Annotated in this window: 42 protein-coding genes and 2 pseudogenes (1 of these 44 running past the window's edge); 16 read left to right on the top strand and 28 right to left on the bottom strand. The window is 73.3% G+C overall.

The genetic code is table 11. From position 1 onward, the window contains the following. A pseudogene (locus tag IE321_RS15875) lies at window positions 1-282 on the bottom strand (CopD family protein); the annotation flags it as partial. Between the two features lie 85 nt (window positions 283-367). Beyond that, window positions 368-583 (bottom strand): EF-hand domain-containing protein, encoded by a 216-nt coding sequence (locus tag IE321_RS15880; RefSeq protein ID WP_015036303.1) that lies wholly within the window; start codon window positions 581-583, stop codon window positions 368-370. A gap of 75 nt (window positions 584-658) precedes the next feature. On the opposite strand from IE321_RS15880, the gene IE321_RS15885 reads away from it, so the two are divergent. Next, a complete protein-coding gene (locus IE321_RS15885; RefSeq protein ID WP_190223369.1) occupies window positions 659-1,297 on the top strand; it encodes a GNAT family N-acetyltransferase in 639 nt (212 codons plus the stop codon). Between the two features lie 308 nt (window positions 1,298-1,605). Here IE321_RS15885 and IE321_RS15890 read toward each other — a convergent pair whose 3' ends face one another. The 4 genes from IE321_RS15890 to IE321_RS15905 all read right to left on the bottom strand — a co-directional run bounded on the left by IE321_RS15890 (window position 1,606) and on the right by IE321_RS15905 (window position 5,733). Beyond that, the gene (locus tag IE321_RS15890; RefSeq protein ID WP_190223370.1) at window positions 1,606-2,106 is read right to left on the bottom strand and encodes an ATP-binding protein; all 501 of its coding nucleotides are present in this window, start codon (window positions 2,104-2,106) and stop codon (window positions 1,606-1,608) included. A 115-nt stretch (window positions 2,107-2,221) separates the two neighbouring features. After that, complete coding sequence (locus IE321_RS15895) at window positions 2,222-2,989, bottom strand: enoyl-CoA hydratase/isomerase family protein (RefSeq protein WP_043219838.1); 768 nt, start codon at window positions 2,987-2,989, stop codon at window positions 2,222-2,224. A gap of 90 nt (window positions 2,990-3,079) precedes the next feature. Continuing rightward, window positions 3,080-4,321 (bottom strand): L,D-transpeptidase, encoded by a 1,242-nt coding sequence (locus tag IE321_RS15900; protein ID WP_051841628.1) that lies wholly within the window; start codon window positions 4,319-4,321, stop codon window positions 3,080-3,082. Window positions 4,322-4,515: 194 nt separating this feature from the next. Next, window positions 4,516-5,733, bottom strand: a complete 1,218-nt coding sequence (locus IE321_RS15905; RefSeq protein ID WP_043219836.1) for a L,D-transpeptidase — start codon at window positions 5,731-5,733, stop codon at window positions 4,516-4,518. Between the two features lie 187 nt (window positions 5,734-5,920). On the opposite strand from IE321_RS15905, the gene glgX reads away from it, so the two are divergent. Both glgX and IE321_RS43185 read left to right on the top strand, forming a co-directional pair. Further along, a complete protein-coding gene (glgX, locus tag IE321_RS15910) occupies window positions 5,921-8,122 on the top strand; it encodes a glycogen debranching protein GlgX (protein ID WP_043219834.1) in 2,202 nt (733 codons plus the stop codon). A 105-nt stretch (window positions 8,123-8,227) separates the two neighbouring features. Then, window positions 8,228-11,889, top strand: a pseudogene (locus IE321_RS43185) (ABC transporter ATP-binding protein). A 42-nt stretch (window positions 11,890-11,931) separates the two neighbouring features. Here the strand turns inward: IE321_RS43185 and IE321_RS15925 are convergent. After that, window positions 11,932-12,192: a hypothetical protein gene (locus tag IE321_RS15925; RefSeq protein ID WP_043219828.1), complete on the bottom strand. Its 261-nt coding sequence runs from the start codon at window positions 12,190-12,192 to the stop codon at window positions 11,932-11,934. Between the two features lie 496 nt (window positions 12,193-12,688). Here IE321_RS15925 and IE321_RS15930 point away from each other — a divergent pair, with 496 nt between their 5' ends. Next, window positions 12,689-14,707, top strand: coding sequence for a M4 family metallopeptidase (locus tag IE321_RS15930; RefSeq protein ID WP_043219826.1), 2,019 nt, complete (start codon window positions 12,689-12,691; stop codon window positions 14,705-14,707). A 72-nt stretch (window positions 14,708-14,779) separates the two neighbouring features. Here IE321_RS15930 and IE321_RS15935 read toward each other — a convergent pair whose 3' ends face one another. The 5 genes from IE321_RS15935 to IE321_RS15955 all read right to left on the bottom strand — a co-directional run bounded on the left by IE321_RS15935 (window position 14,780) and on the right by IE321_RS15955 (window position 23,927). Continuing rightward, on the bottom strand, window positions 14,780-16,291 hold the full coding sequence (locus tag IE321_RS15935; protein WP_190223373.1) for a sensor histidine kinase: 1,512 nt from the start codon (window positions 16,289-16,291) through the stop codon (window positions 14,780-14,782). Then, the gene (locus IE321_RS15940) at window positions 16,284-16,970 is read right to left on the bottom strand and encodes a response regulator transcription factor (protein ID WP_190223374.1); all 687 of its coding nucleotides are present in this window, start codon (window positions 16,968-16,970) and stop codon (window positions 16,284-16,286) included. The genes IE321_RS15935 and IE321_RS15940 overlap by 8 nt, the downstream gene beginning before the upstream one ends. Window positions 16,971-17,155: 185 nt before the next feature. After that, on the bottom strand, window positions 17,156-19,708 hold the full coding sequence (gene glgP / locus IE321_RS15945; RefSeq protein WP_043219820.1) for an alpha-glucan family phosphorylase: 2,553 nt from the start codon (window positions 19,706-19,708) through the stop codon (window positions 17,156-17,158). A 194-nt stretch (window positions 19,709-19,902) separates the two neighbouring features. Then, window positions 19,903-22,917 (bottom strand): ABC transporter substrate-binding protein, encoded by a 3,015-nt coding sequence (locus tag IE321_RS15950; RefSeq protein WP_226651369.1) that lies wholly within the window; start codon window positions 22,915-22,917, stop codon window positions 19,903-19,905. Window positions 22,918-22,976: 59 nt separating this feature from the next. Next, window positions 22,977-23,927, bottom strand: a complete 951-nt coding sequence (locus tag IE321_RS15955) for an AraC family transcriptional regulator (protein WP_229916418.1) — start codon at window positions 23,925-23,927, stop codon at window positions 22,977-22,979. Window positions 23,928-24,334: 407 nt separating this feature from the next. Here IE321_RS15955 and IE321_RS15960 point away from each other — a divergent pair, with 407 nt between their 5' ends. From IE321_RS15960 to glgB, 4 genes are all read left to right on the top strand, one after another. Continuing rightward, on the top strand, window positions 24,335-26,320 hold the full coding sequence (locus IE321_RS15960; protein ID WP_226651367.1) for an alpha-1,4-glucan--maltose-1-phosphate maltosyltransferase: 1,986 nt from the start codon (window positions 24,335-24,337) through the stop codon (window positions 26,318-26,320). Next, window positions 26,317-28,014: a maltose alpha-D-glucosyltransferase gene (gene treS, locus IE321_RS15965; RefSeq protein WP_190223377.1), complete on the top strand. Its 1,698-nt coding sequence runs from the start codon at window positions 26,317-26,319 to the stop codon at window positions 28,012-28,014. The genes IE321_RS15960 and treS overlap by 4 nt, the downstream gene beginning before the upstream one ends. A 213-nt stretch (window positions 28,015-28,227) precedes the next feature. Continuing rightward, window positions 28,228-29,580 (top strand): maltokinase N-terminal cap-like domain-containing protein, encoded by a 1,353-nt coding sequence (locus IE321_RS15970; protein WP_190223378.1) that lies wholly within the window; start codon window positions 28,228-28,230, stop codon window positions 29,578-29,580. A gap of 103 nt (window positions 29,581-29,683) precedes the next feature. Further along, window positions 29,684-31,897: a 1,4-alpha-glucan branching enzyme gene (glgB, locus tag IE321_RS15975; RefSeq protein WP_190223379.1), complete on the top strand. Its 2,214-nt coding sequence runs from the start codon at window positions 29,684-29,686 to the stop codon at window positions 31,895-31,897. Between the two features lie 6 nt (window positions 31,898-31,903). Here the strand turns inward: glgB and IE321_RS15980 are convergent, their stop codons facing one another. From IE321_RS15980 to IE321_RS16010, 7 genes are all read right to left on the bottom strand, one after another. Then, the gene (locus IE321_RS15980; RefSeq protein WP_190223380.1) at window positions 31,904-34,138 is read right to left on the bottom strand and encodes a HelD family protein; all 2,235 of its coding nucleotides are present in this window, start codon (window positions 34,136-34,138) and stop codon (window positions 31,904-31,906) included. A 177-nt stretch (window positions 34,139-34,315) separates the two neighbouring features. Beyond that, window positions 34,316-35,194 (bottom strand): alpha/beta fold hydrolase, encoded by an 879-nt coding sequence (locus IE321_RS15985; protein WP_190223381.1) that lies wholly within the window; start codon window positions 35,192-35,194, stop codon window positions 34,316-34,318. Window positions 35,195-35,294: 100 nt separating this feature from the next. Then, entirely contained in the window at window positions 35,295-35,750 is a 456-nt protein-coding gene (locus tag IE321_RS15990; protein ID WP_043219805.1) for a GNAT family N-acetyltransferase, read from the bottom strand. Continuing rightward, the gene (locus IE321_RS15995) at window positions 35,747-36,154 is read right to left on the bottom strand and encodes a thioredoxin family protein (RefSeq protein WP_308076537.1); all 408 of its coding nucleotides are present in this window, start codon (window positions 36,152-36,154) and stop codon (window positions 35,747-35,749) included. Before IE321_RS15995 ends, IE321_RS15990 begins: the two co-directional genes overlap by 4 nt. Window positions 36,155-36,159: 5 nt before the next feature. Then, a complete protein-coding gene (locus IE321_RS16000; protein ID WP_190223382.1) occupies window positions 36,160-36,582 on the bottom strand; it encodes a MerR family transcriptional regulator in 423 nt (140 codons plus the stop codon). 46 nt (window positions 36,583-36,628) lie between these two features. Further along, on the bottom strand, window positions 36,629-37,498 hold the full coding sequence (locus IE321_RS16005) for a nitroreductase/quinone reductase family protein (RefSeq protein WP_190223383.1): 870 nt from the start codon (window positions 37,496-37,498) through the stop codon (window positions 36,629-36,631). Window positions 37,499-37,686: 188 nt separating this feature from the next. Further along, window positions 37,687-39,066, bottom strand: coding sequence for a cation:dicarboxylate symporter family transporter (locus IE321_RS16010; protein ID WP_043219802.1), 1,380 nt, complete (start codon window positions 39,064-39,066; stop codon window positions 37,687-37,689). Window positions 39,067-39,275: 209 nt separating this feature from the next. On the opposite strand from IE321_RS16010, the gene IE321_RS16015 reads away from it, so the two are divergent. The 3 genes from IE321_RS16015 to IE321_RS16025 all read left to right on the top strand — a co-directional run bounded on the left by IE321_RS16015 (window position 39,276) and on the right by IE321_RS16025 (window position 42,522). Further along, window positions 39,276-40,931 carry a sensor histidine kinase gene (locus tag IE321_RS16015; protein ID WP_190223384.1) on the top strand — a complete coding sequence of 552 codons (1,656 nt, stop codon included), beginning with the start codon at window positions 39,276-39,278 and terminating at the stop codon, window positions 40,929-40,931. Next, window positions 40,928-41,617, top strand: coding sequence for a response regulator (locus IE321_RS16020; RefSeq protein WP_043219798.1), 690 nt, complete (start codon window positions 40,928-40,930; stop codon window positions 41,615-41,617). The genes IE321_RS16015 and IE321_RS16020 overlap by 4 nt, the downstream gene beginning before the upstream one ends. A 296-nt stretch (window positions 41,618-41,913) precedes the next feature. Continuing rightward, entirely contained in the window at window positions 41,914-42,522 is a 609-nt protein-coding gene (locus IE321_RS16025; RefSeq protein WP_043219795.1) for a helix-turn-helix transcriptional regulator, read from the top strand. A gap of 65 nt (window positions 42,523-42,587) precedes the next feature. On the opposite strand, the gene IE321_RS16030 is transcribed toward IE321_RS16025, so the two are convergent. After that, window positions 42,588-43,613, bottom strand: a complete 1,026-nt coding sequence (locus IE321_RS16030) for a 6-phosphofructokinase (RefSeq protein ID WP_043219794.1) — start codon at window positions 43,611-43,613, stop codon at window positions 42,588-42,590. A 333-nt stretch (window positions 43,614-43,946) separates the two neighbouring features. Between IE321_RS16030 and pta the strand changes: the two genes are divergently transcribed. From pta to pyk, 3 genes are all read left to right on the top strand, one after another. After that, window positions 43,947-46,040 (top strand): phosphate acetyltransferase, encoded by a 2,094-nt coding sequence (gene pta / locus IE321_RS16035; protein ID WP_043219791.1) that lies wholly within the window; start codon window positions 43,947-43,949, stop codon window positions 46,038-46,040. Further along, the gene (locus IE321_RS16040) at window positions 46,037-47,272 is read left to right on the top strand and encodes an acetate kinase (protein ID WP_190223385.1); all 1,236 of its coding nucleotides are present in this window, start codon (window positions 46,037-46,039) and stop codon (window positions 47,270-47,272) included. Before pta ends, IE321_RS16040 begins: the two co-directional genes overlap by 4 nt. 74 nt (window positions 47,273-47,346) lie before the next feature. Further along, window positions 47,347-48,777: a pyruvate kinase gene (pyk, locus tag IE321_RS16045; RefSeq protein ID WP_190223386.1), complete on the top strand. Its 1,431-nt coding sequence runs from the start codon at window positions 47,347-47,349 to the stop codon at window positions 48,775-48,777. 93 nt (window positions 48,778-48,870) lie between these two features. Here pyk and IE321_RS16050 read toward each other — a convergent pair whose 3' ends face one another. From IE321_RS16050 to IE321_RS16065, 4 genes are all read right to left on the bottom strand, one after another. After that, window positions 48,871-50,256, bottom strand: a complete 1,386-nt coding sequence (locus IE321_RS16050) for a hypothetical protein (RefSeq protein WP_190223387.1) — start codon at window positions 50,254-50,256, stop codon at window positions 48,871-48,873. After that, on the bottom strand, window positions 50,246-50,818 hold the full coding sequence (locus IE321_RS16055; RefSeq protein ID WP_043219782.1) for a DUF6114 domain-containing protein: 573 nt from the start codon (window positions 50,816-50,818) through the stop codon (window positions 50,246-50,248). The genes IE321_RS16050 and IE321_RS16055 overlap by 11 nt, the downstream gene beginning before the upstream one ends. Window positions 50,819-50,931: 113 nt before the next feature. Then, a complete protein-coding gene (locus tag IE321_RS16060; RefSeq protein ID WP_043219780.1) occupies window positions 50,932-51,594 on the bottom strand; it encodes a DUF6230 family protein in 663 nt (220 codons plus the stop codon). A gap of 625 nt (window positions 51,595-52,219) precedes the next feature. After that, on the bottom strand, window positions 52,220-53,188 hold the full coding sequence (locus tag IE321_RS16065) for a tetratricopeptide repeat protein (protein ID WP_190223388.1): 969 nt from the start codon (window positions 53,186-53,188) through the stop codon (window positions 52,220-52,222). Between the two features lie 251 nt (window positions 53,189-53,439). Here IE321_RS16065 and IE321_RS16070 point away from each other — a divergent pair, with 251 nt between their 5' ends. Together IE321_RS16070 and IE321_RS16075 are read left to right on the top strand one after the other, a co-directional pair. Further along, window positions 53,440-54,069 carry a TetR/AcrR family transcriptional regulator gene (locus IE321_RS16070; RefSeq protein ID WP_043219778.1) on the top strand — a complete coding sequence of 210 codons (630 nt, stop codon included), beginning with the start codon at window positions 53,440-53,442 and terminating at the stop codon, window positions 54,067-54,069. Window positions 54,070-54,079: 10 nt separating this feature from the next. After that, on the top strand, window positions 54,080-54,499 hold the full coding sequence (locus IE321_RS16075; RefSeq protein WP_190223389.1) for a PPOX class F420-dependent oxidoreductase: 420 nt from the start codon (window positions 54,080-54,082) through the stop codon (window positions 54,497-54,499). Window positions 54,500-54,565: 66 nt separating this feature from the next. Here the strand turns inward: IE321_RS16075 and icmA are convergent, their stop codons facing one another. The 4 genes from icmA to IE321_RS16095 all read right to left on the bottom strand — a co-directional run. After that, a complete protein-coding gene (gene icmA / locus IE321_RS16080; protein ID WP_043219776.1) occupies window positions 54,566-56,266 on the bottom strand; it encodes a coenzyme B12-dependent isobutyryl-CoA mutase large subunit in 1,701 nt (566 codons plus the stop codon). A gap of 72 nt (window positions 56,267-56,338) precedes the next feature. Beyond that, on the bottom strand, window positions 56,339-56,671 hold the full coding sequence (locus IE321_RS16085) for a DUF3817 domain-containing protein (RefSeq protein ID WP_190223390.1): 333 nt from the start codon (window positions 56,669-56,671) through the stop codon (window positions 56,339-56,341). A 44-nt stretch (window positions 56,672-56,715) separates the two neighbouring features. Next, on the bottom strand, window positions 56,716-57,225 hold the full coding sequence (locus IE321_RS16090; protein ID WP_043219774.1) for a MarR family winged helix-turn-helix transcriptional regulator: 510 nt from the start codon (window positions 57,223-57,225) through the stop codon (window positions 56,716-56,718). A gap of 9 nt (window positions 57,226-57,234) precedes the next feature. After that, window positions 57,235-57,671: the final stretch of an MFS transporter gene (locus tag IE321_RS16095; protein ID WP_226651484.1), read on the bottom strand. It continues 700 nt past the right edge of the window; 437 of the gene's 1,137 nt are visible here — the last part of the coding sequence; its start codon lies off the right edge, out of view; its stop codon occupies window positions 57,235-57,237.

Consider the following 57,671-nt stretch of genomic DNA (forward strand, 5'->3'; position numbering starts at 1 on the left):
GAGCAGGGCGCCGGGGACGGCCGGCGGACGCGGCAGCGGGCCGGCGCCGGCGAGCCGGGTGCCGGCGAGTTCGCCGGCGGCGAGGGCGAGGCCGGCCAGGAGGAGCACTCTCAGCAGGGAGGTGGCGCCGGCCGCGGGTATGCGCAGTTCGCCGGTGCCCGTGCCGGCGAGGCCGGTGCCGAGGAGGGCGACGGCGAGGACGGCGGTGAGGACCGCGGCGGCGGCGGCGACGGCCGCGACGGTCGGACGGTTCGGGGTGCCGAGGGGTCCGGGAAGCGTCACCGGACGATCGTCACCGAGCCCGGGACGGGCGGCAACTCAGGGTGAACGCCGCCCGGCCCGACCCCGGGGACCGGTCAGGCCCGGGTCACGCCTTGCTGAGGTGGGACCAGAACTCGTCCCACGACAGACGGCCGTCGCCGTTGTCGTCGCGCTGCTTGATGAGCGCCTCGGCCACCGTCTCGGTGACGTTGAAGTCACCCAGCTGGGCCATGACGCTCTTGTACTCCGCGGCGGTGATGAAGCCGTCCCCGTCCACGTCGTACCGGTTGAATGCCGTGCGTGCCGACTCGATGTCCGCCACTGCTTCCGCCCCTTCTCGGTGCTGTTCTGACGGGGGTCAGATTAGCTGGCCGACCGGGTGCCCGATGATGGCGGTATGAGCGGTGACGTGAGACGGATCCTGGACGCGGCGGCGCGCGGGGAGTTCCCCGCCATGGACGGGCGGACGACGGTGGTCCCGCAGCCGGACGGGCGGGACGCCGGGGTGCTGGCCTTCACGGCCCATTCGGTGGTCTTCGCCGACGTCGACCCGGAGTGGGTGCGGGCGGAGCTGGCCGCGACCGGCAGCGATCCGCTGGCGGCGAGCATGAACCCGGGCTTCCTGGTGCGGCTGATGGCGCGGACCGGCCGGCGGATGAACACCGTGGACCTGCTGACGGTCGCCGACGCCCTACCGGGCCCGCCGCCGGTCGGGCTGCGCGAGATCCAGGACCCGGAGCACCCGCGGGTGGCGCGGGCGCTGAAGTACCGGGACGAGGTGCGGGTCTGGGCGGCGGACGGCGGCGTGCTGATCCTGGGCCGCGGGGTGGCCGGGCGCATGGAGGCGGCGATCGAGGTGGACGAGGAGGTCCGGCACCGGGGGCTCGGCCGGGCGCTGGCCGCGGCGGCGCGGCACCTGACGCCGGACTCCGTGGTGTGGGCGCAGCAGTCTCCGGGCAACGCGCGGAGCGTGCGGACCTTCCAGGCGGCGGGGTACCGGCCGGTGGCCTCGGAGGCGCTGCTCACCGCGCTGTAGGCCGCCTTTGGCTGTCCACCATGTGGATGATCGAGGGAAACAACCGATGAACCGCATAGCCATTCACAGTTTGCAAGGTGAGTGCCACACGTCACCAACGATTCACAGTTAAAACGTACGCCAATGCCCGACTTAATACCGATATGGGCGTTTGGCGGGGTGGCCTCTCGTCTGTCATAGTCGATGACACGACCCCCATTGACCCGGGCCAGGTCGCCTCTGCGGCCGTGGATACACCCCCCCGTCCACGGCGCATCACACGGAAGCCCCCAGCAGCCCCACCACGGCGCGCGGGGGCTTCCGTGCGTTCAGCGGTCGGTGACCCGCATCTCGAACCAGGTCGTCTTGCCGCGCGGCCCCAGGTCGGCGCCCCACCGGTCGGAGAGCTTGTCGACGAGGAAGAGGCCCCGGCCGCTCTCGTCGAGCTCGGCCACCGGCATCAGACAGGGCAGCCCGCGCGAGGGGTCGCGCACCTCGATCCGGATCCGGCCCGGACGCCGCTGGGCACGCAGCACGAAGACCCGGGCGCCGGTGTGCCGGACCGCGTTGCCCACCAGTTCGGAGACGAGCAGGACGGCGTGCTCGGCCAGCGTCGGGCCGAGCCCCCACTGCCGGAGCACCACGTACTGGGTCATCCGGCGGGCGATCCTGGCCGACTCCGGCAGCGAGTCCAGCCGGACGTCGACCTCCGCCGGATTGCCGTGCCGGGCCATCGCCGCGAGGGCTTCCTCGTCCTCCAGGGTCGGTGACCACCGGGCGGCGGGCACGCCGCCCTGCCGTGGTTGTTCCCTGCTCTCCAGGCCCGCCATGCCCCCCATCATGGCCGCAGGAAACGGATCGCGGGGGCCGTTCCGGTGGAATGGCCCCCGCGGGACGGCGCGTCGCGGTGACGGTCCGTCGGATCGGCCGGTGCCCGGCCGCCGGTCAGGCGAACTTCGCCTTGCCCGGGCCCTCTTCGACGAAGCTGCGCATGCCGGTCTCGCGGTCCGCGGTGGCGAACAGCGCGGAGAACCACGTGCGTTCGAGGGCGAGGCCGGTGTCGATGTCGGCCTCCAGGCCCTGGTCGATCGCCTCCTTGGCGGCGCGCAGCGCCACCGCCGGGCCCTGGGCGAGCTTCGCGGCCCAGGCGTGCGCCTGCTCGTAGACCTCGGCGGCCGGGACCACCCGGTCGACCAGGCCGAGGGCGAGCGCCTCGTCGGCCTTCACCATCCGGCCGGTGAAGATGAGGTCCTTGGCGCGGGAGGGGCCGACCAGCCGGGAGAGCCGCTGGGTGCCGCCGGCGCCGGGGATCAGGCCGAGCAGGATCTCGGGCTGGCCCAGCTTGGCGTTGTCGCCGGCGATCCGGTAGTCGGCGCAGAGGGCGAGCTCGCAGCCGCCGCCGAGGGCGTACCCGGTGACGGCGGCGACGACCGGCTTGGGGATGCGGGCGACGGCGGTGAAGGAGTCCTGGAGGGCGCGCGACCGCTCGATCATGGCCACGTGGTCCATGGCCTGCATCTCCTTGATGTCCGCGCCGGCCGCGAAGACCTTCTCGCCTCCGTAGAGGACCACGGCCCGCACGTCGTCGCGGTCGGTGGCCTCCTGGGCCAGCTCGCGCAGCCGGTCCTGGGTGGCGATGTCCAGGGCGTTCATCGGCGGACGGTCGAGGCGGATCGTGCCGACGCCGTCGGCGACTTCGAGGTTCACAGTCATGGGAGAGAGGTTAGTGGCCGTTAACGCCGACGGGCCCGGTGCCGTTGCTCACAGAGCGCTCGGCACCGGGCCCGTACGGGCGGGGAGGGACTAGGCGGTCCACTCCGACCAGGACAGGTTCCAGCCGTTCAGGCCGTTCTCCGGCTTGATCTCCTTGTCCTTCGAGTTCTTCACGATGACGACGTCACCGATGATCGAGCGGTCGAAGAACCAGGCGGCCGGGGTGGAGCTGTCGCCCGCGCCCCGGGTGTCCGAGAGGCCGACGCAGCCGTGGCTGACGTTCTGGGAGCCGAAGGTGGACTTCGGGGCCCAGTAGTTGCCGTGCACGAAGGTGCCGGAGGTGGACAGGCGCATGGCGTGCGGCACGTCCTTGATGTCGTACTCGCCGCCGAAGCCGACGGTGGCGCCGTTCATCCGGGTCACCTTGTACTTCTCGCTGATGACCATCTGACCGTTGTACGTGGTCGTGGACGGGGCGCCCGCGGTGATCGGCAGGGTCTTGATGATCTGCCCGTCGCGCTCGACCTTCATCGTCTTGGCGCTCGCGTCGACCGTGGAGACCTGACGGCGTCCGATGGTGAAGGAGTACGTCTTCTTCTGCTTGCCGTAGACGCCCGGGCGGCCCTCGACGCCGTCCAGGTTCAGCTCGACGGTGACCTTGGTGCCGGCCTTCCAGTACTCCTCGGGGCGGAAGTCGAGGCGGTCGTTGCCGAACCAGTGGCCCTCGATCTCGACGGCGGGCTCGGCCGTCACCTTGATGGCCTTCTCCACCGCCTCGGGGTCGGTGATGCCCCGGGTGAAGTTGATGGAGACCGGCATGCCGACGCCGACCGTGGTGCCCGCCTCGGGCGTGTAGTGGCCGATGAAGGTGTTCTTCGGGACCAGGGTGGTGAAGGTGGTGTCCTTCGCCGACTCACGGCCCTCGGCGTCCTTCGCGATCGCGTGGACCTTGTACTGCGTGCCGCCCGACAGGTGGGCCAGCGGCTCCCAGCTCGCGCCGTCCGCCGAGATCTTCCCCTCGACCGCGGAGCCCTTGGAGTCGGCGACGGTCACGGTCGTCAGCTTGCCCTGCTCGGCGGTGACCTTGAGCGCCCCGCTGGTGGCGACCGAGTCGGCGCCGTCCTTCGGCAGGACGGTCACGACCGCCTGGGAGGCGGCGTTGTCGGGAGCCCCGGTCTTCTGGCCGCCCGCCGTGCCGCCGCTTCCCGCGTCGTCCTTCGCCGGGTCGCCGCCGCAGGCGGTCAGGACCAGCAGCAGTGCCCCCGTGGCCAGGGCCCCGAGGCGGACGCCCCGCCGCCGCGCCGACTTCCCCGATATCGGCTGCCCGTTCACTATGGTCTTCTCCCCTCGCACGACCCGGCTGCCGGCCGGGCCCCACCCCCTGTACGCACGTCCCGCGCACGGCGCTAGATAATCACACCGGAAGACACGAAAGTTCCACGTGAATGTCACCGTTCAGTCCCAGTTGACGCGGGGCCGGAGGCGGCCGGGGAGCGGCACGCGTCCGGCCCCGGGACCGGGTCGGGTCAGCGCAGGGCCGAGCCCTCCTTCCACCCCTCCCAGTCCATGTTCCAGCCGCCCAGGCCGTTGTCCGGGGCGACCTTCCGGTCCTTGGAGTTGACCACCTCGACGACGTCGCCGATCAGGCTCCGGTCGAAGAACCAGCCCGCCGGGGTGTCGGCGCCGCCGCCCTTCACGTCCCGCAGGCCCACGCAGCCGTGGCTCACGTTGGCCGAGCCGAAGGTGGACGCGTCCGCCCAGTAGTTGCCATGGATGAAGGTCCCGGACTCGGTGAGCCGCATGGCGTGCGGCACGTCCTTGATGTCGTACTCGCCGCCGAAGCCGACCGTGGCGCCGTTCATCCGGGTCACGTCGTACAGCTCCGTCACCACCATCTTCCCGTTGTACGTCGTGGTCTTCGGCGCGCCCGCCGTGACCGGCAGGGTGGCGAGGACCCGCCCGTCCCGCCTGACCTCCATGGTGTGGGCGGCGGCGTCGACGAGGGAGACCTGGGAGCGGCCCACCGTGAAGCCCACCGTCTTGCGCTGGATGCCGTAGACGCCGGGGGCGCCCTCGACGTCCCGCAGTCCGAGCTCGACGGTCACCTTCGTGCCGGCCGCCCAGTACTCCGCCGGGCGGAAGTCCAGCCGCTCCTTGCCGAACCAGTGGCCGACGACCTCCACCGGCGGGTCCGCGGTGACCCGGATGGCCCGCTCCACCGCGGCCCGGTTCTCGACCGGCCGGTTGAAGCCGAAGGAGACGATCATGCCGGCGCCGACCGTGGAACGGTTCTCCGGCGTGAAGTAGCCGATGAAGCGGCTCTCCGGCACCACGGTGGTGAAGGTGGTGTGCCGGGCCGAACGGCGCCCGTGCGCGTCCAGCGCCACCGCGTCCACGCTGTACTTCGCGGCGAGCGCCAGCCGGGTGCCGTCGGCCGGCCGCCAGCGCAGCCCGTCGGCCGCGATCGCCCCCCGAACGGCCGAACGGCGCCCGTCCGCCACCTGGGTCACGCTCACCCGTTCGAGCCGTCCGCTGTCGACCCGGACCTCCAGCGGCCCGTCCGCGGGAACCGCCCGGCTGCCGTCCTCCGGGCTGACCCGGATCACGTCCCCAGGGGCCCGCGCCTTGCCCGGGAGCCCCGGGCCGACGCCTCCTTCCCCGTCCGATCCGGTGCAGCCGGCGAGACCCACGAGGAGCCCCGCCACCGCGAGGAGTTGCCCGGCCCGTACCCATACACGTGTCACGCGTGGCCCAACGACGACCCCCCTCCAGGGGAAACGTCCGTGCGGGCCATGTTGGGGGGACGGCCGCGCGGGCAGAACAGGGAGGACGACCGGGAGTACACGAGGTGCGGGAGGACGCGCGGGGCCGGGGCCGGGACGCCCCGCCCCCGTCACGCGTGCCCCGCCGGAGCCGCGGGAGGCCAGGGCGGTGTCGAGCGCAGCCGATCAGCAGGCGGTACCGGAGCATGCCCCCGGACGGACCGCGCCCCCGGTGTGGCCGGGGACGCCCACCCCGCTCGGGGCCCGCTGCCGGACCGGCCCCGACGGGACCAGGGGCACCAACTTCGCACTGTGGGCGGGCGGCGCCGAGGCCGTGGAGCTCTGCCTCTTCGCGCCCGACGGCACCGAGACCCGGCTGCCGCTCACCGAACTCACCCACGAGATCTGGCACGGCTTCGTGCCCGGCGTCGGCCCCGGGCAGCGGTACGGCTACCGGGTGCACGGACGCTGGGACCCGTGGACCGGCGCCCGCTGGAACCCGGCCAAGCTGCTCCTCGACCCGTACGCGCGGGCCGTCGACGGCGAGTTCCGGCTGCCCTCCGAGGTGTACGGGCACGTGCGGGACTGGCCGCAGCAGCACGTCGCCGACACCGTCCGCGACGAGCGGGACTCCGCCCCGCACGTCCCCAAGGGGGTCGTCGTGCGGGACGACGACGACTGGTCCGACGACCGCAGGCCCAAGACGCCCTGGCAGGACTCGGTCATCTACGAGGTGCACGTCAAGGGCTTCACCGCCCGCCACCCCGGCATCCCCGAGCACCTGCGGGGCACCTACGCGGGCCTCGCCCACCCGGCCGCCGTCGACCACCTCGTCCGCCTCGGCGTGACGGCGGTCGAGCTGCTGCCGGTCCACCAGTTCGCCCACGAGGACCACCTGCTGCGCCGCGGCCTCACCAACTACTGGGGCTACAACTCGATCGGCTACTTCGCCCCGCACGCCGGCTACTCCTCGTCCGGCACCACCGGACAGCAGGTCGGCGAGTTCAAGCGGATGGTCCGGGCACTGCACGCGGCCGGCATCGAGGTCATCCTCGACGTCGTCTACAACCACACGGCGGAGGCCGGAGAACTCGGCCCCACCCTGTCCCTCAAGGGCATCGACAACCGCGGCTACTACCGGCTCCAGTCCGACGCCCGCCGGTACGCCGACTACACCGGCTGCGGCAACACCCTGCACGTCGTCCAGCCGCAGGTGCTCCGGCTCATCACCGACAGCCTGCGCTACTGGGTCACCGAGATGGGCGTCGACGGCTTCCGCTTCGACCTCGCGGCGGCGCTGGCCCGCTCCATGCACGACGTCGACATGCTCTCGCCGTTCCTCGCCGTCATCGCCCAGGACCCGGTGCTGCGCCGGGTCAAGCTCATCGCCGAACCCTGGGACGTCGGCAACGGCGGCTACCAGGTCGGCGCCTTCCCCCCGCTGTGGACCGAGTGGAACGACCGCTACCGGGACGCCGTACGGGACTTCTGGCGCGGCGCGCTGCCCGACGTCCGGGACCTCGGCTACCGGCTCTCCGGCTCCAGCGACCTCTACGCCTGGGGCGGCCGCCGCCCCTACGCCTCCGTCAACTTCGTCACCGCCCACGACGGCTTCACCCTGCGCGACCTCGTCACGTACGAGCGCAAGCACAACGAGGCCAACGGCGAGGGCAACCGGGACGGCACCCACGACAACCGCTCCTGGAACTGCGGGGCCGAGGGCGAGACCGACGACCCGGGGATCCAGGCGCTCCGGCTGCGGCAGCTGCGCAACCTGCTCACCACTCTGCTGCTCTCCACCGGCGTGCCGATGCTCGTCGCGGGCGACGAGATGGGCCGCACCCAGGGCGGCAACAACAACGCGTACTGCCAGGACAACGAGACCGGCTGGCTCGACTGGTCCCTCCCCGAGGACCCGGGCCGCGCCCAGCTCCTCGCCCTGACGAGGCGGCTGCTCGACCTGCGCCACCGCCACCCGGTGCTGCGCCGCCGCGCCTTCTTCTCCGGCCGGCCGCAGGGCGCGGACGGGCTGCGGGACCTCGCCTGGTTCGGCCCCGACGGCACCGAGATGACCGAGCGGGACTGGTACGCCCCCTCGGCCACGCTCGCCCTCTACCTGTCGGGCCGCGACATACCGGGCCGGGACGAGCGCGGCGAGCAGGTCCTCGACGACAGCTTCCTCGCCGTGCTGCACGCGGGCCCGGCCCCGCTGGACTTCCGGCTCCCCGGGGCGCCGTGGGCGCAGACGTACGAGCGCGTCCTGGACACCGCCCTCGACGACCAGACCGCGCCCCCGGGCACGCTCCACCCGGGCGGGGCGGTGCTGGAGGTGGGGGCGCGGTCGGTGGTGCTGCTGCGGGTGGCGGGGTGAGGCCGCCGCCCGCGGGGGTCAGCGGAGGGCGGGCACGGGCCGGAGGGGCCGCGCGGACGAAAATCGGGTGAGACGTGTCAGGGGTGACTCGTAAGGTCGGACCTGATGCCCGAGAAACCTGCTCCCTCCGAGTCCGCCCCCGCCCGCCGTTCGGCCGTGCGGGTGCTGCTGCGGCTCTGGCCGTACGTCCGGCCCGTGCGCGGGCGGTTCTTCACCGCCGGCGCCGTCGCGATCGTCGCCTCCTGTCTCTCCCTGGTGATCCCGCTGGTCCTGAAGTGGCTGGTGGACGGCCCGGTCGCCGACCGGGACCCCGGCGGGGTGTGGCTGGGGGCGCTCTACCTGCTGCTGCTCGGGATCACCGAGGCCGTGCTGTTCGGATTGCGGCGGTGGCTGGTGGCCCGGCCGCTGTCCTCGGTGGAGGCGCGGATGCGGGAGGACCTGTACGGCCGGCTCCAGCGGCTGCCGATCGCCTTCCACGACCGGTGGGCGTCCGGGCAGCTGCTGTCGCGCGGCACCACGGACCTGATGATCGTCCGGATGTTCCTGGCCTTCCCGCTGACCTTCCTGGTGGTCAACGGCGTGACGATCGTGGCGGGCTGCGCGCTGCTGCTCGCCCAGGACTGGTCGCTCGGTCTGGTGCTGCTCACCCCGGTGGTGCCGGTGATGGTGCTCTGCTCGTACTTCGAGCGGCGCTACGGCGTGGTGGCGCGGCGCGCGCAGGACCAGGTGGGCGATCTGACGACGGTGGTGGAGGAGAGCGTCCTCGGCATCCGGATCGTCAAGGGCTTCGGCCGGCACCGCAGCCAGGCGGAGTCCTTCCGCCGGCTCGCGGAGCTGCTGCGCTCCACCGAACTGTCCAAGGCCCGGCTGCTCGCCACGATCTGGGCGCTGATCACGGTCCTGCCGGAGCTGGCGATCGGCGCGGCGCTGGTGCTCGGCACGGTGCGGGTCGCGGACGGCGGCCTGTCGGCGGGCACCCTGGTGGCCTTCCTGTCGACGGCGCTCGCGCTGCGCTGGCCGGTGGACTCGATCGGCTTCCTGCTGGCGATGAGCCAGGAGGCGGTGACGGCGACCGAGCGGTACTTCGAGGTGATGGACGCCGAGGAGGAGCGGGACGCCCCCGCGGGCGCCCCCGCGGTGCACGGGTCCGCGGCCGGGCTGCGGTTCGAGGGCGTGTCGTTCCGCTTCCCGGACGCGCCGGAGGGCGCGCCGCCGGTGCTGGACGGCATCGATCTGCACGTGCGGCCGGGCGAGACGCTGGCGCTCGTCGGGGCGACCGGCTCCGGCAAGACCACGCTGACCGCGCTGGTGCCCCGGCTGCACGAGGCGAGCGGGGGGCGGATCCTGCTGGACGGCGAGGACATCGCCGTGATGGAGCGGGAGCGGCTGCGCACGCTGGTGTCGGTGGCCTTCGAGGAGCCCACCCTCTTCTCGGCGAGCGTCGGCGAGAACGTGCTGATGGGCGCGGACGCGGCGGCCGGGACGCCGGAGCTCGACCGGGCGCTGGGGATCGCGCAGGCGGACGGTTTCGTCGGGCGGCTGCCCGAGGGGGCCGGGACGCAGGTCGGGGAGCAGGGGCTGAGCCTGTCGGGCGGTCAGCGGCAGCGGCTGGCGCTGGCCCGGGCGGTCGTCGGCCGGCCGCGCTTCCTGGTGCTCGACGATCCGCTGTCGGCGCTGGACGTGCACACCGAGGCGCGGGTGGAGGCGGCCCTGCGCGAGGTGCTGAAGGAGACGACGGCGCTGGTCGTGGCGCACCGGCCGTCGACGGTGATGCTGGCCGACCGGGTGGCGCTCCTCTCGGAGGGCCGGATCGCGGCGGTCGGCACCCATCAGGAACTGCTGCGGAGCAGCACCGAGTACGCCTGGCTGATGTCGGGCGCGCGCACGGGCGAGGGAGACGGGCGGCGATGACGGAGACCATGCTCGCGCGGCGGGAGGACCCGGAGGAGGAGCGGGAGGAGCCGCTCGGCCCCGGCGACCCGTTCGACCGGGACGACCTGCCGGCGCCGCGCGGGGCGACCGGGGCGCTGCTGCGCTCGCTGCTGGCCGCGCACCGCTTCCGGGTGGCGGTGGCGGCGCTGGTGCTGCTGGTGAAGGAGGCGGCGGTCCAGGCGGGCCCGCTGCTCGTGGCGTACGCGATCGACCGGGGGGTGCCGGCCTTCCGGGCCGGGGACCACGGGCCGCTGGTCGCGGTGGCGGCCGGCTATCTGCTGTGCGCGGTCGGCGCCGGGGCGCTCCAGTACGTCTTCGTGCGGGGCGCGGCGCGGATCAACCAGGACGTGCTGCTGGACCTGCGGGGGCGGATCTTCCGGCACGCGCAGGTGCTGAGCGTGGACTTCCACGAGCGGTACACCTCGGGGCGGCTGATCTCGCGGTCGACGACGGACGTGGAGTCGCTGCGGGAGCTGCTGTCGGAGGGGCTCCAGGAGCTGATCGGGGTGGTGCTGTCGTTCGTGTCGATCTCGCTGGTGCTGCTCTGGCTGGACCTGGGGATCGGGGCGGTGGCGGTGGCCTCCTTCGGGCCGCTGTACCTGCTGGTGCGGATGTACCGGCGGCGGGCGGGCGCGGTGTACGCGGAGCGGTCGACGGCGATCGCCGGGGTGATCGTGAAGTTCGCGGAGACCATGAACGGGATCCGGCCGGTGCGGGCGTTCCGCCGGGAGCGGGTGAACGAGGCGGAGTTCGGCGCGCTCAACCACCGGCACGAGCGGAGCAACGGCGACGCGCTCCTGGAGATGGCCCGCTACGTGGTGGGCTCGCGGCTGGTGGCGAACACGGCGGTGGCCGGCATGTGCCTGTGGGGCGCCTACCGGGTGGCGGGCGGTTCGCTGGAGCTGGGCGTGCTGGCGGCGGCGGTGCTGTACGTGCGCCGGTTGTACGACCCGATCGACCGGCTCGGGATGTTCCTCAACTCGTACGAGTCGGCGGCCGCTTCGCTCACCAAGATCGCGGGCCTGCTGGCGCAGGAGCCGGGCGTGCCGGAGGCGACGGCGCCGCGGGACCTGCCGGAGCGGGCCGGGACGGCGCCGGGCCGGGAGGTCGTCTTCGACGGGGTGCGGTTCGCCTACCGGACGGGCGGCGAGGTGCTGCCCCGCTTCGACCTGCGGATCCCCGCCGGGCAGACGGTGGCGGTGGTCGGCGCGACCGGCGCGGGCAAGTCGACGCTGGCGAAGCTGCTGGCCCGCTTCTACGACCCGACGGACGGACGGGTGCTGCTGGACGGCGTGGACCTGCGGGAGCTGGCGACGCCGGAGCTGCGGCGCGGGGTGGTGATGGTGACGCAGGAGGCGTTCCTGTTCTCCGGCACGGTGGCGGAGAACATCGCGATCGGCCGCCCGGACGCCACCCGGGAGGAGGTCGAGCGGGCGGCGAAGGCGATCGGCGCGCACGCGTTCATCGCCGGGCTGCCGGACGGCTACGACACCGACGTGCGCAAGCGCGGTGGCCGGATCTCGGCGGGCCAGCGGCAGCTGGTGGCCTTCGCGCGGGCGCTGCTCGCGGATCCCGCGGTGCTCATCCTGGACGAGGCGACGAGCTCGCTGGACGTGCCGGGCGAGCGGGCGGTGCAGCACGCGATGGACACGGTCCTCGCGGGCCGTACGGCGGTCGTCATCGCCCACCGCCTGTCCACGGTGGAGGTCGCCGACCGGGTCCTGGTGATGGAGGCGGGCCGGATCGTGGAGGACGGCACCCCCGCGGAACTGGTGGGCGGCGAGGGCCGCTACGCGGGTCTCCACCGGGCGTGGCGGGACTCCCTGACGGGGTGAGGACCCGCCCGGGCCTTCTCCCGGGGGCCCGGGCGGGGCGGGTCAGCGGAAGGCGATGGCGAGGCCCGCGAGGACGATCACCGGGCTGAAGGCCAGGACGGCGCCCGCGCGGAGCCGGAGCAGCCAGGCCGGGGGCCCGGCCGGAGCGGGGGCCGGCTCACCCCGGCGCGCGGCGGTGAAGGCGCGCGCCTCGCGCCCGCGGGCCAGGAGCCGGTCGGTCGCCCCGCGGAGGTTGAAGGCGTATCGCGCGCCCCACACCAGTCCGAGGATCCCGAACGCGCACAGTCCGATCCCGGCGATCACGGGTGCCCTCCCCCGGTCGGCCTTCCCTCCTGCGGGAAAGTCCGGATGGATCATGCCAGAGGCACGATCCATCCGGCCATCGGCGCGGGCTTCCGGCGCGACGGCGGACCGCCGCCGCGGAATAACCGGTTCACGCCGAAAGAATCCGGCCATCGGTTCGGTAAAGGCGGCCGGTGTCCGAGGAGCGGGACACACAGCGGAGGCAAAGGTTCCGGATCTCCGCCCGCGAGGGGATTCCCGCACGCCGAACGGGGGGTGACACCCCGTCCATGATCGATGAAACGTCCGGTTAACGAACAGCGCCGTACGCGCAGCGAACGACTTCCGGCCAAGTTGTTGACGCGCTCCTGACAGATACCGGCGGTAGCTGCCAGTCTCTCCCCCGGTTCCTCGCAACCGCGTTCGCCGCTTCACCCGATCGTGCGTCACCGCTCTGCTTGCAACGCCCGGCCCGCCCACCCAGCGGCTCGGTACCCCCCTCGCAAAAGGAGTTCGCGTGAGATCCACGCCCAGCCGCCGCGCCACCGCGACCGGCGCCCTCGTCGCCGCCGCCGCCATGCTCGCCGTCGGCGTCCAGGCCGGCAGCGCCTCCGCCGACATCGCCGCCGCCCCCGCGGCCCCGGCCGCCGGCAAGGTCAACCCCGGCAAGCTGCCGGCCGACCTCACCCCCGCCGAGCGCGGCGCGCTGATCAAGGCCGCCGACGCCTCCAAGGCCGAGACGGCCAAGGAGCTGGGCCTCGGCGCCCAGGAGAAGCTCGTCGTCCGTGACGTGGTCCAGGACCGCGACGGCACGACCCACACGCGCTACGAGCGCACCTACGCGGGCCTCCCGGTCCTCGGTGGCGACCTGGTCGTCGCCGAGACCAAGGCGGGCGCCACGACCGGAGTCAGCCGGTCCAGCCGCGCCGAGCTCAAGAACGTCGACCTCACCGCCGACGTCGCCCCGGCCGCCGCCGAGAAGCAGGCCCTCGGCCTCGCCGCCGCGGACGGCTCGAAGAAGGCCGCCGCCGACCGCGCCCCGCGCAAGGTCGTGTGGATGGCCAAGGGCGCGCCCGTCCTCGCGTACGAGACCGTCGTCGGCGGCCTCCAGCACGACGGCACCCCGAACGAGCTGCACGTCGTCACGGACGCGAAGACCGGCGAGAAGCTCTACGAGTGGCAGGCCGTCGAGACCGGCGTCGGCAACACCATGTACAGCGGCCAGGTGACGCTCGGCACCGCGCCCTCGTACACGCTGACCGACACCACCCGCGGCAACCACAAGACGTACAACCTCAACGGCGGTACGTCGGGCACCGGGACGCTGTTCTCCAACACCACGGACACGTGGGGCAACGGCCTCCCCGCCAACAAGGAGACCGCGGGCGCGGACGCGCACTACGGCGCGGCCCTCACCTGGGACTACTACAAGAACGTCCACGGCCGCAGCGGCATCCGCGGCGACGGCGTCGGCGCCTACTCCCGGGTCCACTACGGCAACGCCTACGTCAACGCCTTCTGGCAGGACTCCTGCTTCTGCATGACCTACGGCGACGGCACGGGCAACAGCAAGCCGCTCACCTCCATCGACGTGGCCGCGCACGAGATGACGCACGGCGTCACCTCCAACACCGCCGGCCTGGTCTACAGCGGCGAGTCCGGCGGCCTCAACGAGGCCACCTCGGACATCTTCGCGGCGGCCGTCGAGTTCTACGCCAACAACGCCAACGACAAGGGCGACTACCTCGTCGGCGAGAAGATCGACATCCGCGGCAACGGCACCCCGCTCCGCTACATGGACAAGCCGAGCAAGGACGGCTCGTCCAAGGACGCGTGGTACTCGGGCATCGGCTCCATCGACGTCCACTACTCCTCGGGCCCGGCGAACCACTTCTTCTACCTGCTCTCCGAGGGCAGCGGCGTCAAGACCGTCAACGGCGTGACCTACGACTCGCCGACCTCCGACGGCCTGCCCGTCACCGGCATCGGCATCGACAAGGCCCGGCTGATCTGGTTCAAGGCCCTCACCACCAAGTGGGGTTCCTCGACCAACTACGCCGGTGCCCGCACCGGCACGGTCGCGGTCGCCGAGGAGCTGTACGGCGCCGGCAGCCCCGAGGCGCTCGCCGTCCAGCACGCCTGGGCCGCCGTGAACGTCGGCACCCGCCCCGGCACCACGCCGCCCACCGGCAAGGTCTTCGAGAACACCGCCGACGTGTCCGTCCCGGACAACGGCGCCGCGGTGACCTCCTCCGTGACCGTCTCCGGCGTCACGGGCAACGCGCCCAGCAACCTCTCCGTCGGCGTGGACATCGTCCACACCTGGATCGGTGACCTGGTCGTCGACCTCATCGCCCCCGACGGCTCGGTCTACAACCTGCACAACCGGACCGGCAGCAGCGCCGACAACATCCAGCAGACCTACACCGTGAACGCCTCCTCCGAGGTCGCCAACGGCGTCTGGAAGCTGCGCGTCCAGGACAAGGCGTCCGCGGACACCGGCTACATCAACAGCTTCAAGCTGACCTTCCCGTAACCCGGGAGGCACGGCCCGAGGCAGTCACCGCGGACGCCCGGAGGGAACCTTCCCTCCGGGCGTCCGCCCGTCTCACGGCAGTTCGTCCGCGGAGACCAGCCGCCCGCCGTCGAAGCACAGCCGGTAGACCGGGACCTCCGCGAAGACCGTCGCCCGGTAGTAGCGGCAGTCGTCCACCCCGGCCGGCTCCGCCGGCAGCCCGCGCGGCGGCGTCTCCAGGGCGTGGTCGGGCAGGTCCTCCACGATCTCCGCGTACGTCTGGCCGACCAGCAGCCGCGCGTAGTTGTCGGGCTCCAGATACGAACGGGACTGCGACCACACCGCCACGCCCGCCGTCAGCACCGCCAGCGCGGCCAGCAGCGCCAGCGGGATCCAGATCGCCCGCACCAGGTCCTCGCGGACCCGCCGACGGGCCCGGTCCAGCTCCCGGGCCGAGGTCGGCGCGGCCGGCACCGCCGCCGGGACCCGCCGCGGCAGCACCGCCGCCAGGGCGAAACCGCCGCCCCTCACCGGGCCGTGCGTCAGGGTGCCGCCGGCCAGCCGGACCCGCTCGTCCAGGCCGACCAGCCCCGAGCCCCCGGACGCGGGCGGCCCGCCCCCGGTGCCGGGCCCGCTCTCCACCCGTACCGTCACGCGCGGCCCCGCCTCCCGGAACCCGACCGCGACGGCGGCGCCCGGGGCGTGCTTCGCCGCGTTCGTCAGGCCCTCCTGCACCACCCGGTACAGCGCCCGGCCCGCCATCCCCGGCAGCTCCGGCGGGGCACCGGACAGCGTCACGTCGAGCCCCGAGGCCCGGGCCCGGTCCACCAGCTCGCCGGCCGTCTCGCCCGGCGGGGCCGTCGGCGCCCCGGCGCCCTCCTCCCGCAGCACCCCGATGACGTCCCGCAGCCGCTCGGTCGCCTCCGCCGCCGCCCGGCGCAGCTCCCCCGCCGCCCGCTGCTGCTCGGCGCCGAGTCCCGGATCCACCTCCAGGGCGCCCGCCCGCACCGCTATCAGCGCCAGGTCGTGGCCGAGGGAGTCGTGCATGTCGCCGGCGATCCGCGACCGCTCGCGCAGCCGCTCCCGGTCGGCGACGGCCGCCTGCTCGCGCTCCATCCGGTCGGCCAGCTCCCAGCCGCTGCGCACCAGCCGGTCGTACTGCCGGACGTACCGGCCGACCAGCCAGGGCGCGACGATCGCCAGCGCGAGGGCGAGCAGCAGCGTGAACCAGGGGCCGAGGGAGGTGCCGGTCAGCCGGGTGAGCAGCAGCCCCACGGCGGCCACCGTCCCGAACAGCCAGAGCGAGCCGCGCGTGTGGTCCTGGCGCCGTCCGGCGAGATAGCCGAAGGCGACGAGCGCGAGGCTGTACGAGGGGGTGAACAGCTCCAGGGTTGCGGGCAGGCTCGCGGCGACGGTGGCCGCGAGCGGCAGCAGCGGCCGACGGCGGCTGACGGCCACGCAGCCGCCGAGGAGGGTGACGCCGGCGGCGACCTGGAGCCAGGAGCCGCCGTCGTTCGGGTCCGAGCGGAGCAGCACCGGGACGCAGAGCAGCAGCCACAGGGCCAGGTCGAAGAGGCGGCGGCGGGCCCGGGTGGTCTCAGGCACCGGGGCCGCCGGGTCCGGCGCCGCGGTCGTCGCCGACCAGTCCGGCCTCGTGGGCGAGGATCGCGAGCTGGACGCGGTTGCGCAGCCCGAGCCGGCCGAGGACGGCGCTGACGTGGGCCTTGACGGTGCCCTCGACGACGTACATGCGGGCGGCGATCTCCTGGTTGGAGCAGCCGGCGGCGAGCAGCGAGACGACCTCCCGCTCGCGGCCGGTGAGCGGGGCGAGCCGGTCGCGGGCGGCGGCGGCCCGGGTCAGCCGCTCGCCGCCGAGGGTGTCGATGACGCGGCGGGCGACGGTGGGCGACAGGGCGGCGCCGACGGCGGCGACCGCGACGACCCCGGCGATCAGTTCGCGCGGGTCGCCGGACTTGAGGAGGAAGCCGCCGACGCCGCCGCCGAGGGCCCGGGCGATGTAGTCGTCCTCGGAGAAGGTGGTGAGCATGACGACGGCCGTGTCCGGGAGGGTGTGGCGCAGCGCGTCGGCGGCGCCGAGGCCGTCCAGGCGGGGCATCCGGATGTCGAGGACGGCGACGTCGGGGCGGTGCAGCCGGGCCAGCTCCACGGCCTCGTGGCCGTCGCCGGCCTCGGCGACCACCTCGATCCCCGGGTCGGTGGTGAGGATGGCCCGCACCCCGGCACGGATCATCGCCTCGTCATCGGCCAGCAGCACCCTGATCATGCGCTCCAGCCTAGGCCGGGTCCCGCCCGGGCCGGCGGCGTCCGGCACCGTGCGGGGTCCCGGGCCCGGCGGGTCGCCGTGCGCGGCCCCGGGCGCGCGGACGGCCACGCCCGTCGGGGCGTGGCCGTCGTGCGGTCGCGGGCGTCGCCGTCGCGCGGTGGCGGGCGGGCGGTCCCGGGGGCCGGCTACCTGAGGATCACCCCCGCGACCTCGCCCGCCGGGTCCTCCGGCAGGGCGAGGAGGCCCTGCTCGGCGGGGTGGGCGAGCAGCGGATGGGCGGGCAGCACGCGGACGGTGCAGCCGAAGGGGCCGGTGCGGTCGAGCTCCAGGGTGCCCGCGTACGGCTGCCGGCCCTCCAGGTCCGGTCCGCCGGCCGGTTTCAGCCCGGAGGTGCGGGTGTCGGCGAGGGTGTCGTCGGCGTCGACGCGGCCGGTGACGGCCTGCACCTCGACGTCGTCCGGGGAGAGTCCGCCGAGCGCGACCCGGACCCGGACCACCGGGGTGGCGCCCAGCTCGGCGCCGGCCTCGGCGAGGTCGTCGCCGATCTCCACGTGGTCCACCGCGACGCCGGGCCAGGCCGCCCGGACCCGAGCCTTCCAGGCAGCGAGCTCCCGGGCCCGGTCCGGGGTGAGCGCCCGGCGGGCCGCGGCGGCGGGGACGTACAGCCGCTCGACGTACTCGCGGACCATCCGGTCGGCGAGCACCTTCGGGCCGAGGTCGGCGAGGGTGCGGCGGACCATGGCGGTCCAGGCGACCGGGACGCCGTCGGCGCCGCGGTCGTAGAAGCGCGGGGCGACCCGGCGCTCGATCAGTTCGTAGAGGGCGGCGGCCTCCAGGTCGTCGCGGCGCTCCTCGTCGGCCGCGGCGGCCCCGTCGGCGGTGGGGATGGCCCAGCCGAACTCGGGCTCGTACCACTCGTCCCACCAGCCGTCGAGGACGGAGAGGTTGAGACAGCCGTTGAGCGCGGCCTTCATGCCGCTGGTGCCGCAGGCCTCCAGGGGGCGGAGCGGGTTGTTGAGCCAGACGTCGCAGCCGGGGTAGAGGCCGCGGGCCATCTCCATGCCGTAGTCGGGCAGGAAGACGATCCGGTGCCGGACCCGGGGGTCGTCGGCGAAGCGGACCAGCTCCTGGACGAGCTTCTTGCCGCCGTCGTCGGCCGGGTGGGCCTTGCCGGCGACGACCAGCTGCACCGGCCGCTCGGGGTGGAGCAGCAGGGCGCGCAGCCGGTCCTTGTCGCGGAGCATCAGGGTGAGCCGCTTGTAGGAGGGGACCCGGCGGGCGAAGCCGATGGTGAGGACGTCGGGGTCGAGGACGGAGTCGGTCCAGCCGAGTTCGGCGGCGGCGGCGCCGCGCTGCCGCCAGGAGGCCCGCAGCCGGTCCCGGACGTCGGTGACGAGCCGGGTGCGCAGGGTGCGGCGCAGCTCCCACAGTTCGGCGTCGCTCGCGTCGGCGCCGAGCCGGCCGACCTCGGGGGCGGTCCAGGTGGGGGCGTGGACGCCGTTGGTGATGGAGGTGATCGGCACCTCGCCGGTGTCGAAGCCGGGCCAGAGGCCGGCGAACATCTCCCGGCTGACGGCGCCGTGCAGGGTGGAGACGCCGTTGGCCCGCTGGGCGAGCCGCAGGCCCATGGCGGCCATGTTGAAGACACCGGGCTCGCCGCCGAGCGGGGTCTCGTCGCCGAGCGCGAGGACGCGGCCGGTGTCGAGGCCGGGCAGGGCACCGTCGTCGCCGAGGTGGCGGGCGACCAGCGCCCGGTCGAAGCGGTCGATGCCGGCCGGGACGGGGGTGTGGGTGGTGAAGACGGTGCCGGCCCGGACGGTCTCCAGGGCGGCGTCGAAGTCGAGCCCCTCGCCCTGGAGTTCGCGGATCCGCTCCAGGCCGAGGAAGCCGGCGTGGCCCTCGTTGGTGTGGAAGACCTCGGGCTCGGGGTGGCCGGTGAGCCGGGTGTACGTGCGGACCGCGCGGACGCCGCCGATGCCGAGCAGCAGCTCCTGGAGGAACCGGTGCTCGCTGCCGCCGCCGTAGAGCCGGTCGGTGACGGACCGCTCGCCGGGGGCGTTCTCCTCGACGTCCGAGTCGAGCATCAGCAGCGGGACCCGGCCGACCTGGGCGATCCACAACTGGGCGTGGAGGCTGCGTCCGCCGGGCAGGGCGAGGGTGATCCGGGCGGGGGTGCCGTCCGGTTCGCGGAGCAGGGTGACGGGCAGCTCGCCGGGGTCGAGGACCGGGTACTGCTCCTGCTGCCAGCCGTCGCGGCCGAGGGACTGCCGGAAGTAGCCGTGGCGGTAGAGCAGTCCGACGCCGACGAGGGGGACGCCGAGGTCGCTGGCGGACTTGAGGTGGTCGCCGGCGAGGATGCCGAGGCCGCCCGAGTACTGGGGCAGGGCGGCGGCGACGCCGAACTCGGGCGAGAAGTAGGCGAGGGCGGCGGGCCCGTCGCCGGAGCCGCGCTCCTGGTACCAGCGCGGCCTGCGCAGATAGCCGTCGAGGTCCTCGGCGGCGACGGAGAGCCGGGCGAGGAAGTCGGCGTCGGCGGCGAGCGCGACGAGCCGGGGGGCCTCCAGGGCGCCGAGGACCCGCACCGGGTCGGCGCCCCGGAGCCCTTCGGGGGCGAGCGAGTCGAAGAGGGCGCGGGTCGGTTCGTGCCAGGACCAGCGCAGGTTGCGCGCCAGCGCGGCGAGGGGTCGGAGGGGGTCGGGGAGGACAGGACGCACGGTGAATCGACGGATTGCCTTCACGTGTCCCACCTTCGCAGGCCGGTGACGCTACGGAGCGGACGCACCACGCTGGGCGTCCGGCGTGCCGCACCGAGCGTAGGGCGTGCGTCCGCTCCCGGGCGGGGCGGCCGGGGGCACGGACGGCGCGCCCGGGGGCGCGTGCGGCGGGTCCGGACCGCCGCGGGGCGGTCCGGACCCGGGGCGTCACCGGGGTGTCACGGCTTCTCGCCGACGCCCAGGGCCTGGATGTCGACCAGGTTGAACGCCTCGTGGACGTAGACGTTGGTCAGCCGCGGGTTGCGGTAGTTGACGTTCTTCTCGGCGACGACGGGCAGGTAGTAGGCCCCGTCGGTGAGCCGGTGGTTGATCTCCTGGTAGAGCCGGGTCGCCGCCGCCTCGTCGGTCTCGGTGGACGCCTGGTCGAACAGTTCGTCGATCCGGGCGTCGTTCACCCGGGCGTAGTTGCTGTTGCCGTCGGTCCTGGTCAGGGCGCTGTCGGCCAGGGGCTGGAGGAAGCCCGCGCCGGTGGGGAAGTCGGCCCCCCAGCCCAGCATGAGCATCCCGATCCCCTTCTCCTTCTGGATCCGGGGGGAGCCCAGCGCGGTGTAGTAGGCCGGGACGTTGTCGAACCGTTCGATCTCCAGCGTGATGCCGACGGCCTTCAGGTCGTTCTGGAGGGCGGTGACGGCCTGGGTGTCCTTGGCGTTCCCGGTGTTCAGCGCGGTCTTCACGGTGAAGCCGCCGGGCTTGCCGCAGGCCCGCAGCGCCTTCTCGGCCTCCTCCCGCCGGGGCTTCCCCCCGGTCAGGCCGAACGGGTCGTAGGAGTCGGCGCCCCGCGCCGTCGGGGGCAGCATGCTGCCCTGCAGCGAGGAGAACGCCGGGCCGCCGCGCGCGGTGCGCAGGGCCTCGGTGCCGGCCGCGTACACCACCGCCTTGCGGCAGTTCACGTTGTTCAGCGGGGCGGCGTCGGAGATCAGCGCGGCCATCCGGAGGTACCCGCTGTACGGGTTGTCCACGTCGGCCTTCAGCTCGGGGTCGCCCAGCACCCTGGTGGCGGTCTCCTGGGACAGCCCGGCGTGGGAGGCGTCGAGGTCGGCGGTGCCGGCCAGCAGCTGCTCGTCGACCTTGGCCGCCGTGTCCGCGATGTTCAGCTCGACGCGGTCCGGGAGGGCCTTGCGGAGCGGGTCGGTGGCGGGGTCCCACCGCTCGTTGCGGACGAGGACCAGCGACCGGCCCGGCTGGTACGAGTCGAACCGGTACGGGCCCGAGGAGAGCGGCCTGGTCTCGTACCGGGCGGCGGCGTCGCGCTGTCGCGGCACGGGGGCCGTCGCGCCCATGGTGAGCAGGTAGGGGAACCGGGAGTCGGCCTCGGCCAGCCGGAAGACGAGCGTGAGGTCGTCCACGGCCTCGACGGACCGCAGGCCCGACGACCCGGTGTCCTTGTACGGGCCCGGGTAGTTCTGCTTCTGGTCCAGGACGTCGACGAGGTACGTGGGGCCGCCGACGATCTCCGGCGCGAAGACGCGCTCGATGCCGTACTTGACGTCCGCGGCGGTGATCGGCGTACCGTCCTCGAACATGAGGCCGGGTCTGAGCCTGAACGTGTAGGTCCGGCCGTCGGCGGACACCTCGGGCTGCGCCGCGGCCAGGTCCGGGACCACGGAGAGGCCCTTCTCGCCCGGTTCGGCGGCGTAGGTCATCAGCGTGCGGGTGTAGAGCCGCTGGACGTTCCAGACCCATCCCGCGTAGGAGCGGGCCGGGTCCCAGGAGTCGGCGTCCTGCCCGCTGACCAGGCGGAGGGTGCCGCCCTTGCGGTCGGAGGGGTTGACGACCTTGCCGACGGCGGCGTTGAAGCCCCCGGTGGAGGTGGGGGTCCCCTGGCCCTTGCCGTCGTTCTTGCCGTCGGTCTTCCCCTGGCCCTGCCCCTTGTTCGCGGGCGGGTCGTCCTGCTGGGCGAGGATCACGGCGGTGACGCCGCCGCCCGCCACCAGGGCGACGCCGAGGGCGATCGCCACGAGCCGGCGCCCCCGGAAGCGGCCGGGCGCCCGGGCCGGACCGCCGGCGGGACCGGCGGGGTACGGGATGGGGGGCGTGACGGCGTAGGGGTTGCCCGCGGGCGGAGGGCCGAAGGGCGGCGGCGCCATGCCCGGCGTCCCGGCCGGCGGCGTGGCGGGCATCGCGGGCGGCGGGGTGGCCGGCATCGCGGGCGGCGCGGCGGGGTCCTTCGCGAGGGGGACGCGGGGATCCGGCCGGGACGGCGTGTCGGCGGGGGCGGCCGGTGCCGGGGTGGGCGCGGGCAGCGGCGCGGGGCCCGCGTCGGCCGGGCGTCCGGGCGCGGCACCCGCTTCGCCGAGAGCCGCCGCCACCGCCCGCGGCAGCCAGGCGGTCTCGTTCGCCGCCCCGCCCCCGTAGGTGTGGCCGCCGCCCTCGCCGAGCAGCCCGGCGAACTCCGCCAGGAGCTGCGGCACGGTGGGCCGTCGCGCGGGATCCTTCTCCAGGCACCGGCCGATGAAGTCGGTCCCCGGCGGCAGCAGGCGCAGGTCGGGTTCGCCGTAGACGGCGCGGAAGTTCACCGAGTGCGCGGAGCCGGTGCCGAACGGCCCCGTCCCCGTGGCCGCGAAGGCCAGCACCGCGCCCAGCGAGAACACGTCGCTCGCGGGGCCGACGGGGTGTCCCGCCACCTGCTCGGGCGACATGAAGCCCGGGGTGCCGATCACCATCCCCGCCTGCGTCAGGACGTGCGACTCGGCGATGATCGAGATCCCGAAGTCGATCACCCGGGGGCCGTCGGCGGCGAGCAGCACGTTCGACGGCTTCAGGTCGCGGTGGATCAGCCCCGTGCCGTGGATGGCCTCCAGGGCCTCGACCAGGCCGGCCCCCAGGTAGAGCAGCGAGCGCAGGGGCCACGCCCCGTGCGTGCGCACCGCCGTCTCCAGGGACGGCCCGGGCACGTAGGCGGTGGCGAGCCACGGGGGCGAGCCCGCGGGGTCGGCGTCGACCACGGCCGCGGTGAAGAAGCCGGTGACCCGCCGGGCCGCCTCCACCTCGCGGACGAACCGGCGCTGGAACTCCGGGTCTTCGGCGAGTTCGGCGCGCACCACCTTCACGGCGACCATCCGGCCGCTGGTGGACCGCCCCAGGTAGACGCGTCCCATTCCGCCCGCGCCCAGGCGGGCGAGGATCCGGTACCGCCCGACCTGTCGCGGATCAGCCGCATCAAGCGCTTGCAACTCCGCCCCCGTCCCCGGCGCCGCATCCCCTGGACGCCGGGACGATTACATCAGATCCGTCAGAGCCGTCGGAGCGGTCGGCGGTCCCGCCGGGGCGAGGCGGCCCGGTACTCCCCCGGCGTCGTGCCGTAGGCGGTGCGGAAGGCGAGGTGGAAGCCGACCCGGCTGCGGTAGCCGACGCGCGCGGGGACGGCCGACTGGGGGAGCCCGGTCTCCGCGAGCAGCCGGGCCGCCTCCCGTATCCGCCGGGCCGTCAGGTGGCGGGCCGGCGAGGTGCCGACGGCCTCGCGGAACGCGGCGGTGAAGGACGAGCGGGACATCCCGGCCTCGCGGGCCAGCGTGTCCACGGTCCACGGCTCGGCGTAGCGGGTCTCGATGGCGGCGACGCTGCGGCCGATGCCGGGGTGCGGGTACCCCGCCTCGGAGGGGCGCGGCGCGGCGGCGGCGAGGGCCAGCGCCGCCTCGAACACCCGCAGGGCGAGCAGCCGGTCGCCGGGCCCGGCCCGCCGCCCGGGCGCGGCGAGCAGCCGGAGCGTGTCCCGCAGCAGCGGCGCCCCCTCGACCCGGCCCCGGTCGAGCAGCACGGCGCTGGCGAGCGCGGACACGAGCGGCCGGACGGTCCGCCGGTCGTATCCGGTGCGAAGGCTCAGCAGCCGCGCGGGCGGCCCGGGCCCGTCGAGCGCGAGGATCCTGACGGCGGGGCCGAGGGGGCTCGTGGGGCCGGGCATGCCAGGCAGGTCGGACGGGGCCGGGCGGCCCGGCGGGACGGGGCGGCCGTCCGGTGTCGGGGCGTCCGGCGGGACGGGGCGGCCGTCCGGCGGGGCCGGGGGACCGTCCGGTGCCGGGGCGGCCCCCGCCACGGGCAGGGGCGAGATCCGGTGGCGGGTGGCGGCGGGCAGCAGGACCAGTTCGCCGCCCTCGGGGTCGAGGGGGGCGGTGCCGGCGGCGGCGATCCGGCATCCGCCGTCCAGCACGTAGTGCAGGACGGCCCGGGCGGTGACGGCGTCCATGGGGTCACGCACCTTCCGCGGTCGGTGACGACGGAGCGTCAGCGTAGCGAGCCGGACACCGGATCCGGGCGCACCGGAGCGCCGGGCCGGGTTCCCCGCCCGGACCGCCCGTCGCCCGCCGGGTACGCGCCCGCCCCCGAAGCCGTCCGACTCCGCCCTTGTCCGATCCCCTACGCCCTAGTAGTTAACAAAGGGCCGGATTGCCCACCCGAGAAGCTGGGGAAGGCTCCCCCGGTACCCCCGAATCCCTCCTCCCCGTACCCGTCTTCATCCCTGTGGGCCCGCCATCCGAGTGAACGCGGAGGGGCGCGGCGATGCCCGCCTCCCACCGGCCTCCGGCGCGGCTAGAAAGAGCGCACCACCACCCGCACCCCCGCAAACCGTCAGGTGATGCTGTGAATCCGCTCATGGGACGCATTCCCGTACTGGACGTCCGCCCGCTGGTCGACTGCGGCCGGCGCCCCGCGAAGGCGGTGGCCGGCGAGACCTTCGAGGTGTCGGCGACCGTCTTCCGCGAGGGCCACGACGCGGTCGCCGCCAATGTCGTACTCACCGGCCCGACCGGCCGTCCGGGGCCGTGGACCCCGATGCGCGAGCTCGCCGAGGGCTCCGACCGCTGGGGGGCCGAGGTCACCCCGGACGCCGAGGGTCTGTGGACGTACTCCGTCGAGGCGTGGAGCGACCCGCTGGCGACGTGGCGCCACGCGGCGAAGATCAAGATCCCGGCCGGGATCGACTCCGAACTCGTCCTGGCCGAGGGCGCGGAGCTGCACGAGCGGGCCGCCAAGGGCGTCCCGAAGAAGGGCGGCGGACGGGAGGCGGTGCTCGCGGTCGCGGACGCGCTCCGCGACGAGTCCCGGCCGGCCGCCGCGCGCCTGGCCGCCGCGCTCGCGCCGCGCGTGACCGAGGCCCTGGAGCGGCACCCGCTGCGCGAACTGGTCTCCGCGTCACCCGCGTTCCCGCTCCGGGTGGAGCGCGAGCGGGCGCTGTACGGCTCCTGGTACGAGTTCTTCCCACGCTCGGAGGGCGTGCGGAAGGTCAAGGGCCGGACGGTGCCGGGGAACTTCCGCACCGCCGCCGAACGGCTTCCCGCCATCGCGGCGATGGGCTTCGACGTGGTGTACCTGCCGCCGGTGCACCCGATCGGCGAGACCCACCGCAAGGGCCCCAACAACGCGCTGTCGGCCTCCCCGAGCGACGTCGGCGTGCCGTGGGCGATCGGCTCGCCGGAGGGCGGGCACGACGCGATCCACCCGGACCTCGGCACGATCGAGGACTTCGACGCCTTCGTGGCCCGGGCCCGTGAGCTGCGTCTGGAGATCGCGCTGGACTTCGCGCTCCAGTGCTCGCCGGACCACCCGTGGGTGGAGAAGCACCCGGAGTGGTTCCACCACCGCGCGGACGGCTCGATCGCCTACGCGGAGAACCCGCCGAAGAAGTACCAGGACATCTACCCGATCGCGTTCGACGCCGACATGGACGGGATCGTCGCCGAGACCGTGCGGGTGCTGCGGCACTGGATGGACCACGGGGTGCGGATCTTCCGGGTGGACAACCCGCACACCAAGCCGGTGGTGTTCTGGGAGCGGGTGATCGGGGAGATCAACGGCGCGGACCCGGACGTGATCTTCCTGGCGGAGGCGTTCACCCGGCCGGCGATGATGCGGACGCTCGGCGCGATCGGCTTCCAGCAGTCGTACACCTACTTCACCTGGCGCAACACCAAGGACGAGCTGACCGAGTACCTGACCGAGCTGTCCGGGGACGTGGCCGCCCAGATGCGGCCCAACCTCTTCGTGAACACCCCCGACATCCTGCACGCCTACCTCCAGCAGGGCGGCCGGCCGGCCTTCGAGGCGCGGGCGGTGCTCGCGGCGACGCTGTCGCCGACCTGGGGGATCTACGCCGGGTACGAGCTGTGCGAGAACGCCCCGCTGCGCGCCGGCAGCGAGGAGTACCTGGACTCGGAGAAGTACCAACTGCGCCCGCGCGACTGGGAGTCGGCGGAGCGGTCGGGCGCCTCGATCAGCCCGCTGATCACCTCCCTGAACCGGATCCGGCGCCGCCACCCGGCGCTCCGCCGGCTGCGGAACCTGAGCTTCCACGAGACCGACAACCCGCAGGTGATCGCGTACGCGAAGAAGTCGGGTTCGAACACCGTTCTGGTGGTCGTCAACCTCGACCCGCACCACACCCAGGAGGCGACGGTCTCGTTGAACATGCCGGAACTCGGCCTCGACTGGCACGAGACCGTGCCGGTGCGCGACGAGCTCACCGGTGCCACCTATCACTGGGGCAGGAACGCCTACGTGCGCCTGGAACCGGGCGTCACGCCCGCGCACGTGCTCGTCCTGCGACCGTCCCCGCAGACCGGAGGGTCACCCACCTCATGACGACTGTCAACGAGCCCGTCCCCGACACCTTCGAGGACACCCCCGCCAAGGACCGCGATCCCGACTGGTTCAAGCGGGCGGTGTTCTACGAGGTCCTCGTCCGCTCCTTCCAGGACAGCAACGGCGACGGCGTCGGCGACCTGAAGGGCATCACGTCCAAGCTGGACTACCTCCAGTGGCTTGGCGTGGACTGCCTCTGGCTTCCGCCGTTCTTCAAGTCCCCGCTGCGGGACGGGGGCTACGACGTCGCCGACTACACGTCGGTGCTCCCCGAGTTCGGCGACCTCGCCGACTTCGTGGAGTTCGTCGACGCGGCCCACCAGCGTGGCATGCGCGTGGTCATCGACTTCGTCATGAACCACACCAGCGACCAGCACCCGTGGTTCCAGGAGTCGCGGCGCGACCCGGACGGCCCGTACGGCGACTACTACGTCTGGGCGGACGACGACAAGCAGTACGCGGACGCCAGGATCATCTTCGTCGACACCGAGACCTCCAACTGGACCTTCGACCCGGTCCGCAAGCAGTACTACTGGCACCGCTTCTTCTCGCACCAGCCGGACCTCAACTACGAGAACCCGGCGGTACGGGAGGAGATCCTGTCGGCGCTGAAGTTCTGGCTGGACCTGGGGATCGACGGCTTCCGGCTGGACGCGGTGCCGTACCTGTACCAGGAGGAGGGCACCAACTGCGAGAACCTGCCCGCCACCCACACCTTCCTCAAGCAGGTCCGCAAGGAGATCGACGACCACTACCCGGACACGGTGCTGCTCGCCGAGGCCAACCAGTGGCCCGAGGACGTCGTGGACTACTTCGGCGACTTCCGCTCCGGCGGCGACGAGTGCCACATGGCCTTCCACTTCCCGGTCATGCCGCGGATCTTCATGGCCGTGCGCCGCGAGTCCCGGTACCCGGTGTCGGAGATCCTGGCCAAGACGCCGGAGATCCCCTCCGGCTGCCAGTGGGGCATCTTCCTCCGCAACCACGACGAGCTCACCCTCGAAATGGTCACGGACGAGGAACGCGACTACATGTACGCCGAGTACGCCAAGGACCCGCGGATGCGGGCCAACATCGGCATCCGGCGGCGGCTGGCCCCGCTCCTCGACAACGACCGCAAGCAGATGGAGCTGTTCACCGCGCTGCTGTTCTCGCTGCCGGGCTCCCCGGTGCTGTACTACGGCGACGAGATCGGCATGGGCGACAACATCTGGCTCGGCGACCGGGACGGGGTCCGCACCCCGATGCAGTGGACCCCGGACCGGAACGCGGGCTTCTCCTCCTGCGACCCGGGGCGTCTCTACCTGCCGGCCATCATGGACCCGGTCCACGGCTACCAGGTGACCAATGTGGAGGCGGGGATGGCCTCGCCGTCCTCGCTGCTGCACTGGACGAAGCGGATGATCGAGATCCGTAAGCAGAACCGTGCCTTCGGGACCGGGACGTACACCGAACTCCCCTCGTCCAACGCGGCGGTGCTCGCGTTCCTGAGGGAGGACGGCAACGACCTCGTCCTCTGCGTGAACAACTTCTCGCGGCACGCCCAGCCGACCGAGCTGGACCTGCGGCGTTTCGCCGGGATGCGGCCGGTGGAGCTGATCGGCGGGGTGGAGTTCCCGGCCGTCGGCGAGCTGCCGTACCTGCTCACGCTGGCCGGCCACGGCTTCTACTGGTTCCGCATGAAGCGGAGTTGACGGACCGCCGATTCCCGGACGGGGCGGTTTCCACCGCCCCGCCCGGGGAACTGTCCCACACACGATTCAGCCCCATCCGGGTCCATCCATATGGATCTTCCCTTTCCGACACGTCCCGCACATCCGGACAGCCCCAGCCGCCATCCGGGACAATCTGCGCATTTGAACGCTTACGACAGCCCTGTGCGCACCCCGGGGAAAGGACGCGATGCCATGCCGGAGACCGCCGCATCCACCACCCGGGCCCCGGACGCCCTGCTCCCGTCCCTCACACCCCTGCTCCACGAATGGCTGCCCCGGCAGCGCTGGTTCGCGGGCAAGGGCCGCCGGGTCACGGGATTCACGCTGGAAGCGGCCACCGAGCTGCTGCCCCTGGACGGTCCCGGGCCCGGACTCCTCCATCTCCTCCTGCGGGTGGAACAGCCCGGCCGCCCGGCCGGCGAACCCGCCGACTGCTACCAACTCCTGCTCGGCGTACGGACCCAGCTGCCGCCACGCCTCGGCCCCGCCCTGATCGGACGGGTCCGGCAGGGCCCGCTGGCCGGCCGCGCCGTCTACGAGGGGCTGCGCGACCCGCGCCTCGCCGGGCTCCTGTACGAGCGGCTGCGCACCCCCGGCCGCACCGGACCGCTCCGCTTCCACGCCACCCGCGCGCTGCCCGGGGCGCTCGCCCCGCGGGTCCTCGACGCCGAACAGTCCAACTCCTCCCTGGTGTTCGGAGACGCCTACATCCTCAAGATCTTCCGGCGGGTCAGCCCCGGCGCCAACCCCGACCTCGAACTGCCGCTCGCCCTCGGGCAGGCCGGCTGCGCCCGCGTCCCGGCGCCGGTGGCCTGGTTCGAGTCCGGCGCGGCGACCCTGGGCGTCCTCCAGCCGTACCTCCGCGACTCCCGGGACGGGTGGCGGCTCGCGCTCGACGCGCTGGCCGCGGGGCGGGACTTCACCGCCGAGGCCCGGTCGCTGGGGCGGGCCACCGCCGAGGTCCACCTCGCCCTCGCCGCGGCCCTGCCCACCCTGCGGCTGGAGCGCGCCGAGACCGAGGGCCTGGCGGCCGCCATGGACCGCCGGCTGCACGCCGCCGCCCAGGCGGTCCCGGCGCTGCTTCCGTACGTCCCCGGACTGCGGGCCGTCTTCGCGGCGGCGGGCGACGCGGAGGGGGCGGGCGCGGTGCAGCGGATCCACGGCGACCTGCACCTCGGGCAGACCCTGCGCGGCTCCGACGGGGCGTGGGCCGTGATCGACTTCGAGGGCGAGCCGGCGAAGCCCCTCGACGAGCGGCGGCGCCCGCAGCCGACCGTCCGCGACGTCGCCGGCATGCTGCGCTCCTTCGACTACGCGGCCCGCACCCACCGGCCCTGGAACGCGGACTGGGCGGCGCGGTGCCGGGCGGCGTACTGCACGGGCTACGCGGAGGTGGCGGGCGCGGACCCCCGGACGGACCCCTCGCTGCTGCGCGCCTACGAGACGGACAAGGCGGTCTACGAGGTCGTCTACGAGGCCCGCCACCGCCCCGACTGGCTGCCCGTCCCCATGTCCGCCATCCACCGCCTCGCCACCACCCCGTGAGCGAGGGCTCCGCCGGGCGAGATGGCCCGTTCGGCGGAGTTTCCCGGTGGCCGGGGAGGACGTTGCCCCATATGTACATTTCCGACCTTTCAGGAGGCATCCGGTGACCGCCAAGAAGCCCCGCACGGCGCCCCCTCTCGACCCCGGCGAGCGCGCGCGGCTCCTCGCGGGAGAGCACCACGACCCGCACGCCCTGCTCGGCGCCCACCCGGTGAAGGGCGGGGTGGCGATCCGGGTGCTGCGGCCGTGGGCGCGGGGGGTGACGGCCGTGCTGCCGAAGGGGCGGACGGTCGAGCTGCAGGACGACGGCGACGGACTGTTCTCCGCGCTGGTGCCGCTGCTGCGCAAGGTCCCGGCCTACGAGCTCCGCGTCCGCTACGAGGGGAGCGAGGTCGCCGTACGGGACCCGTACCGGCACCTACCGTCCCTCGGCGACCTGGACCTGCACCTGATCGGCGAGGGCCGGCACGAGGAGCTGTGGACGGCGCTCGGGTCCCGGACGATGACCCACGAGGGCGTGCCCGGCACCCGCTTCGCCGTCTGGGCGCCGAACGCCCGGGGCGTCCGCGTCACCGGCGACTTCGTCCACTGGGACGGCACCGGGCTGCCGATGCGGTCCCTCGGCTCGACCGGCGTGTGGGAGCTGTTCGTGCCGGGCGTCGGGGAGGGGGCCGTGTACAAGTACGACATCACCCGGCCCGACGGCTCGCACACGGTCCGCGCCGACCCGATGGCCCGCCGCACCGAGTGCCCGCCGAACACGGCCTCGATCGTCACCGAGTCGCACTACGAGTGGGACGACGCCGAGTGGATGGCGCGCCGCGGCGCCCGGCCGCCGCACGAGGCGCCGATCTCCGTCTACGAGCTCCACCTGGCGTCCTGGCGCCCGGGCCTGACCTACCGCGAGCTGGCGGTCGAGCTGCCCGCGTACATCCGCGAACTCGGCTTCACCCACGTGGAGTTCATGCCGGTCACCGAGCACCCCTTCGGCGGCTCGTGGGGCTATCAGGTGACCGGCTTCTACGCGCCGACCGCCCGCCTGGGCACCCCGGACGACTTCAAGTTCCTGGTGGACGCGCTGCACCGGGCCGGGATCGGCGTGCTGATGGACTGGGTGCCGGCGCACTTCCCGAAGGACGACTGGGCGCTGGCCGAGTTCGACGGGCGGCCGCTGTACGAGCACGCGGACCCGCGCCGCTCGCACCACCCGGACTGGGGGACCCTGGAGTTCGACTACGGCCGCAAGGAGGTGCGGAACTTCCTGGTCGCCAACGCGGTCTACTGGTGCCAGGAGTTCCACGTCGACGGCCTGCGGGTGGACGCGGTCGCCTCGATGCTCTACCTCGACTACTCGCGCGAGTACGGCGAGTGGCTGCCCAACGAGTACGGCGGCCGGGAGAACCTGGACGCGGTGGCCTTCCTCCAGGAGATGAACGCCACCGTCTACCGCCGCTGCCCCGGCATCGTCACCTTCGCCGAGGAGTCCACCGCCTGGGACGGGGTGACCCGGGCGACCGACCTGGTCGGCCCGGGCGGGCACGGCGGGCTCGGCTTCGGCATGAAGTGGAACATGGGCTGGATGCACGACTCGCTCCAGTACATGGAGAAGGAGGCCGTGCACCGCAAGTACCACCACCACGAGATGACCTTCTCGATGGTGTACGCGTACAGCGAGAACTACATCCTGCCGATCTCGCACGACGAGGTGGTGCACGGCAAGCGGGCGCTGGTGTCGAAGATGCCCGGCGACTGGTGGCAGCGGCGCGCCAACCACCGCGCCTACCTCGGCTTCATGTGGGCCCACCCGGGCAAGCAGCTCCTCTTCATGGGACAGGAGTTCGCGCAGGGCTCGGAGTGGTCCGCGGACCACGGGCCGGAGTGGTGGCTGCTCGACCCGGAGTACGGCGCGCGGGCCGACCACCGGGGCGTGCAGGACCTGGTGCGGGACCTGAACCGGGTCTACACGGCGACGCCGCCGCTGTGGGAGCGGGACACCGTGCCGGAGGGCTTCCAGTGGGTGGTCGGGGACGCGGCCGACGACAACGTCCTCGCCTTCCTCCGCTACGACGGCTTCGGCTCGCCGCTGCTCGCGGTCTGCAACTTCTCCCCCGTCGTCCGTCACGACTACCGGCTGGGCGTGCCGGACGCCTTCGCCGCCTGGGGCGAGGTGCTCAACACGGACGCGGCCCGCTACGGCGGCTCGGACGTGGTCGGCACCGACCCGGTGAAGACCGAGTCGGTGCCGTGGCACGGGCGGGAGGCGAGCGTCCGGACGACCCTGCCGCCGCTCGCGACGGTCTGGCTCAGGCCCGCCTGACGCCGCTCAGGCCCGCCGGACGATCCCGAGCCGCTGGGTGGCCCGGGTCAGCGCCACGTACAGGTCGTTCGTGCCGTGCGGGGCGCCGGCCCGGATGCAGTCCGGGTCGACGACGAGGACCGTGTCGAACTCCAGCCCCTTCGCCTGGCGGGGGTCGAGGAGGACCACCGGCCGGGTCAGGTCGGGCTTCGGCCCGTACGAGGCGTCGGGGAGGGCCGCGACCAGGTCGGGGAGCAGCTCCGCCGGGGCGATCACCGCGAGCCGGCCCTCGGCGCCCGCCTCGGCCGCGACGGCGTCGGCCGCCTCCTTCACCGGGTCCTCGACGGTGCGGTCCCACGGCTCGACGCCGGTGGAGCGGACCGAGCCGGGCGGTTCGAAGGAGGGGTCGTCCGCCCGGCGCACGGCGGCGGCGACCGCCATGATCTCGGCGGGCGTGCGGTAGTTGACCCCGAGCCGCACGTGCTGCCAGCGGTCCTCCACGTACGGGGCCAGGATCGCGTCCCAGGCGCCGACGCCGGCCGGGTCGCCGGTCTGCGCCGGGTCGCCGACCAGGGTCATGGAGCGGGTGGGGCTGCGGCGCATGAGCAGGCGCCACTGCATGGCGGACAGCTCCTGGGCCTCGTCGACGATGATGTGGCCGAAGGCCCAGGTGCGGTCCGCGGCGGCCCGCTCGGCGGCGGTGCGGTGGTCGACCTCCTCCTGCCGCTCGGCGAACCGCTCGGCGTCGATGATGTCGTGCGCGGACAACACCTCGGAGGCGTCCTCGTCCAGCTCCTCCTTGTCCTCGAACTCGTAGGTGCGGGAGGCGAAGGAGACGTCGAGGACGCCCTGCGCGTACTGCACCTGGCGCTGCCGCTCGGCCTCCTGGGCGGCGCGGGCGGCGGAGTCGTCGTGGCCGAGGAGTTCGGCGGCCTCGTCGAGGAGCGGCACGTCGCCCGGGGTCCAGGGGCCGCCGTCGCGGCGGATCGCGGCGGCATCCTCCTCGGGGAGGTGGGTGGGCTCGGCGAGGTAGCCGGCGAGGAGGTCCTCGGGGGTGAGTTCGGGCCAGAGGTCGTCGATGGCGGCGTGCACGTCGGGGTTGGCGGCGATGCCCTTGGCGAGCAGGGCGATGTCGTCGGGGCCGAGGAAGTTGGGGCCGCCGTACGGGTCGGCGCCGATCCGGTCGGCGAGCTGCGCGGCGAGCGCGTCGAGGATCCGGAAGGCGAAGTAGGGGCGGGCGAGGTTGTGCGGGAGCGCCGTCTCGCGGGCCTTGTGGCGGGCCTCCAGGGCCATGTCCCAGTCGATGACGAGGTCGCCGTCCTCGTGCGGGACGACCAGCGGCGCCCCGCGCTCGGGGACCTGCTGCCGGTCGCGTACGGCCTCCGCCAGCGCGGCGGCCATCCGGACGTCGCCCTTCACGGAGGCGGCGCGGGGGGTGTCGGCGCCGGTGGCGCGGACTCCCGGGTACAGCTCGCCGGGGGTGGCGAGGAGGACGCCGGTCTCGCCGAGCGAGGGCAGCACGTTGCCGATGTAGCCGAGGAAGGCCGGGTTGGGGCCCACGATGAGGACGGCCCGCTTGGCGAGCTGCTCGCGGTGGGCGTAGAGGAGGTAGGCGGCGCGGTGCAGGGCGACGGCGGTCTTGCCGGTGCCGGGGCCGCCCTCGACGACGAGGACGCCGCGGTGCGGGGTGCGGATGATGGCGTCCTGCTCCGCCTGGATGGTCTGCACGATGTCGTGCATCCGGCCGGTGCGGGCGGCGTCGAGCGCGGCGAGCAGTACCTCGTCGGCGTCCCGGCCCTCGTGGCCGGAGCGGCTGCGGTCGGCGAGGTCCAGGACCTCGTCGTGGAGCGAGACGACCTCGCGGCCCCGGGTGGTGATGTGCCGGCGGCGGGTGAGGCCCATGGGCTCGTGGCCGGTGGCGAGGTAGAAGGGGCGGGCGACCTCGGCGCGCCAGTCGACGACCAGCGGGGTGCGCCGGGGGTCGTCCTCGCGCAGTCCGATGCGCCCGATGTGGTGGTCGCGGCCGTCCCGGAAGACGAGCCGGCCGAAGCAGAGCCCGGTCTCGCCGGCGTTGAACGCGGCGAGCAGCCCCGACTGCTCGGCGACCATGATGTCCCGCTCCAGACGGGACTGGGCGCTCCCGGTCCCGGGGGTCTGGAGCGCCTCTCCGACGGCGGCCTCGGCCCGGTCCCTCAGGTCGTCGAGCCGCGCGTAGAGCGAGGTGATGAATTTCTGCTCGTCCCGAATTGGCTCGGTTGACAATTCGACTCCCAGCGCGATACAGTGCCTTTAGTGAAATACTCCGTACATTCACTTGAACAAGGCAGAACATAAGCCTCGGACAAGCACACGGAATTCACCAATATAGGCGCCGCACCACCCCGACTGTCAATTCGGTCGGGGTTTTTTGATGCCCTCGTGCCGTTGCGGCCGGGGCCGTCAGGCCCTTTCCGTGTGCCGCAGGATCTCCCCCGCCAGCGGGCCGTGCACCTCCGGCGGGAGCGCGTGGCCCATGCCGGGGACGACGGCGAGCCGGGCGCCCGGGATCACCTGGGCGAGGTGCTCGGCGTGCGGCGGCGGGGCGACCGGCTCGGCCGGCGCGGAGATCACCAGCGTGGGCACCCTCGCGGCGGCCAGCTCCTCGGTGCGGAGCAGACCGGAGGCGTCCGCGCGGGCGTGCGCGGTCGGCGGCCGGTGGTGGCCGGTGTGGGCGACGATCCGTCGCTCCTGGGCCCGGAACCAGTCCGCGTCGAAGGGCAGCGCGTCGCCGGCGAGGGCCCGCCAGTGCGCGACCCGGTGGTCCAGCTCGGCCTCCAGGTCCCGGTCCTCCTCCGGGCGCGACCAGAACTCCAGGAGGTGCTCGGCGGGGCCGGGCAGCTCCGCGGCCGGCACGCGGCTGCCGTCGGGTCGGACGTACGGCGCGGTGCTGAGCGCGGCCGTGCCGATGACGGTGGCGCTGAGCAGCCGGTCCGGGTGGTCGGCGACGAGCAGCTGGGTGAGCAGTCCGCCCAGCGACATGCCGACGACATGGGCCCGCCCGGCGCCGAACGCGTCCAGGACGGCGACGGCGTCCTCGGCGAGCCGGCTCAGCGGGTAGGGCCTCTCGTCGAAGGCCCAGGTGGAACGGCCGGTGTCCCGGTGGTCGTACCGGATCACCCGGTGACGGGCGGCGAGCAGGGCCACCAGCTCGTCCGGCCAGTTGAGCCCCGGGGCCTGTGCGCCCATGACCAGCAGCAGCGGCGGCCGGCCGGGGTCGCCGTGCTCCTCCGCCCAGAGCCGTACGCCGGGCTCCACGTCCACGTACCGTTCGCGCGCCATGCCGGTCTCCTCTCCCGGATCAACAAGACGAGACGTATCGTATCGTCGATACCCCGGGAGAGGTCAAGCACCGGCCCCCGACAGGAGGCCGGTGCCGCGGCTAGGAGGCGTCCGGGGCCAGGCTCTTGTGGAAGTGCACGTCCTGCGCGCCGCCCGGGATGCCGAGCGTGCGGCCGGTCTCCACGTACCCGTGCCGCCGGTAGAAGTCCGGGGCCTGGAAGGTGAAGGAGGAGACGACGGCGCGGTCGCAGCCGCGCCGGCGGGCCTCCGCCTCGGCCGCGCGCAGCAGCCTGCTCCCCCAGCCGTCCCCGCGGTGCTCCTCGTGCACCCACAGCATGTCGATGCCGAGCAGCCCGCCCCAGGTCCAGGCGGTGAGCCCGCCGACCGTCTCGCCGGTCGCGGGGTCGAGGGCCCGCACGGACAGCTCGCCCTGGTCCGCCGCGGTGGTCCCGGTGGCCGCGAAGTTGTACGCGTCCAGGCCCCGGTCCAGGAGCTTCGTCAGGTCCGGGTCGCGGCCCCCGACGGTCAGCCCGGTCTCTTCGTGATCATGGCTCATGGGGCCGAGTCTGGCACGGCGCCCCGCACCCCGGCTCCGTCCAGGACGTCCGCCAGCTCCTGGCGCAGCCGCCGCTTCGGGCGGGCGCCGACCAGGGACTTCACCGGCTCGCCGGCCTGGAAGACCATCAGGGTGGGGGTGGCCAGGACGCCGTAGCGGGCGGTGGTGGCGGGGTTGTGGTCCACGTCGATCTCGACCACCCGCAGCCGGCCCGCCTCCTCCGCCGCGAGCGCGGCCAGCACCGGCTTCAGCTGCCGGCACGGGCCGCACCAGACGGCCGTGAACTGCACCAGGACCGGCGGTCCCGCCGCCAGGACGTCGGCCGCGAAGTCCGCGTCCGAGGTCTCGGTCACCGTGGCCGCCGAGGCCGCCGTGGTGGTCGTGCTCCGTGTGTCGCCGTCCATCGCCGTCACTCCTCCGTGTCCGCTGTCGTCGCCGCCCCCGTGCCGAGCTCGCACCGCGGCGCGGGGCCCAGGGGCAGCTCCGCCTCGGCCCTCAGCAGCTGGACGGCCACCTGGTCGCGCACCTCCTGGAGCCGGCCGAGCAGCGCGTCCAGCTCGCCGAGCTTGCGGCGGTAGACGGCGACCGACGCCGGACAGGAGTCCCCCGCCGGATGCCCGGCCCGCAGGCACTCGACGAACGGCCGGGTCTCCTCCAGCTCGAACCCGAAGTCCTGGAGGGTCCGGATCTCCCGGAGCAGCCGGAGGTCGCCCTCGTCGTAGACGCGGTGCCCCTGGTCCGTGCGCCGGGCGGGCAGGAGGCCGCGCGACTCGTAGTACCGCAGAGTCCGCGTGGTCGTCCCGGCCCGCTCGGCCAGCTCTCCGATGCGCATGCCGACGAACGTACGCGTTGACGCCGACGTCAGGGCAAGGGCGGCGTCACGAGACGGTGGCGGCGGCCCGCAGCAGCGGCAGCACCTCCGCCTCCTCGTGCGCGAAGTGCGCCTCCAGCTCCGCCCGCAGCCGGTCGAACTCCGGGCGCAGGTCCCCGGGCCCCGTCTCGTCGACCCGGGCGAGCAGCTCCCGCAGCCCGTCCAGCGCCCGCGCGACGCCCTCGTGCTCGACGCGCAGCCGCTCGAAGACCCCGGCCTTCTCCGGGAACTCCCGGGCCAGGTAGGGGAAGAGGCCCGCGTCCTCGCCGCCGTGGTGGTGGGCGAGGCCCGCGCAGAAGGTGAGGCAGTGGCGGCGCAGCTCCACCGTGAGCTCGGCCGCGCCCGGCGCGGCGAGGCCCTCGGCGAGGGCGGCGAGTTCCCCGCGCAGCCAGTCGTGGATCTTCACCAGCTCGTCGGCGAGGGCGTCGAGCCGGTTGGGCGGGGTGTAGTCGGAGACGGGGATCCGGTGCAGCACGACGACGGGCAGGACCCGGTCGGTCGCCTTCTGGTAGTCGGCGTAGCCGGGGGCGACGGCGACGACCCGGGCGAAGAGCGCGTCCCGCTCGGCGCCGGTCGCGGCGACGGCGGTGGCCCGCCAGGTGTCGACGCCGGACTCCCCGCCCGTCTCCACGGTCACGGTGGGGTGGGCCAGGACGTTGCGGTACCAGTCGGGGTGACGGTCGGAGCCGCCGGCCGAGCCGACCACGAGGAGGCGGTCGCCGTCCTCGACGAAACCGAGCGGGGTGGTGTGTTCCCTGCCGGACCTGGCGCCGGTGGTGGTGAGGAGAAGGAGCACCCATCCCTCGAAGGGGCCGCCGAGACGTCCGGCGTTGGTGCGGAATTCTTCGATGAGCTTGACGTTGAAGTCGAGAGGCAAGAAAGCCGTCCCTACTGTCCTCTTGCCTCCATGTCTCCGCTTTCGAGCGCGGACCGACACGCGACGTGAGTGGCCCCATTCTCACGCGACCGCCCTTGACTCTGTCAAGGGCGGTTTCCGCGCGGCGGGTTCCTCCCGGTGCCCGGATCCGGCTCAAGGCCCGGGTCCCGGGAGGAGGTTCGTGGGGGTCAGACTCCGGCGCGGGCCCGCTCCTCGCCCTGGTCGCGCTGGTCCGGTACGGCTCCGGGGTCGGCGGCCGCGGAAGGGCCGGCGTGGTCGGCGTGGTCGTCGACGAGGGTCTTCTCGTCGAAGGGGAACTTCCCCGCCAGGACCTCGGTCACCCGTGTCCGGTCGATCTCCTTCGTCCAGGTGCCGACGAGGACGGTGGCGACGGCGTTGCCCGCGAAGTTGGTGAGGGCGCGGGCCTCGCTCATGAAGCGGTCGATGCCGACGATCAGGCCGACGCCGTCGACCAGGTCGGGGCGGTGCGACTGGAGGCCGCCGGCGAGGGTGGCCAGGCCGGCGCCGGTGACGCCGGCGGCGCCCTTCGAGGCGATGATCATGAAGACGAGGAGGGAGATCTGCTCGCCGACCGAGAGCGGGTCGCCCATCGCCTCGGCGACGAACAGCGAGGCCATCGTGAGGTAGATGGCGGTGCCGTCGAGGTTGAAGGAGTAGCCGGTGGGGACGGTGATGCCGACGACCGGCTTCGAGACGCCCAGGTGCTCCATCTTCGCGATGAGGCGGGGCAGCGCCGACTCGGAGGAGGAGGTCGAGAGGATCAGCAGGAACTCGCGGCCCAGGTACTTCAGGAGCGCCCAGATGTTGATCCCGGCGACCAGCCGGAGCAGCGTGCCGAGGACGACGAAGACGAAGAGCGCGCAGGTCAGGTAGAAGCCGATCATGATGACGGCGAGCGACTTCAGGGCGTCGAGGCCGGTCGCGCCGACGACGGCGGCGATCGCGCCGAAGGCGCCGACCGGAGCCGCCCACATGATCATGGACAGGATCCGGAAGACCAGCCGCTGGATGTGCCCGATGCCGCGCAGGACCGGCTCGCCGGCCGACCCCATGGCCTGGAGCGCGAAGCCCGCGAGGAGGGCGACGAGCAGGGTCTGGAGGACCTCGCCCTCGGTGAAGGCGGAGACGAGGGTGGTCGGGATGATCCCGAGCAGGAAGTCGGCGGTCCCCTCGCTCGCGCCCTCCGCCTGCTTGGCGCCGGCCTCGGCCAGCTCCTTGGTGAGGTGGAGGCCGGAACCGGGCTCCAGGAGGTTGCCGACGACCAGGCCGATCGCGAGTGCGACGGTCGACATCACCAGGAAGTAGCCGAGCGCGAGGCCGCCGACGGCGCCGACCTTGGCGGCCTTCCGGACCGAGCCGACGCCCAGGACGATCGTGCAGAAGATGATCGGCGAGATCATCATCTTGATGAGGTTGACGAAGCCGGTGCCCAGCGGCTTCAGCTCGACGGCCACGCCCGGGGCGAGGAAACCGACGCCGATGCCGAGCAGGACGGCGCCGATCACGGCCAGATACAGATAATGGGTGCGGTCCCGGCGTGCGGCCACGGGGTCCTCCTCGCGCTGATGGGGGCGTCCACGTCCCGGTGGACTCCGCGACTATCCATCAGCCTGTGACCGTGGTCACGGTTACGTGCGTTTCGTTCATGGCCGAAACGTCACCGGCCCCCGGGGCGCCCGCGGACCCGGCCCGCGCGAAGGGAACGATTCGGGAACGCAACGCGCCGGAGCAAATCCCGGCGTGCACACTTGCTCGCATGCGCCTCCCGCTCCCCCGCCCCCTCCCCCGGCCCCGCAGCCTGGCCGGCCAGCTCTTCGCGATGCAGGTCGTGCTGATGGCCGCGGTCGTGGCGGGCTGCGCGGTCTTCGCGTACGTCACGGACCTGGCGCAGGCGGAGGAGACCGCCCGCCGGCAGTCCACGGCGACGGCCACGGCCGTCGCCGGCTCCCCCTCCGTCCTGGCCGCGGCCCGCTCGGCCGCCCCCTCCGCCACGCTCCAGCCGTACGCGGAGGAGCTGCGGCGGCGGGCCGACGTCGCCTTCGTGGTGATCATGGCGCCGGACGGCACGCGCTGGACCCACCCGGAGCCCGACCAGATCGGCCGCCACTACCTCGGCCACATCGAACCGGCCCTGCGCGGCGAGACCTTCTCCGAGACCCACCTCGGGATCCTCGGCCCGTCGGTGCGGACGATCACCCCGGTCCTCGCCGACGGGCGGGTGGTCGCGCTGGTCTCCGCGGGCATCACCATCGAGCGGATCAGCCAACAGGTACGGGAGCAGGTGACCGCGCTGCTCGGGATGGCGGGCGCGGCGCTCGCGCTCGGCGGCGCCGGCACGTACGTGATCAACGCACGGCTGCGGCGGCACACCCACGGGATGAACGCCGGCGAGCTGAGCCGCATGCACGACTACCACGAGGCGGCGCTGCACGCGGTGCGGGAGGGCCTGGTGATGCTCGACGGGCGGCGCAGGATCGCGCTCATCAACGACGGGGCGCGCGAACTGCTCGGCCTGGACGAGGGGGTGGTCGGCCGGTCCGCCGCCGAACTCGGGCTGCCGGCGCCGCTGACCGGGGCGCTGCTCTCCTCGGAGCCCCGGGTGGACGAGACGCACCTGACCGAGGACCGGGTCCTCGTCGTCAACACCCGCCCGGTGGTGGGCGGGGAGCGGCGCGGCACCGTGGTGACCCTTCGGGACCGCACCGAACTCCAGTCCCTTTCCGGCGAGTTGGACTCGCAGCGCGGTTTCACGGAGGCGCTGCGCTCCCAGGCCCACGAGGCCGCCAACCGGCTGCACACGGTGGTGTCGCTCATCGAACTCGGGCGGGTGGACGAGGCGGTGGAGTTCGCCACGGCGGAACTGGAGCTGGCGCAGGCGCTCACCGACCGGGTGGTGGGCGCGGTCGGCGAACCCGTCCTCGCCGCGCTGCTGCTCGGCAAGGCGGCGCAGGCCAACGAGCGGGGCGTGGAGCTGGTCCTCACCGAGGACAGCCGGATCGACGACGGGCTGCTCCCGCCGGCCCTGGAGCCGCGGGACCTCGTCACGGTCCTGGGCAACCTCGTCGACAACGCGGTGGAGGCGGCCGGCGGCACCCCGCAGGCGCGGGTGACGGTCACGGTCGCCGCCCGCGCGGGCGACGGCGAGCTGCTGCTCCGGGTCGACGACAGCGGCCCCGGCGTCCGCCCCGCCGACCGGGCGGCGGTCCTCGGCCGCGGCTGGTCCACCCGGGGCCCGGGCCGCGGCCTCGGGCTGGCGCTGGTCCAGCAGGCCGTCAACCGCGCGGCCGGCACCCTCACCCTGGCCGAGACCCCCGAGGGCGGCGCCCGCTTCACCGTCCGGGTGCCGCTGCCACGCCGGGCCGGCGCCGTCGACGGGGGCCGCGAGCCGGAGCGGACGGGGGGCGCGGCGTGAGCGGGGCACAGGAGATCCGGGTGCTGGTGGTCGAGGACGATCCCGTCGCCGCCGACGCGCACGCGCTGTACGCGGGGCGGGTGGAGGGCTTCCGGGTGGTGGGGGTGGCGCACTCCCGGGCGGCGGCGGTCCGGCTGCTCGACCGGCTGCCCGTCGACCTGATCCTGCTCGACCTCTACCTGCCGGACGGGCACGGGCTCGCGCTGCTCCGGGCGCTGCGGGCCGCCGGGCACGGGGCGGACGTCATCGCGGTGACCTCGGCGCGCGACCTGGCGGTGGTGCGCGAGGGGGTGTCGCTCGGGGTCGTGCAGTACGTCCTCAAGCCCTTCGCCTTCGCGACGCTGCGGGACCGGCTGGTGCGGTACGCGGAGTTCCGGGGCGCGGCCGGGGAGGCGTCCGGGCAGGACGAGGTGGACCGGGCGCTGGCCGCGCTGCGCGCCCCGCGGCCGGCGACCCTGCCGAAGGGCCTGAGCGGCCCGACCCTGGAGGCGGTCACCCGCACCCTGCGCGAGGCCCGGGAGGGCCTGACCGCCGCGGAGGCGGGCGGGGCGGTGGGCATCTCCCGCATCACGGCCCGCCGCTACCTGGAGCACCTGGTCACCGAGGGCCGCGCGCTCCGCGCCCCCCAGTACGGCCAGATCGGCCGCCCGGAACTCCAGTACCGCTGGCGCGAGAGCGGCCGCTGACCCGGACCGAGAGGGCGGGGCGAGGGCGGGGGCGGGCGTCGGCGACCGGGGCCGCGCGCTCCGGGAGCGGAGCCCGTACGCCTCCCGCGCGCCCCGCGGCCCCGGCGCGGAAGCCGCGCCCGTTCACCGGACGTCACGCACCGATTACCGGCCGGTTCCCACGTTCCTACAGGGCGTGGCCTCAGATGAACGCACCGTAGCGAAAACCGGCCATTTTCGCCTACCGTGGCGAGGTGCACCAACCCTCTCCTCCCTTCGACGCTCCGGCCGCGCGCCGCCTGCGCCAGGGGCTCGGCATGGCGCCGGGCCACGTCGCGTACGGCCTGCGGGCGCAGTACGGCCTGCCGATCGCCCCCGACACCGTCGCCGCCTGGGAACGCGGCACCCTCGTGCCGAGCGAGCAGGAGCTGACCGCGCTCGCGGGCGTGCTGTGGTGCTCGCCGGCCGATCTGATCGCCGTCGCCTCCACGCTGCGGGAGCACCGGGTGGCGCGGGGCCTGTCCGTGGAGGAGCTGGCCCGGCGGGTCGGCGTCGCCGCGCACGTGTACGCCCGGATGGAGGACGAGGGCGGCTGGAAGGGCACCGAGCGGCAGACCGCCGCGCTCGCCGAGGTCCTCGGGCTCGGCCCGCGGGCCCTGATCACCGCGACCGGCGGCGACGAGCGGCTGGCCGAGCTGCTGCGGGACGCGGCGACGACCCGCTGGCAGGCGTACGTGAAGCCGGCGGTGCGGATGCTGCCGCTGCCCAAGCGGGTGGTGGAGCCGGCGCTGGCGCGGCTGCACGCGGAGTACCACGCCCATATGGCGGCGACGTCCAGCTGGGGCGCCTCGGGGGCGACGGGCGACGAGGGCCGGGCGTATCTGGAGGCGGTCAACGACCACTTCTGGGCCGCGGTCGGGCTGTAGGTCCCGCGAAGGAGACGACGGAGGTCCCGCCGCGCGGGACCTCCGTCCTGGTGTCGCGGGAGCGGTCAGAAGACCGACTCGGCCTCGCGGAACCGGTCCGCCGGGACCGTCTTGAGCCGGGTGACGGCCTCGGCGAGCGGGACCATCTTCACGTCGGTGCCGCGCAGCGCCGTCATGTTGCCGAACTCCCCGCGGTGCACGGCCTCCACCGCGTGCCAGCCGAAGCGGGTGGCAAGGACGCGGTCGTAGGCGGTCGGGGTGCCGCCGCGCTGCACGTGGCCGAGGATGACCGGGCGGGCCTCCTTGCCGAGGCGCCGCTCCAGCTCGTAGGCGAGGGCGGTGCCGATGCCCTGGAAGCGCTCGTGGCCGAACTGGTCGATCTCGCCCTTGCCGTAGTCCATCGTGCCGTCGGCGGGGTGGGCGCCCTCGGCGACGCAGATGACGGCGAACTTCTTGCCGCGGGCGAAGCGCTCCTCGACCATCTTGACCAGGTCGGCCGGGTCGAAGGGGCGCTCGGGCAGGCAGATGCCGTGGGCGCCGCCGGCCATGCCGGACTCCAGCGCGATCCAGCCGGCGTGACGGCCCATCACCTCGACGACCATGACCCGCTGGTGCGACTCGGCGGTGGTCTTCAGCCGGTCCATCGCCTCGGTGGCGACGCCGACGGCGGTGTCGAAGCCGAAGGTGCGGTCCGTGGACGAGATGTCGTTGTCGATCGTCTTGGGGACGCCGACCACGGGCACGCCCGCGTCGGACAGCATCCGGGCGGCGGTCAGCGTGCCCTCGCCGCCGATCGGGACGAGCGCGTCGAAGCCGCTCTTCTCGACGAGCTCCTTGGCGTTGTCGCAGGCCGCGGCGAAGCGGTCGCGCTCCAGGCGGGAGGAGCCGAGGATGGTGCCGCCGCGGGCCAGGATGCCGCTGACGGCGTTGAGGTCCAGGGGGCGGTAGCGGCCGTCGAGGAGCCCGGCGTAGCCGTCCTCGAAGCCGATGACCTCGTCCCCGTAGTGCGTCACGGCCCGGTGCACGACCGACCGGATCACTGCGTTCAGGCCGGGGCAGTCGCCGCCTGCGGTGAGAACTCCGATACGCATCGTGCTGTGTCTCCTGCTCGGTCGAGGTTCCGTTTGAGCCGTTTCGATTCTCACACGCCGGACGCGTCCGGGCCGTTCGCCGCCGCTCCGCGCGCGGCGGGAACGGGTCCGTACGGGGGTCTTTCGTCCCCCGGAGAGGGGCCTTCGTACGGCGGGCGGTCTACCCAGGTGCAGGGGTATTGTCAAGGGGGTAATGCCACCCTATCGGCGCCTTTCCAGTGCCGGGGGTTGACGCAGGACGAGGGCCGGGCCCGAGGACGGGCCGGGCCCTCGCGCAGGACGGCCCTTCCACGGGACGGGCCCCTTCCGCAGGACGGGACAGGAGACCGCGGCGTGACGCGCAGTGTGTACGTGACCGGGATCGACCGCGGGGACGGCCGCCAGGTCGTCGAGCTGGGAGTCATGGAGCTCCTCACCCGACAGGTGGACCGGGTGGGGGTGTTCCGTCCGCTGGTGCACGACGGCCCGGACCGCCTCTTCGACCTGCTGCGCACCCGCTACCGGCTCGCCCAGGACCCGTCGACGGTCTACGGCATGGACTACCACGAGGCCTCCGCGCTCCAGGCCGAGCAGGGCACCGACGAGCTCCTCTCCCAGCTGGTCGACCGCTTCCACGCGGTCGCCCGCGACTACGAGGTCGTCCTCGTCCTCGGCACCGACTTCGCCGGCACCCAGGTCCCCGACGAACTGGCGCTCAACGCCCGGCTGGCCAACGAGTTCGGCGCCTCCGTCATCCCGGTCGTCGGCGGCAAGGGCCAGCCCGCCGAGTCCGTGCGGGCCGAGGCGCGCAACGCCTTCCGCGCCTACGACGGCCTCGGCTGCGACGTCCTCGCCATGGTCGTCAACCGGGTGGCGGCCGAGGACCGCGAGACCATCGCCGAGCGGCTGGCCGCCCGGCTGCCCGTGCCCTGCTACGTCCTCCCCGACGAGCCGGCCCTCGCCGCGCCGACGGTCGCCCAGATCACCCACGCGCTCGGCGCGACCGTCGTCCTCGGCGACGACGCCGGGCTCGCCCGCGACGCCCTGGACTTCGTCTTCGGCGGGGCCATGCTGCCGAACTTCCTCAACGCGCTGACCCCCGGCTGTCTGGTCGTCACCCCCGGCGACCGCGCCGACCTGGTCGTCGGCGCCCTCGCCGCCCACTCGGCCGGCACGCCCCCGATCGCGGGCGTCCTGCTCACCCTGGACGAGCGGCCCAGCGACGCGGTCCTCACCCTGGCCGCCCGGCTCGCGCCCGGCACCCCGGTGATCTCCGTCGCCGGCAACAGCTTCCCCACCGCCGCCGAACTCTTCGCCCTGGAGGGCAAGCTGAACGCGGCCACCCCCCGCAAGGCGGAGACCGCGCTGGGCCTCTTCGAGCGGCACGTGGACACCGCCGACCTGCTGGGGCGGATCTCGGTGGCGCCCAGCGGCCGGGTCACCCCGATGATGTTCGAGCACGAGCTGCTCGAACAGGCCCGCGCCGACCGGCGCCGGGTGGTCCTCCCCGAGGGCGTCGAGGAGCGGGTGCTGCGCGCCGCCGACGTGCTGATCCGCCGGGACGTCTGCGACCTCACCCTGCTCGGCGACGTCGAGGCCATCCGCAAGAAGGCCGCCGACCTCAGCGTCGACCTGCGCGGCACCCAGCTGATCGACCCGCAGACCTCCGAGCTGCGCGACGCCTTCGCCGAGAAGTACGCGGCGCTGCGCGCCCACAAGGGCGTCACCGTGGAGCTCGCGTACGACGTCGTCTCGGACGTGAACTACTTCGGCACCCTGATGGTCCAGGAGGGCCTGGCGGACGGCATGGTCTCCGGGTCCGTGCACTCCACGGCCGCGACGATCCGCCCCGCCTTCGAGATCATCAAGACCAAGCCGGACGCCTCGATCGTCTCCTCGGTCTTCTTCATGTGCCTCGCCGACAAGGTGCTCGTCTACGGCGACTGCGCGGTCAACCCGGACCCGAACGCCGAGCAGCTCGCGGACATCGCCGTGCAGTCGGCGGCCACCGCCGCCCGCTTCGGCGTCGAGCCGCGGATCGCGATGCTCTCGTACTCGACCGGCACCTCCGGCTCCGGCGCCGACGTCGACAAGGTGCGCGAGGCGACCAAGCTGGTCCGCGAGGCCCACCCGGGGCTGCGGATCGAGGGCCCGATCCAGTACGACGCCGCCGTGGAGCCCTCCGTGGCCGCCACCAAGCTGCCGGAGTCGGAGGTGGCCGGCCAGGCGACCGTGCTGATCTTCCCGGACCTCAACACCGGCAACAACACCTACAAGGCGGTCCAGCGCTCGGCCGGCGCCGTCGCCGTCGGCCCGGTCCTCCAGGGCCTGCGCAAGCCGGTCAACGACCTCTCGCGCGGCGCCCTCGTCAGCGACATCGTCAACACGGTCGCCATCACGGCGATCCAGTCCCAGGTCCCCGCCCCGACCGAGGAGCTCCCCGCATGACCGGCACCCCCACCCGCGTCCTCGTCCTCAACTCCGGCTCCTCGTCGGTGAAGTACCAGCTCCTCGACATGGGCGACGGCGGCCGGCTGGCGCAGGGGCTCGTCGAGCGGATCGGCGAGGACACCTCCCGGCTCGCCCACACCCCGCTGCGGGGCGGCGGCGCCAAGCGCGAGCGGACCGGCCCGATCCCCGACCACGCGGCGGCGCTGAAGGCGGTCGCCGAGGAGCTGGCGGCGGACGGGCTCGGCCTGGACTCCCCCGAGCTGGCCGCGATCGGCCACCGGGTGGTGCACGGCGGGCTGCGCTTCACCGAGCCGACGGTCATCGACGAGGAGGTCGTCGCCGAGATCGAGCGGCTGGTGCCGGTGGCGCCGCTGCACAACCCGGCGAACCTGCTCGGCATCCGCACGGCCATGGCGATGCGCCCCGACCTGCCGCAGGTCGCCGTCTTCGACACCGCCTTCCACACCACGATGCCGGAGGCGGCCGCGCGGTACGCGATCGACGTGGAGACCGCCGACGCGCACCGGATCCGCCGCTACGGCTTCCACGGCACCTCCCACGCGTACGTCTCCCGGGCCGCGGCGAAGCTGCTCGGCAAGGAGCCCGGGGAGGTGAACGTGATCGTGCTCCACCTCGGCAACGGCGCCTCCGCCTCGGCGGTCCGCGGCGGCCGCTGCGTGGACACCTCCATGGGCCTCACCCCGCTGGAGGGCCTGGTCATGGGCACCCGCTCCGGCGACGTCGACCCGGCCGTCACCTTCCACCTCAAGCGGGTGGCGGGCATGTCCGCCGACGAGATCGACGTCCTGCTCAACAAGAAGTCGGGCCTGGTCGGCCTCTGCGGCGACAACGACATGCGCGAGATCCGGCGCCGGATCGACGAGGGCGACGAGCGGGCCGCGCTCGCCTTCGACATCTACATCCACCGTCTGAAGAAGTACATCGGCGCCTACTACGCGGTCCTCGGCCGGGTGGACGCGGTCGTCTTCACCGCCGGCGTGGGCGAGAACGCGGCGCCGGTACGGGAGGCGGCGATCGCCGGCCTGGAGGAACTGGGCCTCGCGGTGGACGCCGACCTCAACGCCGTGCGGTCCGACGAACCGCGGGTGATCTCGCCCGTCTACGCCCGGGTCGCGGTGGCCGTGGTGCCCACCGACGAGGAGTTGGAGATCGCCCGACAGACCTTCGAACTGACCGGCGGAAAAGTTACCCGAACGACAAACGCCTGAGCGGGCCCGCGCCCATTTGTACTTTCCGCCAGCCGGAATATTCCGCAGTGAAACAAACCGATAGGATCCGCCTCATGCGCCGTTCCAAAATCGTCTGCACGCTGGGCCCCGCCGTCGACTCGTACGAGCAGCTGAAGGCTCTCATCGAGGCCGGTATGAACGTGGCCCGTTTCAACATGAGCCACGGGACCCAGGCAGAGCACCAGGAGCGGTACGACCGTCTCCGCAAGGCCGCCACCGACACCGGCCACGCCGTCGGCGTGCTGGCCGACCTCCAGGGTCCCAAGATCCGCCTGGAAACCTTCGCCGAGGGCCCGGTCGAGCTGGTCCGCGGGGACGAGTTCACCATCACCACGGAGGACGTCCCCGGCGACAAGTCCATCTGCGGCACCACCTACAAGGGCCTCCCGGGCGACGTCTCCAAGGGCGACCAGGTCCTCATCAACGACGGCAACGTCGAGCTGCGCGTCGTCGAGGTCGACGGCCCGCGGGTCAAGACGGTCGTCATCGAGGGCGGTGTCATCTCCGACCACAAGGGCATCAACCTGCCCGGCGCGGCGGTGAACGTCCCGGCCCTCTCCGAGAAGGACGTCGAGGACCTCCGCTTCGCCCTCCGGATGGGCTGCGACATGGTCGCCCTCTCCTTCGTCCGCGACGCCAACGACGTCAAGGACGTCCACAAGGTGATGGACGAGGAGGGCCGCCGGGTCCCCGTCATCGCCAAGGTCGAGAAGCCGCAGGCCGTCGAGAACATGGAAGGCGTCGTCGCCGCCTTCGACGCCGTCATGGTCGCCCGCGGCGACCTCGCCGTCGAGTACCCGCTGGAGCGGGTCCCGATGGTGCAGAAGCGTCTCGTCGAGATGTGTCGCCGCAACGCCAAGCCGGTCATCGTCGCCACCCAGATGATGGAGTCGATGATCACCAACTCCCGTCCGACCCGCGCCGAGGCGAGCGACGTCGCCAACGCGATCCTGGACGGCGCGGACGCGGTCATGCTCTCCGCCGAGTCCTCGGTCGGTGCCTACCCGATCGAGACCGTCAAGACGATGTCGAAGATCGTCGTGGCGGCCGAGGAGGAGCTCCTCTCCAAGGGCCTCCAGCCCCTGGTCCCGGGCAAGAAGCCGCGCACCCAGGGCGGCTCCGTCGCCCGCGCGGCCTGCGAGATCGCCGACTTCCTCGGCGGCAAGGCGCTGATCGCCTTCACCCAGTCCGGCGACACGGCCCGCCGCCTCTCGCGCTACCGGACCCAGCAGCCGATCCTCGCCTTCACGACGGACGCGAACACCCGCAACCAGCTCACCCTGAGCTGGGGCGTCGAGTCCTTCCTCGTCCCCTTCGTCGACAACACCGACGCGATGGTCGACCTCGTCGACGCCGAGCTGCTCAAGCTCCAGCGCTACAACGAGGGCGACACCATGATCATCACCGCCGGCTCGCCCCCCGGCGTCCCCGGCACCACCAACATGGTCCGCGTCCACCACCTGGGCGGCGCCCAGCGCGACTGACGTCGCACCGCCCGCACGGCACCATGACGAAGCCCCCGCCCGGAGGACCGGACGGGGGCTTCGCCGTGTGCGGCTCCCGGAGGGGTACGGGGATCAGCCCGGCTCGATCGTGTTGCGCAGGTCCTCGACGTGGAGGTTGCCGCCGAACTGGCCGGCCTGCTTCAGCTTCACGTTGCTGAAGAAGACGGCCGGGATGTCCAGCGGGGGCGGCGACTCGGGGGCGAAGGTGATCGGGATGATGCCGAGGAGGTTGCCCTTCAGCTCCTCCGTGTACATGGTCACCGTGCCGCCGGTGATGGTCGACGTCGAACCGCTCTTGGAGCGGACGTGGCCGACCAGGCCGTCGGAGTGCTCGGTGATCTGGTGCAGGTCCTTGATGCCGACGTAGGTCGCGGTGAACTTCAGGACCTTCTTGACCTGGCCGCCGTAGGTCTTCACCTCGACGATGCCGTGGTACTTCAGGCCGCTGAGGGTGAGCAGCGAGCTCTCCAGGCGCCAGGGGGCGTCCGGCAGCAGCGGGATGCCCTGCTCGACCTCGGCGGCGGCGAGGGCCGCGTCGTCGCGCTCGGGGCACGGGAAGCGGGGCTTGGCGCCCTCGGGTATGTCGGTGTCCGGCTTGGCGTCCAGGCCCTGCGCGCTCTCGGGCAGTTCCTCGGCCTCGACGCCGGCCTTCTCCGCGGCCTCCTTGATGGCGGCCTTGGTCTTCGCGGCCTCGGTCTCCCCGGCCTTCGTGTCCGCCGTGCCGGTCTTCGCGGCGGGCGCCTCGGTGGCCGCCGGCGCCTTGGTGGCGGCGGGGTCGTCGGCCGTGGCGGCCTTCTGCTGCGGGGCGGCCGTCGTCGCCGACGGGGCCGGCGTCGCGGTGGCGGACGGGGTCGCGCCGGCCGACGGGGCGGCCGTGGGCTCCCCCTTCGGGGCGAGCCCGCCGAAGAAGTCCTTGAGGGCGTCGCCGACGCCCAGCGGGTCGAGCGGGTTGACCGACTTGGTGGGCGTGGGCGTGGGCGTGGGCGTGGCCTTCGCCGCCGTGTCGGCGGTGTCGGCCAGGGCCTGCGCGCCGCCCTGGGTCGCCTCGGCGGCGCCGGTGGCCGTCGCGGACGGGCTCGCCGTCGCGGTGGGCGTGGCGGTGGCGGACGGGGTCGCCGTCGGCTCGCCGGTGGGCTCGGCCGGGCGGGTGGTGGCCGTCGCCGTCGGCTCGGGCTTCGCGGTCTCGGTGGCCTTCGCCGTGGGCGTGGCCGTCGTCTCCTCCGCCACCGGCTCGTCGGAGCGGGTCACACAGGGGCCGGGTGCGAAGGGCACGTCCTTCTCGTCGGCGAGCGCGGGACTGGGCGCGAGGCCCATGCCCATGAGCACCGCGGTCGGCATGGCGGCGAACGCCATCGCCTTGCCCGCCGGGCCCTGGATCCTGTTCAGCAGCGTCTTGCGCGGGGCCGCGTGGCGCGGCCCGCTCCTGCCGAGGCCCTGCTGGGTCTCGTCACCCCGCACTGTTCCTCCCGCCCTTGGCGTCGATCGTCGTGTCGGTCGCCGGCCCGTATGCCTCGCGCGGCTCCGGGACTCCGGCCGCGAGGACCGCCCGGGTCTCGGCCTCGGAGTCGTACGCGGCCTCCTCGGAGGCCTCCGGCTCACCGTCGTGCTCCGCGTCGTCGGTCTCCTCGACCGGCGGGGCGGGTGCCCAGGCCGCGGACATGCCGCCGCCGATGAGGGCGAACAAGAACCCGATGACGAGACCGCCGAAGTTCGACACGGGGATGGAGACCAGGCCGAGCACGATCGTCGCGACGCCCGCGAAGACCCGGACGATGGGCTGGAACCACATCGTGAGGCCGAGCGTGAAGAGCAGGACGCCGATGATCAGCGCACCGGCTCCGGCGGTCGTGGCCATGGCCAGGGTCATGTTGCCGAGCCGCACGTCCCCGTAGGGGAGGTACGCGATCGGCAGGCTGGCGAAGATGGTGAACAGTCCCGCCCAGAAGGGCCGGGTCTGCCGCCAGACCTTGAACCGGTTCTCCTTGCGGACTTCGGGGGAGGCAGGGGTCTCGGCGCTCATGGAAACAGCTCCCTGGAAGCGGTGTTGCTGAGAAGGGTGAAGAGACCGGGGACGGGCCCCGGTGCGGGTGCGGGCCGCCGGAACGGCCCGCACCCCAAGGACCGGCTGGGGTCCTAGAAGCACTCCGCCTCGGTGCCCATGTGCAGGGAGAGGTTGAGGTCGGGGAGCTTGAAGGTGCCGGCCGTGGTGGCCCACGCCTTCTGCTTGACGTTGGACAGCGTGGCCACGTCGGCGCGCTGGCCGAAGCCGTTCGGGTTGGCCTCGGTGTTGGGCTGGATGCCCTGGCCGCCCTCGGTCTTCGGCAGCGAGCCGGCCGCGACGCCGATGTCGATGTTCTTGAAGTCGGCGTCGGCCTCGAGGTACGAGACGTCGAGGTAGAGGTCCTTGCCGTAGACCTTGTCCTCGTCCTTGCCGGTCTTCGCGGCGGCCTCGCCGGCCTTCAGGCGAAGGGTGATCGGACCGAGACCCGGAACCGGGGTCACGACCGACTGACACATGTTGGTGATCTTGGCCGTGTCGAAGCCGGAGACCGCGACCGGAGCCGCCAGCGGCTTGCCGTCAAGGGTCTTGCCCTTGGCGATGCTGCCGTACTGGACGAACTCGGTGCCTTCCAGCTTGTCCGTCGTGACCTTGAACTCCTGGCCGGAGATCGCGAACGACGCGGCGAGCGCACCCTGGGCCAGACCGACGCCGATCGCGGCCGTGGCCGCCAGGCTCGGGACCATGACGACGGCGAACCGCTTCCATCTGGTCCCGCCACGAACCTGGGACTTCATGAGAATCCTCCTTCTCGGACGTACATCTCCAGAAGGGCCCGGGGCCCGTCCTGGGATGGGAGAAGAGCTACGTCCTCGGGAAGGAGAGCGCCGAAGCGTCAGGAGGCGCGAAGCGCATCCGGATCACCGGCGATCACCCCCGAGCGACAACCATGTGCCGCGCGTGCGCACGGCCCGGTGGACAGGTCCTGCCCGGTGGGAGCAGGAACCCCCCTGTCCGACGACCGGCCGCCTGTGGCGCCGGTCCGCCCGGTGGGGACCCTCGCCGCGCTCCCCGATGGTGGCCGGGGCGTGCGGTTCGGACCGAGCGTGGCCGATCGTGGTCCATTCACGGCGCCCGCACAAGGGGTTCATTACTCGCTAGTAACGGATGCGTGACCACGCCATGGCGCGATGCCGCCGCCCGGGTACGCAGGGTGGAGGTTCGTGGTGCGGAAAATCCGCTTATGAGAGAAGAAACCCGGACAGACCCACGGGTTCGATTTACTGCAAGTAACAGCGGCCGCGATTATCAAGATTTGGTAAAGCGCGGCCGCCGTTTGTCACCGTGTCGCCAAATCGCCAGGCGATCCGACGCTTTCCCCTGCCCTGAGCAGGCGCTTAGCCCAGGGCCGGGAATTCGGGGCTAGAACAGCACCCGCGCCAGCGCCTGCCGGCCCGCGATCACCCGCGGGTCCTCCGGGCCGATCACCTCGAACAGCTCCAGGAGCCGCAGCCGCGCCGCGTCCCGGTCGTCGCCGAAGGTCCGGCGCACGGTCTCGACGAGCCGCCCGAAGGCGTCCTGCACGTGACCGCCCACCAGGTCCAGGTCGGCGGCGGCGATCTGCGCGGCGACGTCCGACGGGTTGTCCGCCGCGTTCTTCCGCACCGTCTGCGGGTCCAGGCCCTGCACCCGGCTCAGCAGCTCGGCCTGGGCCAGGCCCAGCTTGGCCTCGGGGTGCGCGGGGTCGTCGGCGAGGACGTTCTTGTACGCCTGCACCGCGCCGGCCAGGTCGCCCGCGTCGAGCGCGGCCATGGCCGCCTCCAGGAGGGCGTCGTAGGGGCCGGCGACCGGGCGGGCGGCGGCTTCGGAGCCGTCCGCGTCCCGGTCCACGGCGAGACCGGTGAGGCCGAAGCGCTCCTCGCCGACCTGGATCAGCTGGTCGAGGGTCTCGCGGATCTGCGCCTCGGGCACCGCCCCCTGGAAGAGGGGGAGGGCCTGACCGGCGACGACCGCGAAAACGGCCGGAATTCCCTGGATGCCGAACTGCTGCATCAGCATCTGATTGGCGTCGACGTCGATCTTCGCGAGCAGGAAACGGCCGTCGTACTCCACGGCCAACCGCTCCAGGAGCGGGCCGAGCTGCTTGCAGGGCTCGCACCACTCGGCCCAGAAGTCGAGGACGACCGGGACCTCGGCGGAACGCTGGAGCACATCGCGCTCGAAGCCCGCCTCGTCGACGTCGATCACGAGGGCGGAGGGCGGTACCGCCGCGGGTCCGCCGTGGCGGGCGGCCTCGGCGCGCGCCTGCTCCGCCTTCGCCTTGGCCTCTCCGGCCGCCTTCACCGCGGCGAGGTCGACGACGCCGCTCATGGACATGTTTCGGGGCTGCATGAGTACATCCTCCCCCTTCCGCGCGCGGATCCGGTAAGTCATGGCTGAACAGCGCCCTCCGCCGAGGGCGCCTTCCGCTCGCCGGGTCCCCACCCGGCGTCCTGCGTGGTTGTCGCTCGGGCCGCTCAAAGCCTTTCGCTACGGGTCGTAGCGTAATGGGGCGGGCCCCGCCGGGGGGAGCCCCGTACCGTGAACTGCCTCACATCGCACGCCTCTGGCGCCGTACCTACCGGCGGGTATGGTCGTCGTCCATGTGCAGCACCACCCCCCGCAACACCCGTACCGGCCGTCCCCGCTCCACCGAGGCCGACGCGGCCATCCTGGAGGCGACGCGCGCGGCCCTGGTGGACATGGGCTGGTCCAAGCTCACTATGGGCGACGTGGCCACCCGGGCCGGCGTGGCCAAGACGACCCTCTACCGCCGCTGGGCCAACAAGAACGAACTCGTCGTCGACGCCGTCGCCGTCCTCTTCGATGAACTCGAACTGCCCGACCTTGGTTCCCTCCAGGCCGACATCGAGCACGTCGTCCTCCAGTTCGCGGCCCTCCTGGAGCGGCCCGAGACCAAGACGGCGCTGATGGCGGTGGTCGCCGAGTCGACCCGTGACGCCCCGCTGCGCGAGCGGATCCGCACCTCGATCGTGGACCGCCAGAAGCGGCTGGTGCTCGACGGCCGGCGCCGGGCCCAGGAGCGCGGCGAACTGTCCGCGGACCCCGACCCGGTGACCGTGGACGCCCTCGACGACCTCATCTTCGACGTGGTCGCCGGCGCGGTGGTGCACCGCGCGCTGGTGAGCGCCGAGCCGGTCGACACGGCCTGGGTGGCCCGCCTCTCGGCCCTCCTGGTGGGCGGCCTGGGCGCGGCCGCGGCACTCGGCTAGCGTGCCCCGCATGGCCATCCGTTCAGACATCCGGCTCTCGGAGCCGGTGCGCGCCCTGCTCGACGGCGCCCACCCCGCCGTGCTGTCCACGCTCCAGCCCGACGGGTCCCCGCAGACCTCCGTGGTGTGGGTGGGCCGGGACGGCGACGACGTCCTGGTCTCCAGCGAGGAGGGCCGCCGCAAGGTCAAGAACATCCGGGCCGACGCCCGGGTCTCCCTCCTCGTGCTCGACCGCGACGACCCGGACCGCTACTCCGAGATCCGCGGCTCGGCGACGGTGACCGAGGACGAGGGCCGGGCCCTGGCCGTGGCGCTGGCGGAGAAGTACGAGGGCGCGGAGGCCGGCCGGGAGTACGCGGAACTGCCGCCGGAGGAGGTCCGGGTGACGCTCCGGATCACCCCGGCGAAGGTCGTGGGCCCGGTCCGCTGACCGCGCGCGGACAGGGCCGGTACGGGAGCTCCCGTACCGGCCCTGTCGTCGTTCCCGTGCGGGGGGTCAGAAGCCCGCGGGCTCGACGTACACGCCCCACTCCTCGCGGAGCACGTCGCAGATCTCGCCGAGGGTGGCCTCGGCGCGGACCGCGTCGAGCATCGGCGGGATCATGTTGGATCCCTCGCGGGCGGCCGCCAGCATGGCGTCGAGGGAGGCGCGGACCTTCGCCTCGTCGCGCCGGCCCTTGCGGTCGCCGAGGACCCGGACCTGCTCCCACTCGACCTCGTGGCTGACCCGCAGGATCTCCAGGTCGCCGGTGACGGAGCCGTGGTGGACGTTGACGCCGACGACGCGCTTCTCGCCCTTCTCCAGGGACTGCTGGTAGCGGAAGGCGGACTCGGCGATCTCGCCGGTGAACCAGCCGTCCTCGATGCCGCGCAGGATGCCGGAGGTGATCGGGCCGATCGGGTGCTTGCCGTCCGGGTGGGCGCGCAGCCCGCGCTCCTTGATCTGCTCGAAGATCTTCTCGGCGTCGGCCTCGATGCGGTCGGTGAGCTGCTCGACGTACCAGGAGCCGCCCAGCGGGTCGGCGACGTTGGCGACGCCGGTCTCCTCCATGAGCACCTGCTGGGTGCGCAGCGCGATCTCGGCGGCCTGCTCGCTGGGGAGGGCGAGGGTCTCGTCGAGGGCGTTGGTGTGGAGGGAGTTGGTGCCGCCGAGGACGGCCGAGAGGGCCTCGACCGCGGTGCGGACCACGTTGTTGTACGGCTGCTGGGCGGTGAGCGAGACGCCGGCGGTCTGGGTGTGGAAGCGGAGCCACTGCGCCTTGTCGGTCTTGGCGCCGTAGACCTCCTTCATCCAGCGGGCCCAGATCCGGCGGGCGGCGCGGAACTTGGCGATCTCCTCGAAGAAGTCGAGGTGGGCGTCGAAGAAGAAGGAGAGGCCCGGGGCGAAGACGTCGACGTCCAGGCCGCGGGAGAGGCCGAGCTCGACGTAGCCGAAGCCGTCGGCGAGGGTGTACGCCAGCTCCTGCGCGGCCGTCGCCCCGGCCTCGCGGATGTGGTAGCCGGAGACGGAGAGCGGCTTGTAGGCGGGGATGCCGGCGGCGCAGTGCTCCATCAGGTCGCCGATGAGGCGCAGGTGCGGCTCCGGCGGGAAGAGCCACTCCTTCTGCGCGATGTACTCCTTGAAGATGTCGGTCTGCAGCGTGCCGTTGAGCACGGCGGGGTCGACGCCCTGGCGCTCGGCGGCGACGAGGTACATGCAGAAGACCGGCACGGCGGGGCCGGAGATCGTCATCGACGTGGTGACGTCGCCGAGCGGGATGTCCTTGAAGAGGACCTCCATGTCGGCGGCGGAGTCGATGGCGACGCCGCAGTGGCCGACCTCGCCCAGCGAGCGGGGGTCGTCGGAGTCGCGGCCCATCAGGGTGGGCATGTCGAAGGCGACCGAGAGCCCGCCGCCGCCGGCGGCGAGGATCATCTTGTAGCGCTCGTTGGTCTGCTCGGCGTTGCCGAAGCCGGCGAACTGGCGGATGGTCCAGGTGCGGCCCCGGTAGCCGGTGGGGTGGAGTCCCCGGGTGAAGGGGTACTCGCCGGGCCAGCCGATGCGCTCGAACCCTTCGTACGAGTCCCCGGGCCGGGGCCCGTAGACCGGCTCGACCGGGTCCCCGGAGAGCGTGGTGAAGTCCGCGTCGCGCTTGCGGGCCTTGTCGTAACGGGCCTGCCAGCGACGGCGGCCTTCCTCGATGGCGTCAGCGTCCATGCCTTCGAATTTACTAGGACGTCCTAGTAAATGTCGATGACAAACCCCCGCACGTCTGTGCGGGGGTGGGGGTCAGACCTTGACGGGGACCGGCTGCGCGCCGCTGACCAGCGGCTTCACCTCGGCGACGACCTTGCGCTCGACGAAGAAGGCGGCGAAGGGAATCGTTCCGCTCAGCAGCACCCACACGATCTTGCCGAACGGCCACCGGGCCTTGGAGCCCAGGTCGAAGGCGAAGACCAGGTAGATGATGTAGAGGACGCCGTGGGCCTGGGAGACCGCGAAGGTCACGTCCTCGCCCATGTCGAACCCGTACTTGAAGACCATGCAGGTGCACAGCACGAGCAGCATGACGGCGGTCACGTACGCCATGACGCGGTAGCGGGTCAGCACGCTGGATTTCATGCCGTCGAGCGTAACCGCCCGTTCCGGGGCGATCTTCGCGGGGGTCATCCCTCGTCGAAGTCGTGCGCCGCGACCCGCAGGGGGCGCAGCAGGGCGAAGATCTCGGCGCACTCCTCGGCGTCGTACGCGCCGAGGCCGAACTCCATCTCCATCAGGTCGCGGGTGGCCGCCTCGACCACCTCGCGGCCCTTCTCCGTGATGGAGGCCAGCGTGCCGCGCCCGTCGTTGGGGTTGGGGCGCTTGGCGACGAGGCCCGAGCGCACCAGCCGGTCCACGGTGTTCGTCACCGAGGTGGGGTGGACCATCAGCCGCTCGCCGATCTTCGACATGGTCAGCTCGCCCTCCTTGGAGAAGGTGAGCAGCACCAGCGCCTCGTAGCGGGCGAAGGTCAGTCCGTACGGCTTGACCACCGCGTCGACCTCGGCCAGCAGGATCTGGTGGGCGCGCATGATCGAGGTGATCGCGGCCATCGAGGGGACCGGACCCCAGCGCTTCTGCCAGAGCTCGTCGGCTCGGGCGATGGGGTCGAACGGGAGACTGAGCGGCTTCGGCACGCGTCGACCTTACCGACTGGTCATATGGCGGTCAGCCCCGTCTCGTCCTTCGGTCGCCAGGAGGACCGCGAGGATCACGGTGGCCAGCAGTCCCGCGCCGGCGACGACGAGGTGGACGGGGACGAATTCGGCGGCGAGGCCCGCACCGGCCATGCCGAGGCCCTGGACGGTCATCATGCCCGCGGTCATCAGGGTCATGGCCCTCCCCCGCCGCTCCTCGGGGACGGCGGCGACGAACCGGGCGTCGAGGCCGAGGGTGTACGCGCCGGTGGCGCCGGCCAGCACGAGGGCGAGCGCCGCGAGGGCGGGGCCGGGGCGGAGCGCGTAGAGGAGGAAGGGGAGGAAGCCGGCCAGCAGCAGCGGGGCGACGAGGCGGACGCGGGTGGCGGGGCGCAGGACCGCGCCGGCGAGGAGTTCCCCGGCGATGGTGCCGACGGGCAGGGCGC

The sequence above is a fragment of the Streptomyces hydrogenans genome, from assembly GCF_014656075.1.
Classification (GTDB): Bacteria; Actinomycetota; Actinomycetes; order Streptomycetales; family Streptomycetaceae; genus Streptomyces; species Streptomyces hydrogenans.

Coding starts and splice junctions, on each gene's coding strand:
- IE321_RS15970 (WP_190223378.1), top strand. CDS start 28,228: ATGCCGGAGACCGCCGCATCCACCACCCGGGCCCCGGACGCCCTGCTC.
- IE321_RS16000 (WP_190223382.1), bottom strand. CDS start 36,582: ATGCGCATCGGAGAGCTGGCCGAGCGGGCCGGGACGACCACGCGGACT.
- IE321_RS15890 (WP_190223370.1), bottom strand. CDS start 2,106: ATGGCGGGCCTGGAGAGCAGGGAACAACCACGGCAGGGCGGCGTGCCC.
- IE321_RS15985 (WP_190223381.1), bottom strand. CDS start 35,194: ATGGCGCGCGAACGGTACGTGGACGTGGAGCCCGGCGTACGGCTCTGG.
- IE321_RS16055 (WP_043219782.1), bottom strand. CDS start 50,818: ATGAGCGCCGAGACCCCTGCCTCCCCCGAAGTCCGCAAGGAGAACCGG.
- treS (WP_190223377.1), top strand. CDS start 26,317: ATGACGACTGTCAACGAGCCCGTCCCCGACACCTTCGAGGACACCCCC.
- IE321_RS16085 (WP_190223390.1), bottom strand. CDS start 56,671: ATGAAATCCAGCGTGCTGACCCGCTACCGCGTCATGGCGTACGTGACC.
- IE321_RS16040 (WP_190223385.1), top strand. CDS start 46,037: ATGACCGGCACCCCCACCCGCGTCCTCGTCCTCAACTCCGGCTCCTCG.
- IE321_RS15940 (WP_190223374.1), bottom strand. CDS start 16,970: ATGATCAGGGTGCTGCTGGCCGATGACGAGGCGATGATCCGTGCCGGG.
- IE321_RS15885 (WP_190223369.1), top strand. CDS start 659: ATGAGCGGTGACGTGAGACGGATCCTGGACGCGGCGGCGCGCGGGGAG.
- IE321_RS16060 (WP_043219780.1), bottom strand. CDS start 51,594: ATGAAGTCCCAGGTTCGTGGCGGGACCAGATGGAAGCGGTTCGCCGTC.
- IE321_RS16070 (WP_043219778.1), top strand. CDS start 53,440: ATGTGCAGCACCACCCCCCGCAACACCCGTACCGGCCGTCCCCGCTCC.
- pyk (WP_190223386.1), top strand. CDS start 47,347: ATGCGCCGTTCCAAAATCGTCTGCACGCTGGGCCCCGCCGTCGACTCG.
- IE321_RS16030 (WP_043219794.1), bottom strand. CDS start 43,613: ATGCGTATCGGAGTTCTCACCGCAGGCGGCGACTGCCCCGGCCTGAAC.
- IE321_RS16065 (WP_190223388.1), bottom strand. CDS start 53,188: ATGCAGCCCCGAAACATGTCCATGAGCGGCGTCGTCGACCTCGCCGCG.
- IE321_RS16075 (WP_190223389.1), top strand. CDS start 54,080: ATGGCCATCCGTTCAGACATCCGGCTCTCGGAGCCGGTGCGCGCCCTG.
- IE321_RS15990 (WP_043219805.1), bottom strand. CDS start 35,750: ATGAGCCATGATCACGAAGAGACCGGGCTGACCGTCGGGGGCCGCGAC.
- IE321_RS16015 (WP_190223384.1), top strand. CDS start 39,276: ATGCGCCTCCCGCTCCCCCGCCCCCTCCCCCGGCCCCGCAGCCTGGCC.
- IE321_RS15955 (WP_229916418.1), bottom strand. CDS start 23,927: ATGGACGCCGTCACCGCCCGGGCCGTCCTGCACTACGTGCTGGACGGC.
- IE321_RS15995 (WP_308076537.1), bottom strand. CDS start 36,154: ATGGACGGCGACACACGGAGCACGACCACCACGGCGGCCTCGGCGGCC.
- IE321_RS15960 (WP_226651367.1), top strand. CDS start 24,335: ATGGGACGCATTCCCGTACTGGACGTCCGCCCGCTGGTCGACTGCGGC.
- icmA (WP_043219776.1), bottom strand. CDS start 56,266: ATGGACGCTGACGCCATCGAGGAAGGCCGCCGTCGCTGGCAGGCCCGT.
- IE321_RS16025 (WP_043219795.1), top strand. CDS start 41,914: ATGGCGCCGGGCCACGTCGCGTACGGCCTGCGGGCGCAGTACGGCCTG.
- IE321_RS15895 (WP_043219838.1), bottom strand. CDS start 2,989: ATGACTGTGAACCTCGAAGTCGCCGACGGCGTCGGCACGATCCGCCTC.